The 57,671-nt window shown below is 38.5% G+C and carries 49 protein-coding genes and 2 pseudogenes (1 of these 51 running past the window's edge); 19 read left to right on the top strand and 32 right to left on the bottom strand.

Translation table 11 applies throughout. The annotated features are described in order from the left end of the window. Nucleotides 1-311 precede the first annotated feature (311 nt). On the bottom strand, nucleotides 312-1,664 hold the full coding sequence (gene tftA / locus H6G06_RS24915) for a hormogonium tapered terminus morphoprotein TftA (protein ID WP_190564752.1): 1,353 nt from the start codon (nucleotides 1,662-1,664) through the stop codon (nucleotides 312-314). Nucleotides 1,665-1,926: 262 nt separating this feature from the next. Between tftA and dnaG the strand changes: the two genes are divergently transcribed. Then, nucleotides 1,927-3,840 carry a DNA primase gene (gene dnaG / locus H6G06_RS24920; protein ID WP_190564753.1) on the top strand — a complete coding sequence of 638 codons (1,914 nt, stop codon included), beginning with the start codon at nucleotides 1,927-1,929 and terminating at the stop codon, nucleotides 3,838-3,840. 27 nt (nucleotides 3,841-3,867) lie between these two features. Beyond that, nucleotides 3,868-4,444, top strand: a pseudogene (locus H6G06_RS24925) (Uma2 family endonuclease). 336 nt (nucleotides 4,445-4,780) lie between these two features. On the opposite strand, the gene H6G06_RS24930 reads toward H6G06_RS24925, so the two are convergent. From H6G06_RS24930 to H6G06_RS24970, 9 genes are all read right to left on the bottom strand, one after another. After that, nucleotides 4,781-5,746, bottom strand: coding sequence for an acetamidase/formamidase family protein (locus H6G06_RS24930; RefSeq protein WP_190564754.1), 966 nt, complete (start codon nucleotides 5,744-5,746; stop codon nucleotides 4,781-4,783). Between the two features lie 49 nt (nucleotides 5,747-5,795). After that, nucleotides 5,796-6,557 carry a lipase family protein gene (locus H6G06_RS24935; protein ID WP_190564755.1) on the bottom strand — a complete coding sequence of 254 codons (762 nt, stop codon included), beginning with the start codon at nucleotides 6,555-6,557 and terminating at the stop codon, nucleotides 5,796-5,798. A gap of 351 nt (nucleotides 6,558-6,908) precedes the next feature. Continuing rightward, the gene (gene ureG, locus H6G06_RS24940) at nucleotides 6,909-7,505 is read right to left on the bottom strand and encodes an urease accessory protein UreG (protein WP_190564795.1); all 597 of its coding nucleotides are present in this window, start codon (nucleotides 7,503-7,505) and stop codon (nucleotides 6,909-6,911) included. 101 nt (nucleotides 7,506-7,606) lie between these two features. Continuing rightward, complete coding sequence (locus H6G06_RS24945; protein WP_190564756.1) at nucleotides 7,607-8,296, bottom strand: urease accessory protein UreF; 690 nt, start codon at nucleotides 8,294-8,296, stop codon at nucleotides 7,607-7,609. Next, nucleotides 8,271-8,717, bottom strand: a complete 447-nt coding sequence (ureE, locus tag H6G06_RS24950; RefSeq protein WP_190564796.1) for an urease accessory protein UreE — start codon at nucleotides 8,715-8,717, stop codon at nucleotides 8,271-8,273. The genes H6G06_RS24945 and ureE overlap by 26 nt, the downstream gene beginning before the upstream one ends. Before the next feature lie 137 nt (nucleotides 8,718-8,854). Beyond that, nucleotides 8,855-9,196: a cupin domain-containing protein gene (locus tag H6G06_RS24955; RefSeq protein ID WP_190564757.1), complete on the bottom strand. Its 342-nt coding sequence runs from the start codon at nucleotides 9,194-9,196 to the stop codon at nucleotides 8,855-8,857. Between the two features lie 220 nt (nucleotides 9,197-9,416). After that, nucleotides 9,417-9,827, bottom strand: coding sequence for a hypothetical protein (locus tag H6G06_RS24960; protein ID WP_190564758.1), 411 nt, complete (start codon nucleotides 9,825-9,827; stop codon nucleotides 9,417-9,419). Nucleotides 9,828-9,908: 81 nt separating this feature from the next. Continuing rightward, entirely contained in the window at nucleotides 9,909-11,006 is a 1,098-nt protein-coding gene (locus H6G06_RS24965) for a DJ-1/PfpI/YhbO family deglycase/protease (RefSeq protein ID WP_190564759.1), read from the bottom strand. 73 nt (nucleotides 11,007-11,079) lie between these two features. After that, nucleotides 11,080-11,481: a DUF2267 domain-containing protein gene (locus H6G06_RS24970; protein WP_190564760.1), complete on the bottom strand. Its 402-nt coding sequence runs from the start codon at nucleotides 11,479-11,481 to the stop codon at nucleotides 11,080-11,082. Between the two features lie 313 nt (nucleotides 11,482-11,794). On the opposite strand from H6G06_RS24970, the gene H6G06_RS24975 reads away from it, so the two are divergent. The 5 genes from H6G06_RS24975 to H6G06_RS25000 all read left to right on the top strand — a co-directional run bounded on the left by H6G06_RS24975 (nucleotide 11,795) and on the right by H6G06_RS25000 (nucleotide 19,537). Next, nucleotides 11,795-12,217, top strand: coding sequence for a DUF6335 family protein (locus tag H6G06_RS24975; RefSeq protein WP_190564761.1), 423 nt, complete (start codon nucleotides 11,795-11,797; stop codon nucleotides 12,215-12,217). Nucleotides 12,218-12,688: 471 nt separating this feature from the next. Beyond that, on the top strand, nucleotides 12,689-13,180 hold the full coding sequence (locus H6G06_RS24980; protein ID WP_190564797.1) for an orange carotenoid protein N-terminal domain-containing protein: 492 nt from the start codon (nucleotides 12,689-12,691) through the stop codon (nucleotides 13,178-13,180). 680 nt (nucleotides 13,181-13,860) lie between these two features. Further along, complete coding sequence (locus H6G06_RS24985; protein WP_190564762.1) at nucleotides 13,861-14,370, top strand: orange carotenoid protein N-terminal domain-containing protein; 510 nt, start codon at nucleotides 13,861-13,863, stop codon at nucleotides 14,368-14,370. Nucleotides 14,371-16,114: 1,744 nt separating this feature from the next. Further along, on the top strand, nucleotides 16,115-18,700 hold the full coding sequence (locus H6G06_RS24995; protein WP_190564764.1) for a GAF domain-containing protein: 2,586 nt from the start codon (nucleotides 16,115-16,117) through the stop codon (nucleotides 18,698-18,700). 348 nt (nucleotides 18,701-19,048) lie between these two features. Further along, the gene (locus tag H6G06_RS25000) at nucleotides 19,049-19,537 is read left to right on the top strand and encodes a hypothetical protein (protein ID WP_190564765.1); all 489 of its coding nucleotides are present in this window, start codon (nucleotides 19,049-19,051) and stop codon (nucleotides 19,535-19,537) included. Nucleotides 19,538-19,616: 79 nt separating this feature from the next. Here H6G06_RS25000 and H6G06_RS25005 read toward each other — a convergent pair whose 3' ends face one another. From H6G06_RS25005 to H6G06_RS25015, 3 genes are all read right to left on the bottom strand, one after another. Then, nucleotides 19,617-19,898 (bottom strand): TMEM165/GDT1 family protein, encoded by a 282-nt coding sequence (locus H6G06_RS25005; protein ID WP_190564766.1) that lies wholly within the window; start codon nucleotides 19,896-19,898, stop codon nucleotides 19,617-19,619. A gap of 20 nt (nucleotides 19,899-19,918) precedes the next feature. Next, nucleotides 19,919-20,299: a TMEM165/GDT1 family protein gene (locus H6G06_RS25010; RefSeq protein WP_190564767.1), complete on the bottom strand. Its 381-nt coding sequence runs from the start codon at nucleotides 20,297-20,299 to the stop codon at nucleotides 19,919-19,921. 80 nt (nucleotides 20,300-20,379) lie between these two features. Then, entirely contained in the window at nucleotides 20,380-20,730 is a 351-nt protein-coding gene (locus H6G06_RS25015; RefSeq protein WP_190564768.1) for a YkgJ family cysteine cluster protein, read from the bottom strand. 207 nt (nucleotides 20,731-20,937) lie between these two features. Between H6G06_RS25015 and psb30 the strand changes: the two genes are divergently transcribed. Next, nucleotides 20,938-21,057: a photosystem II reaction center protein Ycf12/Psb30 gene (gene psb30, locus H6G06_RS25020; protein ID WP_190564769.1), complete on the top strand. Its 120-nt coding sequence runs from the start codon at nucleotides 20,938-20,940 to the stop codon at nucleotides 21,055-21,057. Nucleotides 21,058-21,355: 298 nt separating this feature from the next. On the opposite strand, the gene H6G06_RS25025 is transcribed toward psb30, so the two are convergent. Both H6G06_RS25025 and recJ read right to left on the bottom strand, forming a co-directional pair. Then, nucleotides 21,356-24,931 carry a S8 family serine peptidase gene (locus tag H6G06_RS25025; protein ID WP_190564770.1) on the bottom strand — a complete coding sequence of 1,192 codons (3,576 nt, stop codon included), beginning with the start codon at nucleotides 24,929-24,931 and terminating at the stop codon, nucleotides 21,356-21,358. A gap of 505 nt (nucleotides 24,932-25,436) precedes the next feature. Beyond that, nucleotides 25,437-27,503, bottom strand: coding sequence for a single-stranded-DNA-specific exonuclease RecJ (gene recJ, locus H6G06_RS25030; protein ID WP_190564771.1), 2,067 nt, complete (start codon nucleotides 27,501-27,503; stop codon nucleotides 25,437-25,439). Nucleotides 27,504-27,578: 75 nt separating this feature from the next. Between recJ and H6G06_RS25035 the strand changes: the two genes are divergently transcribed. After that, entirely contained in the window at nucleotides 27,579-28,325 is a 747-nt protein-coding gene (locus H6G06_RS25035; RefSeq protein ID WP_190564772.1) for a Uma2 family endonuclease, read from the top strand. 88 nt (nucleotides 28,326-28,413) lie between these two features. On the opposite strand, the gene H6G06_RS25040 is transcribed toward H6G06_RS25035, so the two are convergent. The 8 genes from H6G06_RS25040 to H6G06_RS25075 all read right to left on the bottom strand — a co-directional run bounded on the left by H6G06_RS25040 (nucleotide 28,414) and on the right by H6G06_RS25075 (nucleotide 40,815). Continuing rightward, on the bottom strand, nucleotides 28,414-28,839 hold the full coding sequence (locus H6G06_RS25040; protein ID WP_190564773.1) for a hypothetical protein: 426 nt from the start codon (nucleotides 28,837-28,839) through the stop codon (nucleotides 28,414-28,416). Nucleotides 28,840-29,030: 191 nt separating this feature from the next. Beyond that, on the bottom strand, nucleotides 29,031-30,866 hold the full coding sequence (locus H6G06_RS25045) for an APC family permease (RefSeq protein WP_190564774.1): 1,836 nt from the start codon (nucleotides 30,864-30,866) through the stop codon (nucleotides 29,031-29,033). 204 nt (nucleotides 30,867-31,070) lie between these two features. Next, nucleotides 31,071-32,327 (bottom strand): exonuclease subunit SbcD, encoded by a 1,257-nt coding sequence (gene sbcD / locus H6G06_RS25050; RefSeq protein ID WP_190564798.1) that lies wholly within the window; start codon nucleotides 32,325-32,327, stop codon nucleotides 31,071-31,073. Between the two features lie 772 nt (nucleotides 32,328-33,099). Continuing rightward, on the bottom strand, nucleotides 33,100-33,804 hold the full coding sequence (gene cysH / locus H6G06_RS25055) for a phosphoadenosine phosphosulfate reductase (protein WP_190564775.1): 705 nt from the start codon (nucleotides 33,802-33,804) through the stop codon (nucleotides 33,100-33,102). Nucleotides 33,805-34,058: 254 nt separating this feature from the next. Beyond that, the gene (locus H6G06_RS25060) at nucleotides 34,059-36,440 is read right to left on the bottom strand and encodes a phosphoketolase family protein (RefSeq protein ID WP_190564776.1); all 2,382 of its coding nucleotides are present in this window, start codon (nucleotides 36,438-36,440) and stop codon (nucleotides 34,059-34,061) included. 156 nt (nucleotides 36,441-36,596) lie between these two features. Further along, entirely contained in the window at nucleotides 36,597-37,022 is a 426-nt protein-coding gene (locus H6G06_RS25065; RefSeq protein WP_190564777.1) for a helix-turn-helix domain-containing protein, read from the bottom strand. Beyond that, nucleotides 36,982-37,284 carry a type II toxin-antitoxin system HigB family toxin gene (locus H6G06_RS25070; RefSeq protein ID WP_190564778.1) on the bottom strand — a complete coding sequence of 101 codons (303 nt, stop codon included), beginning with the start codon at nucleotides 37,282-37,284 and terminating at the stop codon, nucleotides 36,982-36,984. The genes H6G06_RS25065 and H6G06_RS25070 overlap by 41 nt, the downstream gene beginning before the upstream one ends. A gap of 81 nt (nucleotides 37,285-37,365) precedes the next feature. After that, nucleotides 37,366-40,815, bottom strand: a complete 3,450-nt coding sequence (locus tag H6G06_RS25075) for a class I SAM-dependent DNA methyltransferase (protein ID WP_190564779.1) — start codon at nucleotides 40,813-40,815, stop codon at nucleotides 37,366-37,368. A gap of 221 nt (nucleotides 40,816-41,036) precedes the next feature. Between H6G06_RS25075 and H6G06_RS25080 the strand changes: the two genes are divergently transcribed. Beyond that, nucleotides 41,037-41,777, top strand: a complete 741-nt coding sequence (locus H6G06_RS25080) for a dienelactone hydrolase family protein (RefSeq protein WP_190564780.1) — start codon at nucleotides 41,037-41,039, stop codon at nucleotides 41,775-41,777. A gap of 389 nt (nucleotides 41,778-42,166) precedes the next feature. Here the strand turns inward: H6G06_RS25080 and rimM are convergent, their stop codons facing one another. Together rimM and H6G06_RS25090 are read right to left on the bottom strand one after the other, a co-directional pair. Beyond that, complete coding sequence (gene rimM, locus H6G06_RS25085) at nucleotides 42,167-42,838, bottom strand: ribosome maturation factor RimM (RefSeq protein ID WP_190564781.1); 672 nt, start codon at nucleotides 42,836-42,838, stop codon at nucleotides 42,167-42,169. Between the two features lie 38 nt (nucleotides 42,839-42,876). Further along, a complete protein-coding gene (locus H6G06_RS25090; RefSeq protein WP_190564782.1) occupies nucleotides 42,877-44,160 on the bottom strand; it encodes a valine--pyruvate transaminase in 1,284 nt (427 codons plus the stop codon). 322 nt (nucleotides 44,161-44,482) lie between these two features. On the opposite strand from H6G06_RS25090, the gene H6G06_RS25095 reads away from it, so the two are divergent. The 6 genes and pseudogenes from H6G06_RS25095 to H6G06_RS27925 all read left to right on the top strand — a co-directional run bounded on the left by H6G06_RS25095 (nucleotide 44,483) and on the right by H6G06_RS27925 (nucleotide 49,354). Beyond that, nucleotides 44,483-45,592: an S-(hydroxymethyl)glutathione dehydrogenase/class III alcohol dehydrogenase gene (locus H6G06_RS25095; protein ID WP_190564783.1), complete on the top strand. Its 1,110-nt coding sequence runs from the start codon at nucleotides 44,483-44,485 to the stop codon at nucleotides 45,590-45,592. Between the two features lie 233 nt (nucleotides 45,593-45,825). Then, nucleotides 45,826-46,323: a DUF29 domain-containing protein gene (locus H6G06_RS25100; RefSeq protein WP_190564784.1), complete on the top strand. Its 498-nt coding sequence runs from the start codon at nucleotides 45,826-45,828 to the stop codon at nucleotides 46,321-46,323. A gap of 53 nt (nucleotides 46,324-46,376) precedes the next feature. Further along, nucleotides 46,377-47,117: an RNA methyltransferase gene (locus H6G06_RS25105; protein WP_190564799.1), complete on the top strand. Its 741-nt coding sequence runs from the start codon at nucleotides 46,377-46,379 to the stop codon at nucleotides 47,115-47,117. 175 nt (nucleotides 47,118-47,292) lie between these two features. Continuing rightward, nucleotides 47,293-48,831 (top strand): serine hydrolase, encoded by a 1,539-nt coding sequence (locus H6G06_RS25110; protein ID WP_190564785.1) that lies wholly within the window; start codon nucleotides 47,293-47,295, stop codon nucleotides 48,829-48,831. Between the two features lie 44 nt (nucleotides 48,832-48,875). Further along, nucleotides 48,876-49,070 (top strand): annotated as a pseudogene (locus tag H6G06_RS25115) (four helix bundle protein); the annotation flags it as partial. Nucleotides 49,071-49,222: 152 nt separating this feature from the next. Further along, entirely contained in the window at nucleotides 49,223-49,354 is a 132-nt protein-coding gene (locus tag H6G06_RS27925) for a hypothetical protein (RefSeq protein ID WP_277875223.1), read from the top strand. Between the two features lie 11 nt (nucleotides 49,355-49,365). Here the strand turns inward: H6G06_RS27925 and dprA are convergent, their stop codons facing one another. Further along, entirely contained in the window at nucleotides 49,366-50,484 is a 1,119-nt protein-coding gene (gene dprA, locus H6G06_RS25125) for a DNA-processing protein DprA (protein ID WP_190564786.1), read from the bottom strand. A gap of 371 nt (nucleotides 50,485-50,855) precedes the next feature. On the opposite strand from dprA, the gene H6G06_RS25130 reads away from it, so the two are divergent. After that, a complete protein-coding gene (locus H6G06_RS25130) occupies nucleotides 50,856-51,803 on the top strand; it encodes a hypothetical protein (RefSeq protein WP_190564787.1) in 948 nt (315 codons plus the stop codon). Between the two features lie 153 nt (nucleotides 51,804-51,956). Here the strand turns inward: H6G06_RS25130 and H6G06_RS25135 are convergent, their stop codons facing one another. Next, entirely contained in the window at nucleotides 51,957-52,622 is a 666-nt protein-coding gene (locus tag H6G06_RS25135; RefSeq protein WP_190564788.1) for a DUF2301 domain-containing membrane protein, read from the bottom strand. 288 nt (nucleotides 52,623-52,910) lie between these two features. Beyond that, entirely contained in the window at nucleotides 52,911-53,708 is a 798-nt protein-coding gene (locus H6G06_RS25140) for an SAM hydrolase/SAM-dependent halogenase family protein (RefSeq protein ID WP_190564789.1), read from the bottom strand. Between the two features lie 125 nt (nucleotides 53,709-53,833). Between H6G06_RS25140 and pirA the strand changes: the two genes are divergently transcribed. After that, nucleotides 53,834-53,989 (top strand): arginine synthesis PII-interacting regulator PirA, encoded by a 156-nt coding sequence (gene pirA / locus H6G06_RS25145; RefSeq protein ID WP_190564790.1) that lies wholly within the window; start codon nucleotides 53,834-53,836, stop codon nucleotides 53,987-53,989. A 275-nt stretch (nucleotides 53,990-54,264) separates the two neighbouring features. Here the strand turns inward: pirA and gatC are convergent, their stop codons facing one another. From gatC to H6G06_RS25165, 4 genes are all read right to left on the bottom strand, one after another. Next, nucleotides 54,265-54,555 carry an Asp-tRNA(Asn)/Glu-tRNA(Gln) amidotransferase subunit GatC gene (gatC, locus tag H6G06_RS25150; protein ID WP_190564791.1) on the bottom strand — a complete coding sequence of 97 codons (291 nt, stop codon included), beginning with the start codon at nucleotides 54,553-54,555 and terminating at the stop codon, nucleotides 54,265-54,267. Nucleotides 54,556-54,720: 165 nt separating this feature from the next. Continuing rightward, nucleotides 54,721-55,242: a photosystem I assembly protein Ycf3 gene (locus tag H6G06_RS25155; RefSeq protein ID WP_190564792.1), complete on the bottom strand. Its 522-nt coding sequence runs from the start codon at nucleotides 55,240-55,242 to the stop codon at nucleotides 54,721-54,723. A gap of 115 nt (nucleotides 55,243-55,357) precedes the next feature. Further along, nucleotides 55,358-56,842, bottom strand: a complete 1,485-nt coding sequence (locus H6G06_RS25160; protein WP_190564793.1) for a UDP-N-acetylmuramoyl-L-alanyl-D-glutamate--2,6-diaminopimelate ligase — start codon at nucleotides 56,840-56,842, stop codon at nucleotides 55,358-55,360. A gap of 32 nt (nucleotides 56,843-56,874) precedes the next feature. Continuing rightward, nucleotides 56,875-57,174 (bottom strand): glutaredoxin family protein, encoded by a 300-nt coding sequence (locus H6G06_RS25165; protein WP_190564800.1) that lies wholly within the window; start codon nucleotides 57,172-57,174, stop codon nucleotides 56,875-56,877. A 355-nt stretch (nucleotides 57,175-57,529) separates the two neighbouring features. Here H6G06_RS25165 and H6G06_RS25170 point away from each other — a divergent pair, with 355 nt between their 5' ends. Next, on the top strand, nucleotides 57,530-57,671 hold the 5' portion of the coding sequence (locus H6G06_RS25170; RefSeq protein ID WP_190564794.1) for a hypothetical protein. Its footprint extends 152 nt past the window's final position; only the first 142 of its 294 coding nucleotides appear in the window; it begins with the start codon at nucleotides 57,530-57,532; its stop codon lies off the right edge, out of view.

Consider the following 57,671-nt stretch of genomic DNA (forward strand, 5'->3'; position numbering starts at 1 on the left):
TTCACTCTCTGCTATTTCAATTTTAAAAGTACGGCTCATGGTTATTTTGATTTATCAAGTTTGTTTTCTCTATTATATGCAGCTTCATATTAAATTGGTATTAAAGGAGTAAGTAAGTGGGCGTTAAAAAATATAATATAAACCTAACCCCCCAGCCCCCTTCCCTAGTAGGGAAGGGGGAGTCAAAGCCTCTCCCCTGGTAGGGGAGAGGTTTGGAGAGAGGTTTTATATTTAATTGTGCCAAGTTACTTAATTGGTGATTGGTAATTAGTAATATTTGTTCTCCCTCCTGCCTCCTGACTCCTGCCTTCTCAAATCAATTTTGCTGATTCATAAAGTCTTTTAAAAATGGCTTTAATCTTAGTGCCATAATCTAAATCTGCAGACCATCTTCCTGATAGTTGATCAACAGAAGGAGCAACACCCCTAGTCACAAATCTAAACCGGGGATCTACCTCCTGCTGTACCAAAGGTTCTAAACTAGCGTAGGCTTTTAAATGTTGGATATGCGCCCTCACACCAATTCTGGCACTAGGAAAAGATGCTGCTTGTGATCCACCACCGATTGCTCCTAAACCTGCAAAGTTATTTTGTTGAGGTTTAACATCAGTACCAAATCTTAAAAATCCAGTTTCTAGACACATTTGAGAAAAGGCAATATCATGATTTACACCTTCCAGAGTTGCTTCTTCTCGATAAAGTTTGGGAAGATCGGGGAACTGTACCAGAGCATTTTCATTGTTATTCCTCAAAAATAGTTGTAGCTGTAGTTCTGTGGTATTGCCATTAGAAATAATTTGTTCAATTTGTCCGGGACAAATGGTTAAAATTGAGCGGAGTTGAAGAGTTTTAGTCGCACTATCCCAGGCAATAGAAATATTAAAATCTCGCAGTTCAATGGCTTTGATATAAACTACACGCCGATAGGTAACACGGTTAACATTAGGCGCTTTTGATAAATCAATCCGCAAACGATCTACTAAATCAATGGGAATATAAGAATTTCCATTAATTAATACCCCTTGTTCTGGATAATTTTGCCCATTAATGTTAATATTAATTGGCGGATAATTTGCTTCTACAGGAGTTCCTGGATTAGGATCAACTCCTCGACTCCAAGCTATTAATCCATCAACAATTCCTAAAGCAAAATCACGACGACGAGTTTGTAACAAATTACGATCATCGGGACTGCTGAGAAAGCCTACTTGCATGACTAAAGCCGGAAGAGTGGTTCGGCGACAGAATTGCAAACTACCTAAGCCGCTATCTGTATCTGGTCTAACTCCGCGATTAGGTAATTGAGGGACACGGCGCAACAATCCCATCAGCAACATTTCTGCATTTTGCTTGCGTTGATCATTGTTAGCAATATAAAAAACACTCGCTCCCCTTAGCGTAGGACTACTAGCAGCATCAGCTTCAATTTCTACAGCCACATCAATGGAACGAGCGCGAGAATTAATCCAGGTGATAGTTTCGGCTGCACTTAAATCATCAGGAACAGCTAAAACTTCGACAGTACGCGCCCTGAGTTCTGTTACAATCAAATCCCGCAACATAATCATTTCTTTGGCTTCAGTTGTACCACCTGCGATCGCACCGGGATCAATTCCGCCTGCTTCCCTGCCTCCATGCGCGGCTGAAATAAAAATACGTCCCATTTTGATTATTCCCGTTGTTAAGCTCCAGCGTATGCAATTTTAGCGATTATTTTGGGTCTAGGAACAAGAATTATAATAAGTCAGTGGTCATTGGTTATGAGTCATTAGTTATGAGTCATTAGTTATGAGTCATTAGTCATTAGTCATTGGTAAATACCTCTTCCCAGTCCCCAGTTCCCAGTTCCCAGTCGCCAGTCCCCAGTCCCCAGTCCCCAGTCCCCAGTCCCCAGTCCCCAGTCCCCAGTCCCCAGTCCCCAGTCCTATGCAAATACCCCGCTTACATCCAGACACAATTGAAGAAGTTAAACACCGGACTGATATTGTCGATGTAGTCTCGGAGTACGTAGTCTTACGGAAGCGCGGAAAGGATTTTGTTGGGTTATGCCCTTTTCATGATGAAAAAAGCCCCAGTTTTACAGTCAGTCCCAGCAAGCAGATGTATTATTGCTTCGGTTGTCAAGCTGGAGGTAACGCGATTAAGTTTGTCATGGATTTGGGTAAACGCCAGTTTACGGAAGTAGTGCTAGATTTAGCACGGCGTTACCAAGTACCTGTAAAAACCTTAGAACCTGAACAAAGACAAGAATTACAGCGTCAGTTGTCTTTGCGTGAGCAGTTATATGAAGTTTTAGCTTCTACAGCCCAATTCTATCAACACGCTCTTAGACAAAGCTTGGGACAAAAGGCGATGCAATATTTACAACAGCATCGTCAACTAAAAGCAGAAACAATTCAACAATTTGGTTTAGGTTATGCTCCCGCAGGTTGGGAAACCTTGCATCGGTATTTGGTGGAAGATAAACATTATCCAGTGCAGTTGGTGGAAAAAGCGGGTTTGATTAAACCCCGAAAAGAAGGGGGCGGTTATTATGATGTATTCCGAGATAGGCTCATGATTCCTATCCGCGATGTTCAAGGAAGAGTAATTGCTTTTGGTGGGAGAACTTTAACTGAAGAACAACCAAAATATTTAAATTCTCCAGAAACAGAATTATTTAGTAAAGGTAAAACTTTATTTGCTTTAGATCAAGCCAAAGAGGGGATTTCTAAATCGGATCAAGCAGTAGTGGTAGAGGGATATTTTGATGCGATCGCTCTTCATGCAGCCGGAATTAATAACGCCGTTGCTTCCCTTGGTACAGCCTTAAGTATAGAACAAGTTCGTCTGTTATTGCGTTACACAGATTCAAAACAATTAATACTCAATTTTGATGCAGATAAAGCCGGAACCAATGCCGCAGAAAGAGCCATTGGTGAAATTGCTACACTAGCATATAAAGGCGAAGTGCAGTTAAAAATTCTTAACATCCCCGATGGTAAAGATGCTGATGAATACTTACATAGTCATACAGCAGACGAATATCAGCAACTATTGGCAGATGCACCACTGTGGTTAAATTGGCAGATTGGGGAGATTATTAAAGACAGAGACTTGAGACAAGCCACTGATTTTCAAAAAGTTACACAAGAAATAGTCAAACTCTTGCAAAATATAGTTAATAGTGATACTCTTAATTACTATATTTCCTACTGTGCAGAAATACTCAGCTTAGGGGACGCTAGACTTATACCCCTACGAGTTGAGAACCTACTAACTCAAATTGCACCCGCTAGTGTGCAAACTCCATCATTGCGGTTTCGCAAACAGGAGTCTAAAACGCCGAAGCTATCTCTAGTAACCACTGAACGTAGTTTATTAGAAAAAGCAGAGGCGTTATTATTGCGAATTTTTTTACATTGTCCCGAACAACGTCAAGTAATATTTGAAGAATTAGAAGAGCGAAACTTAGAATTTAGCCTTTCTCATCATCGTTTTTTGTGGCAACAGAGTTTAGAATTTCCCTTAGAAGAGCTTGATTTAATTTCTAATTTACAAAATCGGTATTTAGAATCAGGAGAAGATTTAGCAATAGTTTCCCATTTATTTCATTTAAATGAGAAAAGTAAGCATGATGATATACTGCGTACTCCCCAATTAGTGCAAGCAACTCTAGCTTCTATGGAAATAGTTTTGAGAGAAAAACGTTATCGTCATTTTATGGAACTGTGGGAGAAAATAGATATACAAGCTGAACCAGATAAATATAAATCTTATGCAGATGCTATATATGCTGAAAAAATGCGGATACAAGTATTAGATAAACAAAGGTCATTTTCCATAGCCGAATTATTTTAATCAAATAATAGGGAGTATACTAATTCTATGAAAATGCAAACTAATATCCAAGAAATCAAAACAGTTACAGCCTATTATACCCCAGAAGAATATTTAGAACTGGAAGAAAAATCACAGTATAAAAATGAATATAGAAATGGAGAAATTATACCTGTTACTGGGGGAACAACAAATCATAATAAACTGGCATTAAATTTAGCTACTGGTCTGAATTTGGCATTATAATGATTTCAAGTATGAAGTTTATATTGGAGATGTCAAACTGTGGATACCACGCTATCAGGAATTTACTTATCCTAATGTTATGGTAATAGTAGGTGAGCCTGTTTATTATGGCACAAACACTACAATAGTTACCAATCCTGTATTAATTTCTGAAGTCTTATCTAAATCTACAAAAGACTATGACCGAGGTGATAAATTTCTTTATTATCGTTCAATTCCCGAATTTAAAGAATATATTATGATTGACCAAAATCAACATTATGTAATGCAATATGTCAAAAATAATGAAAATCAATGGCTTTTGACAGAGTATGAAACAGAAGAAGCTATTTTAAAACTTTCATCAATTAACCTTCAATTATCTTTAAAACAACTGTAAGTAAGTGGGCGTTAAAAAATATAATATAAACCTAACCCCCCAGCCCCCTTCCCTACTAGGGAAGGGGGAGTCAAAGCCTCTCCCCTGGTAGGGGAGAGGTTTGGAGAGAGGTTTTATATTTCATTGTGCCAAGTTACTTATAATAAAATTAACTTTTTAGAAAAAATAGAGTAAATAGATTATCTTTTTATCTCGTTCCCAGTCTGAGACTGGGAATGCTATTAAAGAGGTTCTACCTCTGCTTTATTTTAAGGCAGAGCCTTCCAAACTTCATTCCCATACAGAGTATGGGAACGAGAATTAAACAGAGTATGGGAATGAGAATTAATAGATTTACTAAATTAAATTCACCTTAGTAAAAATTGATTTAGACAACATACCATGTACCCCCTTTTGCGGACTATTAACAACTTGAGTGATATGAAAATTCACCGCTAAACTACATAAAACGTAAGCATCTTCTGGTGATAAATTGGTGAAGCGTTCTAGAAAATAAATCATATTCTTTAAAGCCAATTCCAAAGCATCATCTAAGGTTTCTGCAAAACCCATGGTGATGAAATCTGTAGGCGTTTCTGCTATTGGTGTTGCCAACTGTAAATCTTTCCGCAGTATGAGTTTAATTCTGCCATTCATAGATGTTTCAAGAGCAGTTACATTTACTTCCCCATCTCCTTGTGCAGAATGTCCATCACCAATAGAAAATAATGCACCGGGAAGATATATTGGTAAAAATAACCGCGAACCTGCTTGTAATTGACGGTTGTCAATGTTGCCACCATAAGCACCTGGAGGTATAGAGTTACGGGAGTTTTCTGGGGTAGCAACTCCTAAAATGCCAAAAAAAGGTGTGAGGGGAATTTGGATATTTGAACCTAGAGGAAATTCTGCAAAATTATTTTCTAAATCGAGGGGGATAAATCTTAATGCAGCTTGAGGAAACTGCTGTGGTAATGCTCCCCAACCTGCACGAATAGCGTTAAAACCAACAGATAAACTGGGTGAAATAGCCTCTAATTGTACTTCTAAAACATCCCCTGGTTCGGCATTGCGGATGTAAATTGGTCCGGTGAGTAAATGGGGTCCTGCTGCTATTTTCCGTTCTGGTGGTAAATTTTGACAGATATCAATAAGTTCTGGTGTGAGAAACTCTGGTGGTGCTTTGTCGTAAACGTAATAACCTGTGTATGTTTCTACGTCTATTGTGTCATGAGAACCAACAAATAATGCTGGTTCTAATAAATGAGAGAAGCCACCTAAATGTACAGTTTTTTTGGTAGCTTTTAAAATGTGGTGAGTCATTTTTGCAGATGCTTATCGACTGATAACAGGGGGTTTTTGATTTCCAGAATTATCTAGTTAATTTTTGTTTGAGGGAACTAATATAATCGCCGATTGCATGATCTCGAAATCGAGCAGAAAGGAAATTTAAACTAAATCTAGAACCGATTCGCAATTCTTTATCTACATGACTATATCCTTGCCACCATCTGGGTAATTCAGGTACTATATCCATGCCATGAACAAATCGATAACTTTTTATAACTCTTTCATTATAAGATGTGCTAAATCCATTATTTCCCACTTTTGGCGCTCCAAATGTATAGGCTTCTACGGAGGATAATTGAGCTTTAAAATTATATTGAATATCTACAGCACATAAGGTTGCTAATGCTCCTCCTAAACTGTGTCCAGTTACGGTAATCTTAGAAATATTATTCTTTCGGATATATTCATGAATATCATCTCTGACCGAAAAGTAAGCCTCGATAAAACCACGATGCATTAAGGAACCTGATTTGTTCTCTGTTAAATATGGATAGATTTTTTCTTTTTGGGCAACAATTTCTTCTTTAATTATTTGCTTATCAAATTCTCTATGTTCCTGACGAGTATCAAAGTTTGTTCTCCAGTCAAAAGATGAGTCACTACCACGGAAGACGATAGTAATTCCGGATGAATCTGTTAAAATAGCAAATTGAGTATCGGTAGTGTCTTTGCTAAAGAGAATTGGTTTTTCAGTCCAATTGCTAAAGACAATTTTAGAAAAGTCTTGATAAATTTCCTGACAGGAAACTGCCATTTTGAATGCTTTGGAATAATCAACTGTCATTACTGTGTCCTTATAAAAAAGTGTGAACCAATATACAGATGTTTCCGGCAACGTGTCTGTATTTTGGGTGATTTGACGGATATCATATCATTGTTTATTTACAAACGACTAGAGTACAGCCAAAAATTTTCTGCGTTATCAGTTTTAGCAATGCCAAACCCATACTAAAAAACCTAATACTCAAGTCCCCGACTTCTTTGAGAAATCAGGGATTTATCTCCTGGAATTGTGTCAGACTTATATAGCAGGTGACAAAGTTGAAAGCCTGTTTGTGTCCTAACCACCTTGGCAGTTGCTATAACTAAAAAGGCTATCAATACAAAGGTTAAGAAATTACCAAAAATTCAAAGTTTAGCAAATTTGTGTGGTAACGAAGTTAATAACATCTGCTAATCCGGTTTTGGTTTTTAAGTTGGTGAAAATAAAGGGTTTATCACCACGCATTTTCTTTGCGTCTGTTTCCATCACTTTTAAATCAGCGCCAACATAGGGTGCAAGGTCAGTTTTATTAATGACTAATAAATCAGATTTAGTGATACCTGGTCCACCTTTGCGGGGAATTTTATCACCAGCAGCAACGTCTATTACATATATTGTTAAATCTACTAATTCGGGACTAAAGGTAGCTGCCAAATTATCACCACCACTTTCTAAAAAGACTAAGTCTAAATCTATAAATTTTTCTTCTAGTTGTTCAATTGCGGCTAAATTCATGGAAGCATCTTCGCGAATAGCGGTATGGGGACAACCTCCTGTTTCTACTCCTAAAATACGATCGCTCTCCAAAGCCTGAGAACGCACTAAAAACTGAGCATCCTCTTGAGTATATATATCATTGGTAACGACTGCCAATTTATACTCTTCCCGCAATGCTTTACACAAAGCATCCACCAAAGCCGTTTTTCCCGAACCTACAGGTCCAGCTACTCCTACTCGAAAAGCATTCATAGAATTAGTCATTAGTTATTAGTCATTACTCATTAGTCATTGGTAAAAATCTTCTCTCCCTGTTCCCTGCTCCCCTGCGTCTTCTTCCTGTCACTTTTCCCCTAACTCCTAAATAACCTTGTATATTGGGTTTCATGCTGCATACTAGCTAAAGATAAGCCCCAACTACAACAAGCTAGGTTATCATCTTCTAAGGTGAGAATTTCTGACATTGTAATATTTAATAATGTTTGTAACCCCAATAATAATTCTTGTCCAGCGGTTTGACCAAGGGGAATAAGTTTGACTCCAGCAGTAATTAAATTATTGACCCAACTATGCAGATATGCTAATAACGCAGCATGAGTATTAATTTGCCAATGAGCGCAAGCAATCCCAAAAGCGATCGCATAATTGCAAGGATAGCCGACAGCAGTAGCTAATGGTACAGTTTCTGGCGCAAGTTTACTTAATAATTGGATGAGCGATCGCCCCATTTGCCAACTAGCAGCGCGTAACTCTTCTGCATCTCTCACCGCAGATAACCATAAATTCCATCTTTGTAAACCTTCCAAATTACCAATTTTTGCAGCTTCTAAAGCCCTGATCATCACTACAGCATCTATGCGAATTGACCCATATTTCAACTCAGCTTCTATCCAATGTTTTAGGCTATTTGTATTATTAATAGTGCCATTTTCCACCAACATTTCTAGCCCTTCCGAATAGCCATAAGCTCCCACTGGTAAAGCTGGACTAGCCAATTGTAAAATAGATAAAAAATGGCTATGAGTGAGAGTGATGGTTTCCATAAGCTCCTAATTCTGGTTGAAAAGGTACAACTTCTTCCTTAATTTCTAAACCCAATTTTTTCAACATTGTGAGTAAAACTGAATCGGGAGACAAGCGTAAATAATTTGGCGTAATTTCCACAGGTACATGACGATTGCCCAAATGATAAGCAGCCCTTAATAACAGTAAAGGTGTGTGTGCAACTACAGTTAAAACAGGTTCAGGTTTAGCAACAATTCTGATGGAATTGCTTTGACTTTCATCTGCTAGAATATCACCGTTATGTAAAACTGTGCCTCTCGGTAAACGCAAAAATACCACCTTCCCATCTTCCCATGTAAACCGATGACGGCTACGGGTACGTTCTTCAGCAGTGAGTGGGAGAGTGAAATTAACCACAGCATTAATATCAGGAGGTTTCAGTTGCGTTAACGTCAGCATCATTGAGGAAATCATTTATAGATATCTTTGTGAATTTTAAGCCCTGATGGTGCAACAAAACAACAAAAATCTCAAAAAACAAATCCCCGAATTCTTTGAGAAGTCAGGGATTTATATCTTGCCTGCGCCTTTTGTGTTTAATCTTCATCCCTAGCATGAACTTGAGCCGGGGGACTAGTTGCTTCCACAGCGGTAAATGGTTGCAGAATTCTATAAGAATGAATTGCTCCCTTCGGTACAACCCAAGAACTGCCTTCTTCTAGTAAAATTGTTTGTCCAGCAATATCTAATTCTGCTTGTCCATTAATTACATAACCAACAGTTTCATATTCCCGTTGAGTTGGTACTTTTTCCTCTCCAGGTTCTTCGTTTTCCCACAGCCGCATCGAAACAGTTTTACCGGATGCAAGATACTTTTGACCAAGTTTACCTGTTGGGGAATAGGCAGAATCTACTTTTTTAACACTGGTGTCACTCATAATAGTTTAGCCTGCAATAAGCCTTAAATGTGAAGTGTTTTGAAGATTTAATGTAACCATTCAGGAATGGAATGATCCCCGACTTCTTTGATTATCATGTTAATAAAATTTGAATTGATTCCAGAAGTTGGGGATATGGGGATCAACAAAAGCTATAGCTGAATGCTTACGATTTAATTTGCATGATGGGGGTAAGCCTTATGCACTAACCCCCCAAGAGTTATCTCTTGTCTCTCAATATTCTTTCAGGTGGTATATTATCTTGATAATATCCAGATTTACCTCCAGTAATTGGCTCTACGGTTTTTTCCACATTTGTGCGGACATCCTCTAAAAACTCTCTTGTAGATTCAGGAATAGGTTCATCAAGATTGAGTTTCTCTTTAATATTATCAGCAGTTCCTTTGAGTTTTCTTTGGGCATTGTCTAGCTGCTGATCATTTCTTATTGCTCCTCGGTCTGGTGTACCTTTATAATAAACACCTTCTGGAGTTGTAACGGTCTCAGCTTGTGCTACTAGCATCGCATTACCAGAGCTAAAAGCTTGGAAGCCGAAAAAGGTAACTGCTACAAAAGAGATTACTAGCAAACGTACAATTACACGTTGTAGATTCTTGAAAAAACCGTTCATAAGTATCCTTAAAGAGATTAAAGTTTGTGAGGGACAAATTTGGTGAATTTGTCTTGTTTGTGTGGGCAAAAAATCAACAATTTACATTGTCACGGCAGCACTAGAAGTAGGTTTAGGAGGCTTAATATCAGCCGCTATCCGTGACCGATAAAGTTCTACTAATCGCTGTTCATATTTACCCAAATCGTTGTGAATTTCTTTGAAAATAGCTGTTGCTACTGGGTCAGTATACATTGCAGACAAATTGCTAATATCACCAATCCCTGTTTGCACATCACCCAAGGCACAACGGATTTGATAGATATCATCACTGCCACTCAAGGCAGATTGTACCTTGGCATATTGATTAGCAATATTAGCCGCAAAAGATGGTTTTTCATGCAAGCGATGAAGATAAGTTTCTAGCTTTTGAATGTGGTGCTGTTTATTACTTATCATGTCTTGAAACAGGTTTTTTACTTCCTGATCTGATTCTTTTTCTAGATACTTTTCTAGAGCTTCTAAAGAATAACGTTCACCACCTAAAGCAGTATTTAAACCTTTAACAATGTCATTCTTTGTGGAACCACCCCAAGCATCAGCTAATTTCCACCATTCAGCACTTGTGTCTTTTTCATCAGGTAAATTAGCATCTTTACCACCATAACCTAAACGATTTAAAATTGCGGTTGTAAAAATTGCTAAGTCGCCAGGTTCACGAGATGTAATCAAATTACCATCCACCACTACTGGCTCATCTAGATAATTTCCACCCGCATTGGTTATGTCTTTACGAATAGCAGTAAATCCAGTTACTTGTTTACCTTTAAGTAAATCACCTTCAATTAAAACCTGTGGTCCGTGACATACTGCTGCTATTAATTTGCCTTGCTTCATTGCTTCACGAACAAAGCAAACTGTGTTACAATTGCGCCGCATTTGATCAGGAGCCATACCGCCAGGAATTACAACTGCTGCAAATTCATCAACCATGGCTTCTGTGGTTGTTCCATCAGCTTGTACGCTCAGTTTCCCACGTTTACCCTTATATTTTTCATTCATCCGCGAACCCAGGACTACTACCTCCATTCCCGCTTGTTTTAGTCCGTTACAAGGAATTATAAATTCTAAATCTTCTACTCCTTGTTCAATGAGAATTGCCACTTTTTTCTTACTAGAATGATGATTATTGTTTATCATTGGTTTTCTTTCCCTGGTTAATTCTAAGAACTGCTCTTGTCAACTGATTTAGGAATCGATCTCAAATTGCACATTATGCTGGCATTTCACCTGTTGGTGATGTGGTAAATAATTCCTCATAATCATGTGAAAAATAGGTGTGAAATTTCTTGAACTTCTCCGGAGTTACAGCATTTTGTAAAACAGCAAAAACAGCCCGAACGTGCATTGCGGCTGTAGTTGGTTCGATGTTTTCTTTTTGACTGGCTCGTTCAATAAACTCTTGTAGGTGAAAAGATTGACTAGCTTCTATCTCTCTTCCGCGCAAACAGTCACCTAATTCTGGTGGTATTTGTGCAGCTAATTCTTGTGCTTCATTTTTAGGAATAAGTTCTCTCACCGTTTCTAATGTCGCACGAGTAGCCACTTCTGCTTCTTCACGGGAATTTGATTGAGATAGGCTTTGTACATGGGTAATGAACTCTGTATATTCCACTTTTTAATCTCCTCTGTTAAACCTGAAAAAATAAAATTCATAAAAATTTCTTATTATACTTAGGTGAGATGAGGCTAGTTGAATTAGATATTGATTCCTGGAGAATAATGAATAATCGCCAACAGCTATTTTCTCAACCTAAATTATCCAAAGATAATATTAATGAATTCCCAGTTACCAGATTAATATCTAATAAAATTATTCACTTCGTTCTGAGGGGATATATTTTATATAACTAAAGTATTAAATCCTTAGTTAGATAAAGATATTTTGTGAAAAGGTTATAATAAAAAAGCAGCTAGTGGCTATTATCATGACAAAGAAACGAAATAATCACGAAAATAAATCTGATGATTTGCCACAGGAAATTACTGAATCCTATGGTACTGGCGTAAAAGACTTACCTGGATATAATGTTGGTCAACGTTCGCTGCGAGAACATAGACAGGAGTATATAGAAAGCAGTCCTGAATTTCCTGCTGAATTCACTATTGCTGCTGATGAAGTTGATACTTATTGGCAAGATACTGTAGGAGATGAAGCTGTTGGTGGTACTGTTGCTACTCCTGACAAAAATGTAACTGAAGAATTAGAAGCAGCTGTGGGTTTAGAAATGAATGATTATGCCTTTCTTCGCACTAACGATATTTTAGAACATCGTGATGATGCCCGTTGGGAACTAGAGCCAAAGTCTTCAGAAGATTATCAAGAACGGCGGCAGCAAGATAATTCATAATTGAATCATAATTATGAATTTTAAATTTTCCCAGATAGATAGATGGGGTTGATATTAACTATTTTCAACCCCATCCTGACGAATTAAGTAGAAAGGCAGAAAAAAACCGTAGACGCGCAGCGGCTTCTCGGAGAGTAGTATGTAACAAAAAGTAAAGTTGTTAAAAACCTATTCCTTCCAGTCTTGTCATAACGACAATTTTTAACGCCGACCTACTTAGTATTTAGCAACTAAATCCTAACTCCTCAACCTTGCCAAGCATTATTTATCTTTGCTTTTGATATTTTCATGCAATTAAAAATGCTAATAATCTGGCAACACACTCCGCCCAAGCCCACTTTTTTTTTGGTGTTCTTATGTTTAATTCTTCTTTTTTATAGATGAGATACATCTGTCTTCAGTAGGGTTCCCTAATACTTGTACTTTTGTTAAGGTGAATCACATAATCAATTAATAGTGATGGCAGCAGCAATGACATTTACACAAACAAGTGATCCAACTATTCGTGAACATATCCAGTCTTGGCGTAAATTAGATGTGGATCAACAGTTAGCTTTGTTTTGGTTTATTTACCAAGAAATGGGTAGCTCAATTACGCCAGCAGCACCTTATGCCAGTACTGCTTCTTCAGAAATTGCTGAGGGTTTATTTGAGCAGGTTGAACAATTAGAGGCAGAAGAACAGTTACAAGTTCAGCGTGATTTAATTAATCAAACAGATAGCCTCATTTCCCGTGAATATGGTTCTTTAAGTGATACCACTAAGCTGTTATTTTGGTATCGACTAGCCCAAGGTATGGAAGGTATGACCATCATTACTATGCCTCCTAATTTCCAACTTTCCTCAGCAGCCGAAAATTTGCTCAATAGAATCAAAAATTTATCTTTTGAGCAGCAAATTACTCTTTTCCGTGATTATGTTTCTCCAATGGGTACTGAACCAAAAGCTGGAGCAGAAATTTAGGTCTGATAGTATTTAGATAGCTGGAAATAGATACAGGACTTACGCCAAACAGCACGAAAGTAGGGATAATTCATGAATTACCCCTACGCAAGAATAAGGCTTTCAGTCGTATCTTGCGTAAGTCCTAAGATAAACAGATAAACACAGAGTAAACACTATGCTTGTTACTCTGTGTTTTTTATTTTGGTGATTGGGGCAGCTGCACCCTTACATCATAACGCCCTTTGCTTCTTATTTGCTAATTTTAATGGCTTTAAATTAGTCTTCATCTGTCCTGGGACTGGTTTAAATTTGGGGGATTTTTATTAGGATTCTACCTTTTTATAGTGTTCTCAGTAATTGATTATTTTATATTATAAAGACAAACATTTATAGTTTAATTTAAATATTTTGGATGGCAAATTCTATCATGTAGAGTTCATTACAAATGCTTCATAAGTAGTAGAAATTCCTTCTAATGTCGATGCTTACCTTAAGCATGATTATCAGTTACTCGATAGTGAATCTAAATTAGCCTTTTGGGTTGTAATACCCAAAAGATCTTCACCGATAATTGCAAATGTCAAGCAGGAATATATGCTGATGGCAAAATCAAGAAAGTTGGTGAATTTTCTCAACTCACTCAATCGGGATAAATTAGTATTCTTCCTGAACCAAGTGTTATAAACCTGGAGGTTTTTATGACTGCGACGAATGTTAACCCCATAGCACAGGCTGTATCCACTTTTAATAGGTTAGATGTAGATGATCAACTGGCAGTTCTGGGTTTACTCTATGCGGATATTGCCAACCAAATTCCTGCCAATGTAATAGATTTTTTGCCCACAGAAAAGGCTGCGAATTTGGTAGCACAAATTCAGCAGTTTTCTCCAGAAGAACAGCTGTATGCTTTGCGAGATATCTTGCCGTCCACTCGCAATGATCAAGATGAAGTCATGCTTGATCCACACCCTAGTAAAGCAATGGTAGAACTGAGTCGAGGCGGGACGACAATTCCTACTGGTGAATATGGTTCAATGAATACAGAAGCTAAGTTGGCTTTTTGGTATTTACTAGCAGAAAGATTGGGTACTACATTGATTGCTATACCCCAAGATTATCACCTTTCTGAGTCAGCGATAGAAGTGGGTAACTTCCTGAAATCATTAAATACTAATGATTTAGTATCTTTTATGAAAGGAGTGTTGTAAAAAGCAGTCTAGTGTCTTCTAGCTTGAGGAAAGGGTAAAGAATCTTGTGGTTCCTGATTGTACAATTTTATTTTGACACCAGTAGAGACGTTCCGACGGAACGTCTCTACTTTACATTTGTTGCCCAAAAGTTTGAGAATGATTTAGTATCTTTTATGAAAGGAGTGTTGTAAAAAGCAGTCTAGTGTCTTCTAGCTTGAGGAAAGGGTAAAGAATCTTGTGATTCCTGATTGTACAATTTTATTTTGACACCAGTAGAGACGTTCCGTCGGAACGTCTCTACTTTACATTTGTTGACCAAAAGTTTGAGAATGATTTAGTATCTTTTATGAAAGGAGTGTTGTAAAAAGCAGTCTAGTGTCTTCTAGCTTGAGGAAAAGGTAAAGAATCTTGTGATTCCTGATTGTACAATTTTATTTTGACACCAGTAGAGACGTTCCGTCGGAACGTCTCTACTTTACATTTGTTGACCAAAAGTTTGAGGTTGAATTTAGTATTGGCCTACTATTGCTTTCAGCTAAAACCCTCTGCTGCCATCCGAATACTAAAAAAGTACAACATAGTAAGCCCACCAAAAATCGAAGTTGCCAATTCTTCATGGTAAATAATCTAGTAGTTTTTATTGCTGAACAAGGTCAATACCCTGTCGGATTTTATAATTACTTTTTACGAGATAACGGATGGTGTTTATTTTTTGTAATTTAAGATTTTTGTATATAGCTGTAGCCAGGATAATTAGGACATGATTAGTCCTTGAAACCAAAGAATAACAAGGGTTTTACTCTTGCATGAGAGCAAGATTGCCTCTTGTCTTATGCTATAAATAGAAATGAAGATTTATGTAGTTTTTATTCAAAAATTATGATTTTACTAAAATTTTTAATTTAGCAAAATTTTTCTTCTCAAAACAAAGTTTTTTATTTTCTAAGTATACTTCCTAGATTAGAGACAATAATTAAAAGTGGATTTTGCGAATTTATACTGAAACATTTTCAGCTAATCCATCTGCTTATTGACTAGCTAAGTTGACACACAAAGTTAAATTTTACACAATCATGTCTATAATTCGCTCACCATTCAACTCTCAAAATACCTTGAGCAAATCCGTCTCTATACCTATCGAGGTGCTTGAGTCGATCTAATTTTAGTTTTTTGAAGTGATTGATACGAATTTTGCATTTTATTTATATTAGTAATACTTATAACTAGCCTGCTTAGGCTATTTAATCTATTTGTAATAAAATCACCTACTGCTCTTTCGCAAAATTAGAAGATCCACTACAATTAAGATACCATAAATTGAGGTATCTTAAATATGCCTAAACCTGAAATATACATCACTTTTAGACTAACCCAGCCAGAGAAAGATTTGCTCCGGGAGTATTGTGAACAAACGGGTAGAAATCAAACAGATGTGTTGCGAGAATTGATACGGGGATTAAAACGTCGAATCAAAAGAACAAATGAAGAGGTTTAAAAGCTGATTAATATTACTATATAATGATTGGTAAACCTTTCTGCTTTCACACATGGGATTGGTAACAATGCAAGTAGTTTTTAACTCTAATTTGAATTATCAATTTTTTAGTTTCTATTTTCCAACGGCTCACCCTGGCTAAACAATCAATTAACAATCAGGGTATACTATGAAGCAATGATAGTTACAACTAAAACGTAACATAATAAATTTCCTGTTCCAATTCAGCTTTCGTAAATTCTAAATCCTACTATAGCAAATAAAGTTATGTCAGCCCACAACCCAAATGCTGAAGAGACAATTGATTTGATGATTGGTGTTAACAACCAAGAAACATACCATGTACAAACAAACTCTTCACCTGTAGTTAGTCTGGCTACCAGAAAAGGAACTATTTCTCAGTTTCTTGCTCCCTTAACGCAAGATACTTTTAAAGAGGTGGTTCGGGAAGTTGAGCATAAATTACGGATTGTTAATGAAACCTTGTCAATGTTGGATTATCAAGGTTTTGAAACAATTCTCCAGGAAATGCTGCATTCGATTACTCTGAAAACAGGGGAATTACTAGGAGCAGATCGGACAACCATATTTTTGTTAGATGAAGAAAAGCAAGAACTCTGGTCTATTTTAGCTGAGGGGGAAGGTAAGCGGCCATTAGAAATTCGGATTCCTGCTGATAAAGGTATTGCAGGTGAAGTTGCGACTTTGAGGCAAGTAATCAATATTCCTTTTGATTTTTATAAGGATGGACGGTCGAAATTTGCTCAAGAACAAGACAAAAGAAATGGCTACCGTACCTACACAATGTTGGCTTTACCGCTATTAAATGAAAATGAAGAATTAGTAGCGGTAGTTCAATTATTAAATAAATTAAAATATCTACATAATCCCGATGATCCCCTGGCAGAACGCATTGATACCAAGGGGTTTACGAGTGCTGATGAAAAATTATTCCAGGATTTTGCTCCTTCAATTCGCCTGATTTTAGAATCGTCTCGATCCTTTTATATTGCCACCCAAAAACAACGGGCCGCAGCAGCTTTGATGAAAGCAATTAAGTCTCTTAGTCAAAGTAGTCTGGATTTAGAAGATACCCTAAAACGGGTAATGGACGAAGCGAAGGTATTGATGAATGCTGATCGCAGTACCCTGTGGTTAATAGATCATGATCGCCATGACTTATGGACAAAAATTACTCAAGATAATGGCACAACTAAAGAATTAAGAGTACCCTTAGGTAAAGGCTTTGCGGGGATAGTTGGTGTATCTGGGAAAACGTTAAATATTCCCTGTGATTTATATGAGCATCCAGATTCACAAACTGCTCAAAAAATGGATCAAGAAAATGGCTATCGCACTTGTAGTTTGTTGTGTATGCCAGTATTTAACAGTGATCAAGATTTGATTGGTGTCACGCAATTAGTTAATAAAAAGAAAGTAGGAGATTTTCCACCTTATAATCCTGACCTTTGGCCTCAACCTCCTGAATGCTTCCAAGCTAGTTTTGATAGCAATGATGAAATGTTTATGGAAGCTTTTAATATTCAAGCTGGGGTGGCTTTACAAAATGCCCAATTGTTTGCCAAAGTCAAACAACAAGAACAAATGCAGCGGGACATTTTGCGAAGTCTTTCTAATGGTGTAATTTCTTCCAATAAAGCTGGATATATTATCACCGCTAATGAAAGTGCTAAACGGTTGCTAGGGTATTCTCCAGAAGCACGTTTAGAAGGGCAACTGGTTAGTAATGTTGTCAATATCAAAGAGGGAGATTTTAGCAAGTGGTTTGCAGATGCTTTAGCGGCAAAGGATCTCAAAGATACCCAGCAATACTATCCAGATCGGACACTCCTCACTACAACCCAAGAACAGCACAGCGTTAATTTATCACTCAACACCATTGCTGATGCTGGGGACGACAATAAGGTGTGTGGCGCATTGGTGGTAATGGATGATATCAGCGATGAGAAGCGTCTGAAAAGCACTATGTACCGTTACATGACTCAGGAGTTGGCAGAAGAATTACTCAAATTAGATGATGCTAAACTAGGAGGCGATCGCAAAGAAGTTACTATTTTATTCTCAGATATTCGTGGCTATACCACTCTCACAGAAAATATGCAAGCTGAACAAGTAGTGGGTATGCTCAACGAATATTTTGAATCAATGGTAGAAGCCGTCTTTAAACATAAAGGCACTCTTGATAAATATATCGGTGATGCTATTATGGCTGTCTTTGGTTCTCCCCTACCCTTGGCAGAACACGCACGCATGGCAGTAGAAACTTCTCTAGAAATGCGCCATCGGTTAATCGAATTAAATGAACGTCGTGAAGCCGCTAATGAAGCAAGAATCAAAATTGGCATCGGCATTAATTCTGATATCGTCATTAGTGGCAATATCGGCTCTAGTAAGCGGATGGAATTTACTGCTATTGGTGATGGTGTTAACCTTGGTTCCCGATTAGAAAGTGTAAGTAAACAGTATGGTTGCGATATTATTATCAGCGACAATACATATAAATTCTGTCACGATAATATTTGGGCTAGGGAACTTGATTTCATTCGTGTCAAAGGCAGAAATGAGCCTGTATCCATCTATGAATTAATCGGGTTGCGTTCTGATCCCATTAGTGATACCAAGCAAGAATTAATAGAGCATTATCATAAAGGACGTGAATATTATCTCAAACGTCAGTTCGCACTTGCTCAAACTGAGTTTGTTAAAGCTTTAACTGCTGATAATAATGACAAAGCCTCTATGTTATATCTAGGTCGTTGTCAGCATTGGTTACAATCACCCCCATCAGATGTAACTTGGGATGATGGTGTTTGGACATTTAATGAAAAATAAGCTTTGTTGACTGGGATAAATGCCCCATCTGTATGGTGTGCTATGGCTTTTTGCCTGACGCACCATAGAAAAATTGATGAATTAATTAAATAAATAGCCCGATTACTTACCGAATTAATTTCCAAAATTTAGCCATACTAGACTTAATCTTACCTTTGATTAGCCTAAGTTTGGACTTTTTAATTGTTCTTAGCATTTTGTAATTAAACTTAAAATTTTAAGATAAATAACTTCAAAAATGATCTTAAAAATGTTGCATATAGTCTAGTTTGTAACAGTTAATTGCTATTTGTTGTCAAAGTCTTTCTTTGAGTTAGAAACTAGGAATACAACAAAGCAATTATTCTTATGAACGCTATTTCTAACTTTGAATTTAAACGGTCAACTTGGCAAACCGCCATGATGTTGACTTTGGGCTTTTGGCTCAGTGCCAGCCTGGTTTTAGATTGGGTAATTATGCCTAGTCTTTACGTTTCTGGCATGATGAATGAAACGAGTTTTACTACAGCAGGATATGCGATTTTTTGGAATTTTAATCGCTTAGAATTACTATCTGCGGCTGTAATCTTGACTGCTGTGCTGGCTATGGGTAAAGCTAAATCTAATTGGCGTTTGGGCAGTATATTTTTATCTTGCCTTCTGCTAACAGCAGCTTTATTAGACACTTATTTTTTAACCCCGCAAATGTGCGCTGTGGGAAGCAATTTAAGTTTATTTGCGGCCGCAAGTGCAGTTCCCGAAACCATGAATTTACTACATGGTAGTTATTTTCTACTGGAAGTATTGAAATTGGTAGCAGGGGGTATGCTTTTAAATTGGTGCTGGCGGGAAGCTTGAACTAGAGGAGCAGAGGAGCCGGGGAGAAATTACTTCTTCTTCTGACTCCTGATAGCACAGCGTGGCGTTAGCCATACTCCTAATCGGTTTCACTTTTAGGTAAAAGTAAACGGATAGCCAAAACAGCAAATCCCACAGCAGCCATCGCTTTTAAGATGCGAGTAGGAAACAATTCCGCTACTGCTCCCCCGGCTAATGCGCCTAACAAACTCGTTAATACTAACGCTCCTGCTGTACCAAAAAAAACAGCCTTTCGAGATTGACCCTGACCAGAAAGAGCGATCGCTGCTAACTGACTTTTGTCACCTAATTCGGAAAGAAAAACTGTCACAAAGCTCAACCCTAAAAGATTCCAGTCCATTTTATTTATGCGACTAATGACTAATGACCAATAATTACATCCCAAAACAGCATTACAGAAATCAACAGCAACATTACCCCTGCTGATTTTTCTACAGTTTTGGGACTAAGTTTACTCGCTATAAAGCCACCAAGCAGCACACCTAATAAACTGGTAGTGACTAATGCCGTTCCCGAACCCAAGAATACTACCCAAGGTGCATGAGATTCCGCACTCATTAACAACGTAGATAGTTGAGTTTTATCACCAATTTCCGCCAGAAAGATGGTGATGAAGGTAGTCCCAAATACCATAAATAGGGATTCTTGCGGTTTGCGATTCTCCTTAACTAGAGGCTGAAGTGAATAGCTTTCAGTTTCCGATAGCTGAGAAATGGCAACAGGTGCAGTATCAAGTTTCACAAGTGTTAGTTTTGTCTCTAAGTTGTTTTCATATTCTTTTCATTTTCTCATAATGTTGTCATAAATGGCAACAAGATTTCTCAAAAACCCACAGCTTGATCAAAACGGATAATTTCCAAACTGCGATCGCCGTAAACACACTCTATTTGCTGACGACAGCAGTCAATAGCAAAATCGTTTAATTCTTCCGGTTCAATCCCAAACATATCTTGAAACGTCTCTGCTTCCACCCGACAGAAACGCGGACGACTAGCATAGATACTACATTCTTTTGTTTGGTGGTCAAAATTCACACACCATCCATCCTCACCTACCATACTCAGGTAAAGTCCCAATTCCTCTGGTGAAAGATAATCTTCTAAGTCGGGACGATCAGTAGGATCAAGATGACAGCACGCTCCACACTGCTTTATACATTGCCAAGTAGCCATAATTTACATCTGGGAATAGGGGACTCTTTACTGGGGACTGGGTAAAAGGCAAGAGCTTATCCTCCCCATCTCACCTAGTTTTACATTTTTATGTATTTTTCTATAATTTTGTTAAGTAACTTAAAACTCGTTGCCCCTATCCAGATATGATCTATTGCGGGCTTTGCACTTGAGTTATTTAATTTTTTAAAACCTTTTGGAGGAAAAATGGAAGCTTTAGCCAATATTAATTGGGAAGTTGTGTTTCAATTAACCTGTGTAGCATTGATTGTACTTGCAGGACCAGCAGTAATTTTTGTACTCGCGTTTCGTAACGGCAACCTGTAAAGTGGGTAATTGGTAATGGGTGATGGGTAATGGGTATAGTTTTTGCCAATTATCAATCACCAATTACCCATTTGTGACAGGTTCCAGTATTCCTGCCACTTTTCCCTTTACCCCATTTGTTTCTGCATCTCGCTGTTTAAACTCATCCAATAATCTAAAAAATATTCAAATCCCGCTTTTTCATCTTAACAATAAAGCATAATTATTTTTGCTCAAGAAGTCACATTTGTGATTCTTAACTAAATGAAAGTTCATATCCCCGAATTATTCTAAAATTCGGGGATATTGTGATCGCTAATTAATTAAACAAGAAATTAGCACCAAACAGGTTGACATTCACGTCAGCACTAGTAAGCCCAGATGTACCTGATAAAGTAGCTAATAACGCACCAGTTCCAAAACCTGTATTATCAGCAATACCATCTCCGACTCGCAGTTGTGTACTTATACCTGATGTTAACACATCAATATTAATGATACCTTCCACAGTAATAGAATCAAAATCCAGTTGATAATCGGTAATGGTGTTTGCACTAGCAGGAATTTCTCCTGTAGTAATCCAGAATTTGTCCGCACCAGCACCACCGGCTATCAGGTTTTCACCACCGGATTGAACGAAGAAGGTGTCATCACCATCACCACCCAAAGCGCGATCGCCTGTACCAAGGAAGAAAATATCATTACCTGCCCCACCAGACATCCGGTTTTCACCTTGACCATCGGTAGCGTCAAAGACATCATTTCCTGAACCACCAAAGGCACGATCACTTTGACTAACGTAAATCCTATCATTTCCCGAACCCAGAGAAACACGGCTGTTCTCAGGTTGACCGCTGAAAGCCAAATCAACCTCATCAGCACCAGCACCTGTAAAGAGGATTTGATTTGGTGCAGAGATAATGAGATCATCACCGTTTGAACCAAATGTAATAGTAGGACTGGGAGGTTGGATACTGGATAGCATCAGAGTATAATCGCCCTCACTTCCAGCCGCAGCACCACTACCAGTAATTGGGTCATAGTTGCCGGCATCAGGACTATAACCATTTACCCCAATATAATACTCGTTGCCATTCGTAACTTGTACTTCTAAATAACTGCCCAGAGTCTCATCATTTTCATCGTCGTTGAAGGCAATTTCATTACCATCAGCATCAAAGAAACGCAAGAAAGTGTCAGCACTAAATGGTTGGGAAGTATTGGTGCTAATTCCAACTTTACCACTGAAATTGGCAACGAAGCGGTAAATATCAATGTCACTAGCTCCAATCACAAAGTCGTTATCGCTGCCAATATTGGCAAAAACTGGTGAGTCAATAGTTACTGGTTGGTTCTGAACCAGGGAATAATTAATAGCATCATTTGATAATGTGCCGATAACTTCATTGGTGGATAGTAAGCGACTGTTGAAAATGTACTCACCTGTGTCCCCTGGTGAACCACTGCCAAGCATGAAGGGATCAAAATTGCTGTTACCGTATCCTGAAACAGCGACAAAGTAATCTGTATTAGCTGTAATTTGGTATAACAGCACAGGGTCTACACCGTTCGTATCATCATTTTCAGCTAGTAAATTACCCTGGGCATCAAAGATGGAAAGAACCGTATCAACTGGAGTTGTAATCTCAGTATTTTCGTAGGAATCAATGTCAATTTCTAAAATTCCAGCAGTAGCAGAACGAATTTTTACAAAGTCTATATCGAGGTCGCCGACTTGGAAAGACTCACCCGTTTGCGGGTCGGTATCATCGCCAATAATCCCTGGTTGACCTGTTATAGGCAGAGAAATATCAGAGACCGCTTGAGCAATACTGCCATTGCGATCATTATTAGCAAAACGCACAATCAAATCATACAAACCGCCAGTTCCAGCAGTAGAGCGGTTACTCAAGTCTTGGGTATTGTAATCCTGATTAGCAAAATCAGATACTCCAATGTAGTAAACTTCTCCTCTGTTGACACCTCCGGCAATAAAGCTATCTGTAGTGTGTCCATTAAAGACGGCTCTATCAGTAGGATGTTCAAACACTAAACCAGGATACAGTTGATCAGTGAACTCTGTATCTGCATTAGCATCAAAAGATAAGTCATCATTGCTAATAACGGGTTCACCATCTTCCAATAAGACTTGATTACCATCCTCATCAAACACCCGCAGGTAAGAATTTACATACTCTGTCTCAAAGGGGGTGTCAATATCAATGTAGAGCGTCCCATTATCAGGAACAATCACCCTGAATAAATCTACATCTCCAGTCCCTACAAACTGATCATAGTCAGTACCAATGAAGCCTTCTTTTAAATCAAAAGGATCTACATCTGTTCCCAGACTGATATCCACTGCATTTGCCAGCAAGCCATTCAAATCTGTGTTGGTGAGGCCAAACTGAAGGGAATAATTGCCTGTTGCTGCTGTTACACCACTACTGGCTACATTGGGGTCGTAATTTCGGTTGTTGTTGCCACTAACTCCTGCATAGTAAATGCCAGGATTTAGGGAAACTTCCAAACGAGAAAAATCTCCTATACCCCCGTTATCATCAAAAGCTAGTTCAGTTCCTGATGAATTAAACAGTCGCAGCAACGTATCAAAATCATTGGCATTATTAGGATGAGAACCTACTTGAATATTTACAGTTCCCGCAACAGCGACTTCAAAGCGGAATATGTCTACATCTTTATTGCCAACTTGAGTTGTTCCAGCATCTGTCCCAATAGACTCAAGGATCACATCCACAGGAGAGCCATCTATGGTCGTTGGTACAAGGTAAGCCCCGGCAATCGTTCCGTTGGGATCTCCCGCTCCACCACCAGGGGGTGGAGGTGCAATTTGCTGAGATCGCTGTTTAATTTCCGTAATTGCTTTATAAATGTTCAGACGACGATAGGAAGTATTAGTGTTAGTAACATTATCGTTTTCGTCATCACCATCAAAAATCACATCCCCTGTGGAGCGCATAATCGCCACAATTTCAGCCGGAGATAAAAGGCGACCACTGAACTGACGAGCCGCTTCTTGCATTAAAGCAACAGCACCAGCAACATGAGGAGATGCCATGCTAGTTCCTGGCCATTGCTCAAATCCTCCCTTTGGCACAGCACTTTTGATCATCGCTCCTGGAGCAAAGAGTGTGTCATAGGTGTCATTGGGATCATCAAGACGCTGGCTAAATACGGTAATACGGTCAGCACCAGGATTTTGTTGTGCGGCTTCACCACCTCCTGGAACATACCTTCCTAGAGATTGATCGTCCTGCCAAATTGCACCAACATTGATAGTGCTGGATATGCCTGGAAATGCTACACCAGGGATCTGTTTTTTAGCATAATCATTCCCAGCAGCACTAACAATAGTCACTCCTACATCTTCTAGTCTGTTGATAATGTCGTTTATCTCAGTGAGAATACCACCTTGAGATTCGACTTGAGAGTTATTTATCCGAAAGCTTCCTTCTCCTAAAGACATATTCACCGCAATAATATTGTATTCATTGCGGTTGTCTAGAACCCATTGGAGAACATTTCTCAAGCTAATCCAAGGACCTATACCACGCAAGCCAATTAGACCAACATCAGGTGCAACCCCAATATTTGGATCTCTAGCACCCACTGTCCCCGCTACGTGAGTTCCATGAGATTTGGAGTCTTTTGATTCACTTGCGGTAGTGATAATGGGGGGGGTGTTACCACCATCAACAAAATCAGCGAATAATTTAAAATTCGGGCTAATTTGGGGATGACTGCCATCCAACCCTGTATCTATTACCGCTACTGTAAAACCGCTACCATCAATACCAGCAAATTGTGGATCGTTGCGTAGCTGAGTTAGTCCAATTAAATCAAATGCTGGGTTAGCTCCTACAGATGTACTCATAATTTCCCTAAGTGATGTCGTGAAAATACTTTCACAGGAATTACGCAGGTTTCACTCCAAGAGGAGTTTAATATGAAACTTGCATAAGTCTTGCTAAATATATACACATACCATTTTTTGTATAAATTCACTCAGTAAAATTATTAACTTATCATTATTTTTTTCTTTGGTTGAATTATTGAATTATTGATTTATTTATTTTATGTTACAAACTATAGACTATTACACAAGGTAATACTGTTCGGTTAACGAGATTTAAACCTTTTCGATCCCCCTTACTTCCCCTTCAAAAGGGGGAAATATGACCATTCCTAGCCCTCCTTGTCAAGGGGAGGATCAAAACCTTAACCGAAAAGTATTGTTACACAAGGCACTTTGGACATTTCAAGATTTGAGATTAGCGATCACTTCGCCCAAGGGAGACATCAACTGTCAACCTTCATATTGGTATAAATAAACTCGTTAATGGTATATATAAATCAGATAGGGTAGCATTCAGCAAGACCTAATTACTTATCACTAACAAAGCCTGAATAGCAGCTTGAATAATGCCATCATATTGAGGTAGAGATAAATCAACGTGTTTGGCATCTTCACGACTTATACCTAACAAACCAAGTTTATTTTCTGGTTGCATGACTAAAACTTTACCTTCACTATTTTTAATTCTTAATTCTGCACCTACACCATTTTGATAAATTCCACAGGTGTATGGACGCTGTTTGTATTCAAAGGTGGTACGTTTAAATGGGTTTGGTGTGGTAAATAATTTTTCCACCTGTTGAGGAAGTCTGACACCGACTAACTCCATTTCAATGTTATTATTACCATTAAAGTTATTTTCCCGGAGTTTGTAAGCAATATCGACTCGTGATGGTAGGGGGAAATAATCACGCCAACGCCAAGCTATAGCTTTAATTTCATATTTTTGATTATCTATAGTTTGGGCTAGAGTTAATTTAATGTGACCTTTACCAACAATTTGCTGTTGAATGACTTGCGCGTTAGCAGTCCAGAATATCGGATCGGGGTTGTCAATACCGCAAGGATGGAGAACATTTAACTGTTGATATAAATCTTGATTGATTTGATTTATATTTGCTTGAGCATCAATTTTTAGTAGGGGTTTGAGGTGTTGAAGTTGTAAACACTGATTTGCAAACTCAGATAAACGCGATCGCAAAGCTAGTAAATTATCTGCTGGTAAAGAAAATCCTCCTGCGGCTTTATGTCCTCCGTATTTACCGAGCAAATCATCAGCATATTCTAAAGCTTCAAAAACGTGAAATTCAGGTATTCCCCGCGCAGAACCGCGAATAATGCCTTCATTTTCATAAGTGCCAATAAACACAGGAACGCCATAACGTTCTACCAAACGAGAAGCGACAATACCAATGACACCATGATGCCAATTATCTTTGATAACGACTAGAACGCGGTCTTTGTGGAGATAATTTACATATAAATCTTCAACGAGTGCGATCGCTTCCTGTTCAATTTCCTCGCACATTTTTTGACGTTCAGCGTTAATTTGTTCACACTGCATTGCTCTTTCTAAAGCAATTCCCACATCATCCGTTGTTAACAATTCTATCACTGTTTGCGGGTTGCCAATTCTCCCGATGGCATTAATTCTCGGTCCTAAACGAAAACCAATATCTTCCGGTTTTAAAGATTTAGAATTTTTGCTTCCCTCTGCTCCTCTGCTCCCCTGCTCCCCTGCTTCTGTTGCTTGAACTCCAGCGACTTGAATTAAAGCTTGAACACCTGGTAAAGTTGATTTAGGTAATAACTTTAAACCCCGTTTTACCCAACGACGATTTACACCAGTTAAAGGAGCTAAATCGGCAATAGTTCCTAATGTAAATAAAGCTAACATTGGCTGAACTAAACCTTTCAATTCTCCCAATTGTTGAGCTAAAGATACTGCTAAAATATAAGCCACACCCACACCAGCAACACCCCGATAAGGTGAAGATTCAGCTATTAGTTTGGGGTTAAGAATTGCATTAGCTGGGGGTAATTTTTGGGGGATGTCATGATGATCGGTGATAATAACTTTTAAACCTAATTCTCTCGCTCTAGCGATAGGTTCAAAAGCAGAAATACCATTATCTACAGTCAGAATTAAACCTATACCTTCGCTGTGAAATTCTTCCACAATGCGTTTATTAATTCCATAACCTTCGTGCATTCGACTGGGGATAGCATAATCAACATTTGCACCCAAAGCGCGGAGACTTCTTAATAATAATGCAGTGCTAGTCATTCCATCTGCGTCGTAGTCACCACAGATAGCAATTTTCTCTTGATTTGCGATCGCATTTTCCAATAATTCTACACTTACTGCTAAATCTGGAAAATCTTCTAGGGGAGAAGGTAAATTTAAAGTTTCTGGACTTATAAATTTTTGTGCTGCTTCTGGTGTTTCCATCCCCCGATTAATCAACAACTGGCTGATAATAGGGGATAGATTAGTTAAATTTGCCAGTTTCTGAGCTAATTCAGCATTATCTGGCGCAATTTGCCAACGTTGATTAGGTAAACGTTTGGGGGGTTTGTCATTAGTCATTGGTGATTGGGTGATTAATTAATTTCATCTGTCACTTACTATAAAATAAAAATACATCAAGCTGAGGTAAATTTTATGGCAACCCAAATCAGTGAAAAAAAATCTTCTACTGAAATGGTGATCACTTGGGAAGCCTTACCCGATGATTTTCAGTTAGAGGATGAACCGGTGGAAAATACAGGACAGCCAATTTTAGCAGGTGCATTGCGAGAAAGTTTAGAAATTGTGGGTTTTATTCAACCCCAGATGTTAATAGCTTCTAATTTTGGTTTATGTGCCACATTAAACGGTCAGTTTATTGCTAAAGCACCTGATTGGTTGTTTGTACCTTCAGTTAAAGAAATTGTACCAGAACGCAAAAGTTATACACCTAATTTACAAGGGGATATTCCCGCTATAGTCATAGAATTTTTATCTGATACTGAAGGTGGGGAATATTCAATTAAACCTACATATCCCCCAGGAAAATGGTTTTTTTATGAGCGAATTTTGCAAGTTCCTATTTATGTAATTTTTGATCCCAACGGAGGTTTATTAGAATTTTATCAATTAGAAAATGGGCGCTATGAATTAAAACAACCCAATGAAAATGGACTACATTGGATTAATTCAATGGGTTTATTTTTAGGAACTTGGCAAGGGGAAAAGGAAGGTAGAAATGGTTATTGGTTAAGGTGGTGGGATGAAGCCAGTAATTTATTACCTTGGTCTGTAGAATTGATTTCTCAAGAACGTCAAAGGGCGGAACAAGAACGACAAGAAAAAGAACGACTGAGAGAGTATTTAATATCTCAAGGTATAGATCCTGATAACTTACCATAAATCAATGATTTAGATCCATGATTGAAGAAGTCGGGGATTTTGTTGGGTTTCATTTTATTCAACCCAACCTACAAATATCTAGAAATGACTAAAATACATTCACCTTACCATCATTGAGAATATAAAGAGAGCGATAACCTGGAAACTGATTACTAGGACGCAGTTCTAAACGCAGAGTACCAAAATTAGGTTTAGAAACATTCGCTTGTAAAGACCTACCAGTATCATCCCAAAACAAAAGAGAAAAATTTGGTTCTGTTGCACTTTCCATATCTACACTATATTCCTTGCCTGGTTCTAGAGAAATACGCCGCATTTCTGGTAATTTCTCCAGTTTTAATACTCTAGGTGTGCGGTTTACAACTTGTACACGAATATATTGACCAGGTGTAAACTGAAGTGGACGCGGACCACAGTTAGAAGCACAAGTCCCAGCTAATGTTACTTGATAATTATTAGTTGGTGTTAATAATAAAGCTGTAGCAATCAACGTTGCTGATATTAACTTCGACATAATACACTCCTGATATAGTGTTTGGTTAAAGATTTATCTTTAGGGGAGCAGGGGAGCATGGGTGCATGGGTGCATGGGTGCATGGGTGCAGGGGTGCAGGGGTGCAGGGGTGCAGGGGTGCAGGGGAGAATAATGTATTATTTCTTCACTTTTACCTTTTACCTTTTACCTTTTGCCACTGACTACTGACGTTACAAATAATATCTGACAGTAGTTATAACTCGACTTTTCTTAGCTCGTAAAGCATTCTTTAAAAATAAAGTCGTTTGGTTGTGCAGAATGCCATCCCACCAATTGCGGGTGACAAAAGCGGGAATAATGATAGTTGTGAAAACATCTGGATGACGCTCTTCAAATTGACTGACAAAATTAACGATTGGTTCAATCACAGAACGATAAGGAGAGTCGATAATGTGCAAAGGAATATCTGCTTCTAGATTTCGCCATTTTTCTTGCAGTTTGTCTCGGTCTGTTGCACCCATATCTACGTGAACGGCGACAATTTCATCTGCAATTGTGCGAGCATAGTCTAAAGCTTCTACCGTTCCTCGGTTGAGTTGTCCGACTACAACCACAGCAGGATGAGTGATAACTTCTGGTTTCGGTCTAGGGATGTAACTGCGGGGGGCTATGCCCTGAATACTGAGACGTTGGGCTACATATTGATAATGACGATGAATGGCAGCAAATAAACTCACTACCACAGGAATTGCTATTACCACTAACCAAGCACCTAATAGGAACTTAGTAGAAATAATCACTAACAGGACTACAAATGTAGCGATCGCTCCTAAACCATTCATCACTGCACTTGCACGCCAACTACCCGTTTGTTCATTAAACCAGTGGCGTACCATACCCGCTTGGGAGAGAGTAAAGGATGTAAATACACCAACTGCATAGAGAGGGATAACGGCGTTAACTTGTCCTTTAAAGATAATTACTAAAATCCCAGCACAGACACTGAGGAGGACAATACCATTAGAGTAGACCAAGCGATCGCCCAATAATGATAACTGGCGTGGTAAAAATCCATCTCGTGCCAAAAAGTAACACAGTCTGGGGAAATCTGCATAGCTGGTATTAGCCGCTAACAGCAAAACCAACAAAGTGACAATTTGCACAAAATAGTAAACTAGACCAGTCCCTAAAATTTGTCTCCCCAACAGAGAAACCACAGTTTGTCCTTCTTCGGGAACAATATGATAAATGTTTGCTAAGTAACTTATACCTACAAACATTAACCCTAAAATTATCCCCAAATATAACAAAGTCAGGCGAGCATTTTTCCATTCTGGAGGTTTAAAAGCTAACACCCCATCAGATATTGCTTCTACTCCCGTCAATGCTGTACATCCAGCCGCAAAGGCTCGTAAAATGAAAAACAAACTCAATCCTTCAGTCACAGGAATTGATGGATATTCTGTAATAACTTGCCCAGTGTAATATTTAAACAAACCAATGCCAATCAGCAGAAAAATACTAGCAATAAAGGCATAGGTAGGAATCATGAATATTTGGCCTGATTCCTTCACACCTCTGAGATTTGCCAGCATTAACAAAAAGATAAAAAGCAAACACAAAAGCACTGTGTGAGATTGCAGAGCCGGAATTGCTGATGTCAAAGCGGCTGTACCAGCAGATATACTGACAGTTACAGTCAAAATATAGTCAATCATCAACGAACCACCAGCCACCAGACCTGGATACAAACCCAGATTTTCCCTAGCGACAATGTACGACCCACCACCTTGAGGATAAGCCCGAATAGTTTGGCGATAGGAAAGTACAACTATTGCCAGTAGTGCGATAATTGCGATAGCGATCGGCACAGACAAACCCAGCGCACCACTTCCTGCTGCTACTAAAACCAGTAAAATCTCCTCAGTCGCATACGCAACAGAAGAGAGTGCATCAGAAGAAAGAACCGCCAAAGCAGCAGCGTTACTTAATCGCTCTTCGCTATGGGCGCTAGTTGGTAGGGATTTACCGAGAAAAAATTGCTTAAACTGGGGATAGAAGGACATAAAAAGTCCACCTGACAAATGTTTTTATTCCTACTCAGTTAAATAAAGATTAACCCAAACCTGAGTCTATGGAATATAGCAATTTTGGCAGATTATTTACAATGCTAACCGTTAAATTTCCAATTAATCTATCTAACTAATTATCTGCGTTTATCTGCGTTTATCTGCGGTTAAAGATGATTTTTTGGGAATTTTGCCAGATGTCTAGATATTTTCTACAACAGACTCTAACCAAATTTCTCCATCATCGCCTAATAAGTTTTGTGCAGCTTCCAACATAGATGCAGCGATATCTTTTAAATCTTCCCGATTATTTAAATAGGTTTTTAAGGCTTCCATCGGGTCAATACTGCTACTGGCGCTTAATTCAGGAATACGGGGTTTAGCTAACTGACTAACTAATTCTGGTTGAATAGTGTAAGTATGGGCTGCACTTAAAGCACTATGGACAGATGAATTATCAATTAAATCTAGCTGTTCAGAACGCAGTTTGTAAATGAGCCGGACTACGGTATCTTGAAGATCATATTTTGCGATCGCTTTAAATAATACTGCTTGCGGATCATCACTTTTAGATAAATCTACCTCAATCGTGCGGAAAGTGCGAACAGGTAAAGAGCAAAATTCCCACTCCACCTTCCCCCGTTCTACTTCCACCATCACATAACCCTTATCTTCTTTCTCTTCACTAAAATCCACCCGTTCAATACTACCCGGATAAATAACCGGTGGGTCATTGGATTTATTTAAATTCTGGTGACAGTGAACGTGACCCAAAGCCACATAATCAAAACAAGGCCGCGTCAGTAAAGATAACGGCAAAGTAAAACCCTTACCCACAGCTAATAAACGTTCCGCACCCAACATAGCGTTATCAGCCATCAAATGTGCCAAAAGCACTGTAGGTACATCCGGGTCAAGTTTTCTAATTTCCCCTTCTAAAACCACTTCTAACTTTTCCGTTAACATTTGATTAACTTCAGCCATAGATAAACCCGCAGTTTCTTTGCGAGTCATCAAAGCCGAACGAGTCAACCAAGGAAGTGTAATTATTTGCACCATTCCGCTACGAGTTTGGATGTGGTGAGTTGTCAACTTATCACCGACCACAAACCCCGGTACACCTAAAGTCCGGTAAATATTTAAACTCGCACCGCCCACACCTTGGGAATGTAAGTCATGATTTCCAACTAACAAAACCGTAGGAATATCAGCATCTACGAGACGGCGAAATTGACTAGCAAAGGCTTCTTGTACGTAGGGTGGGGGTGTAGCATCAGGGAAGGCATCACCGCCAAATATCACCATATCTACTGGTTCTGATAAGGCGCGATCAATACACAAAGATAGAGTATTGACAAAATCTTCTAATCGTGTATTTAAGCCGGTAGCGGGGTTAATGCGGCCGTGGGAGAAACCGCTTCCTATGTGGATATCTGAAAGGTGTAGGATTTTGATCATGTTGGTGAGTTTGATTTTTTTAAATGAACCACGTTCTGCGTTCGCGTAGCGGTGCGTAGCACTCAGCAGTTCCCGCAGGGTAGACACGAAGATAAGAGAGTTTAAGAGATATTTTCCATAGGTCTTATAATAACGAACCACAGAGGCACAGAGGACACGGAGGAAAGAGGTTTTAATTTTTATCTGTGTTTATCTACGTTCGATTTTTTTGGGGCATATGTTACAATTATTTACATATTTAAGCATATAAGCATACATCTACGAAGGACACAGAGAAAAATGGATTTTTTTAACCAAGAGATAGAATTAAAAGTCTGAATTAGGACACCCTTCGGGAAGTCAAAAGTCAAAAGTCAGAATTTTTTTGTCTGAATCAGGATAACCAGGATTAAAGGATTTACAGGATGGTAATTTTTAGATGCTTTAAATAATTCAAAACCAATCATTCAAAAGCATCCTGAAAAATCCCCAACTTCCCAACAAACAATCATCCAATCACATCCTGAAAATTCTCAAATCCTGGACATCCTGATTCAGACAATTCTTTCTTTACATCTTTGCTTCTTAGCGTCTTTGCGCGAAACTTAAATCTCAAAAATCCCCACAACTAATTTATCAACAACATCCTGAAAATCCTCAAATCCTGGACATCCTGATTCAGACAAATTAAAATATTAGTAAACCACAGATAAAATCAATATCCTGATTCAGACAAAATACATAAATTAAGGTGCGTTACGCTGTCGCTAACACACCCTACTCTGACAACTAACTAAATGTGAATACCACACTCAGTTTTTTCGCTTCCTCTCCAACGTCCTGCGCGTTCGTCTTCACCGTCAGCTACTTTGGTGGTAATAGGTTCGTCACCAATGCTAGGATAACCTTGGTCATGGAGAGGATTGTAAATTACTTTATGTTCAGCTACATAAGCCCAGCTATCTTTGCGGGTCCAAGCTGCAATGGGATTTACTTTCAATCTTCCCAGATTATCTAATTCAAATATAGGCATATTCGCACGGGTAATAGCTTGGTCACGACGACGGCCTGTAATCCAAGCGACGGTTTTTAATTCGTCTAAACCCCGTAACAGTGGTTCAATTTTTGTAATTTGGTGGAATTCAGCAATATTTTTATCCCACAGTGCTTCACCAAACTTAGCAGCAAAGGCTTCGCGGGTATCTACATCTGGAGTTTTATAAGTTTGTAAATCTAGGTTGTAGATGTCTTTAGCTTTAGCAACTAGTTCCAAGGTTTGGGGGAAGTGATACAAGGTATCGAGAAAGATAACAGGAACTGGATGCTTGAGTTCAGTATAGAGAATATGAGTAATTACCAAGTCATCGACGTTAAAGGCGCTAGTTTGTACCAGTCCTGTGGGGATGTTCTCGATAGACCATGCTAGGATTTGTTTAGGAGTGGCGGTTTCAAATTGCTGATTTAAACGATCTAAGTCAAAAGCGGTGGAAACTGTCATGATGATTCTCTAAATAGATACTTTTACCTTAATTAAGATTTATCGTACCTTATAAAGACACCTATTCCCGTCGATAATTAGGTAATTATGATGTACGGGTATCTCTACACGCAGATTATAGTAGTTATTTTCTGAGGCATAGTATAAAAATACTCAAATGTAGTTACGTAAAATCAGATTCCTGACTTCTTCCCTAATTATATCCCCGACTTCTTGAAGAAGTCGGGGATATTTATTTAGTTAGTATCTAGGGTCTAATAAGGCCACTTCCAATCGCGAATTTCTGGCATATCTTCGCCATGTTTCTCAATGTAATGCTTATGTTCAATCAATGTATCTTGTAATTTTTGTTTCACATAAGCAGCTTTAGAACCTAATTTGGGTACACGGTCAATTACATCCATGACTAAATGGAATCTATCTAAATCATTCATCACCACCATGTCAAAAGGTGTAGTTGTTGTTCCTTCTTCTTTATAACCACGAACATGAAGATTTTTGTGGTTAGTATGACGATATGTAAGGCGATGAATTAACCAAGGATAACCATGAAAAGCAAAGATAATTGGTTTATCAGTTGTGAAAATTGTATCAAAATCTTTGCTGCTTAAACCGTGGGGATGTTCACTTTGTGGTTGTAGTTTCATCAAATTAACTACGTTCACTACCCGCACTTTTAAATCTGGGAAATGCTGACGCAAAATATCCACTGCTGCTAAGGTTTCCAAAGTAGGAATATCCCCAGCGCAAGCCATAACTACATCAGGTTCCCCATCCATGTCACTGCTGGCCCATTCCCAAATACCTAAACCTTTGGTACAGTGTTTAATGGCTGCATCCATGTCTAAATATTGTAATGCTGGTTGTTTCCCAGCTACTATCACATTGACATAATGACGGCTTCTTAAACAGTGGTCGGTAACTGATAACAAAGTGTTAGCATCGGGGGGAAGATAGACGCGAATAATTTCTGATTTTTTGTTCATGACATGATCAATAAAACCAGGATCTTGGTGAGAAAAACCGTTATGATCTTGTCGCCAAACGTGGGAAGTTAGCAGATAATTTAAGGAAGAAATTGGTCTTCTCCAGGGAATTTCACGAGTCGTTTTTAACCATTTGGCGTGTTGGTTAAACATGGAATCAATGATATGAATAAATGCTTCATAACAAGAGAAGAAACCATGACGACCTGTAAGCAGATATCCTTCTAACCATCCTTGACAGTTGGTTTCACTCAGCATTTCCATGACCCGACCATTAGGTGATAAATGGTCATCTTCGGGGAGAGTTTCCGCCACCCAAGTGCGGTCAGTAACTTCTAATACTGGATCTAGGCGGTTGGATGCGGTTTCATCAGGACCGAAAACGCGGAAGTTACGGCTTTCCTCGTTCAGTTTCATGATATCCCGCAGGAACTTACCACTAACTTTAGTAGCTTCAGCGATCGCTTTACCAGGTTCGGGTACTTCTACAGCATAGTTGCAAAAATCAGGCATGATTAAATCACGCAGCAAAATTCCGCCGTTAGCGTGAGGGTTGTCTCCCATGCGACGCTGACCTTTAGGTGCGAGTTCTGCGAGTTCGGGAAGAAGCGTACCGTTTGCGTCAAAGAGTTCTTCGGGTTTGTAACTCTGCATCCAGGTTTCCAATAGTCGCAGATGTTCCGGTTTACCAGCTATATCACCAAAGGGGACTTGGTGCGATCGCCAATAATCTTCTGTTTTCTTCCCGTCTACTTCCTTGGGTCCTGTCCAACCTTTAGGAGTTCTCAAAATAATCATCGGCCATTGCGGGCGTTTTTTGAACCCATGCACCCGCGCTTCTCTTTGGATACCTTGAATTTCTTGAATGATTGTATCTAATGTTGCTGCCATTTGTTGGTGAACATCCGCAGGATCAGAACCTTCCACAAAGTAAGGTTTATAGCCATAGCCGATAAAGAGGCTTTCTAGTTCATCATGGGGCAACCGTGCTAATACTGTAGGATTGGCAATTTTATACCCATTCAAATGCAGAATTGGTAAAACTGCGCCATCGGTAACGGGGTTGAGGAATTTGTTAGAATGCCAACTAGTGGCTAAAGCGCCGGTTTCTGCTTCCCCATCACCAACAACTGCAGCAACAATTAAATCAGGGTTATCAAAAGCAGCACCATAAGCGTGAACTAAAGCATAGCCGAGTTCTCCCCCTTCGTGAATGGAACCAGGGGTTTCTGGGGCGACGTGGCTAGGAATACCCCCAGGGAAGGAGAACTGTTTAAAAAGTTTTTGCATCCCTCCAGCATCTCGGGTGATGTTGGGGTAATATTCGCTATAAGTTCCTTCTAAGTAGGTGTTGGCAACAAGTCCGGGTCCACCATGTCCGGGTCCAGCAATGTAAATTGTGCTGAGGTCGTATTTTTTAATGACGCGGTTGAGGTGGACGTAGATGAAGTTTAGTCCGGGTGTGGTTCCCCAGTGTCCTAAAAGTCGGGGTTTGACGTGTTCTTGTTTGAGGGGTTCTCTCAGTAGGGGGTTATCTAGTAGATATATTTGTCCGACTGAGAGATAGTTGGCTGCACGCCAATAAGCGTTTATTTTCTGTAATTCTGTGTCTGTTAAGGGTTTTGTTTGTGGAGTGCTTGCTAATGTCATTTTAAACTCCGGTAAGAGGTATTTGCACCAATGCTGTCAATGTATTGGTTTGCTGTTTCTGTGTCATCTTACCTGTGATTAATTTTTCTGGGAAGAAGTTAAATATTTTTTTTATCTCACGCAGAGACGCAGAGGTGCAGAGGAGGAGTTAAGTGTTTAAACATCTTTAAAAAAGACAGCAGGAGAAACATGAAAGAATTTAGCTAGTTTTTCTATGTGATTTACTGTCATTTGTTCTTTTCCGCTGAGAACCTCAGATAAAACGGTTTCCTGTTCAAAAATGGGCATTAAATCTTTAGATTGTAAGTTCAATTCTTCCAGTAATACTTTTAATAATTCGATTCCATAAATATCTGCCACAGGATAATGATGTTCTTCATATTCAGCTACTACTAATCCTAATAAATGCAGATAATCTCGTTCGTCAGGAGTTAAATTTTCTTGATCTAATAAAGAATCAATGATATTTTGAGTTATAGTTAATTCTTCCTCTGAAGTAATTTTGCGAGGAGGAAAAGCAGTAATCAATTCTAGATATGTTTTAGGTGTACCAAGGGTCTTGTTTCCAGTTTTGTTTGTCATATTCTGCATGGGTAAGGATATGGCGAATATAAACTTCTTGATATTGATAGTCCACTAAAGCAATTAATCGGTAATTGTTACCACTAATATTAAAAACGGTAAAATTTCCAACTGAATCAGCAGATGGGAATACTTGACGTAATTCAACGAAATTTTCCCATTTGGCTTTACTAATAATTTTATACCATGTTTCTAGATTTGATTCAGCTTTTGGATGTTGCTCCCAAAATTCTTTTAGTCTTTTTTTGCTGATAATGTGCATCACTGGAAATGATGAAAGCTAGGTTTTGAACTTAGTAATATACCATCTTGTGGGGTGGGCATCTTGCCCGCCCAATATCAATTAACTATTACCTCTGTCTACATATTGCCAGCGTGTCACACCATCTTCTGTTGAACTAACTAAAATATTGAACCATTCTAAACTTTCTAAATGGTCGGCTATGGTTTTCTTTTGTTTTGGTGCAATTTTGAATTGGGCTATAATTTGTTCTAAAGTCCATTGTCCATTATTGGTGCGTAATAAGTCGCGTATTGCTGCTAATTGTTCTTTGGATTTTTTCGGGAATGGTTTTTGTTCTGTGGGTATAATTGTGGTTTCTTGAGTTTCGGTTACACCTGCTATTGATAGTTGAGTTGTAATTTCATTAGGTGCTTGATATTCGGGACGCAACCAGCGAATTATCCCGTTACGTTCTTCTTCTGCACGTTCAGCATTAAGGGTAACTAATTTAGATAATATTTCTTCGTCGGTTAGGTTTTCTTCCCAGCCATAAGCAGCGAAAACAGCCGCATCTAATTCGTCATGAATTTGTTTGAGAATAGAAACTAAAGCTTTATCATTATAAGCTTTATCAGCATCGGTGAATTGTTGTCCAGCGCGGAGTTTTTCTAAGAGGTTATACATTCCGGTAATTGTGATTTCGGGATGTTGAGTTTGGACTTGTTTACGATGTGCGTCTAGTTTTTCTCCTAATTCTCTGATTTTCTGTTTTTGTTCTGGTGTTGGGTCTGGGAAGGGGAAGGGGTCGAAGCAACGGGTTTTATTATATCTTGGTCTATCTTCTAATGTTCCACCTGCTGCTAATGACCATATAACATGAATTTTACTGCATAAGATACCTAAATAATAAGCATCTTCAAGAGCTATAGCAATTAACATATTATCAGGTATAACATCATGATTTAAAAATATAAAAACACGATGTTTAGCTGTTTCAACAGTAATTATATAGCGTTGTAAATCATTTAATGCAGGTCTAAAATTAGCTCTGGCTTCACCATAAATCCACCAGTTTTCACGAGAGGCTTTACGATTATTCATATCCCTCTCTGGCTTAACCCTTTCATATATCCATTGATAAATTTTTGGATAGAGTTTTTGAACATTGTCAATAGATAAACTAAATAAGTCTATCGTGTACATTTCTCGACTTTTATCAGTAATATCTCGCCCATTAAGATATTTTCTAATAACACTTATCGAAGTTAAATTATTTTCCTGATAACCTAATTTTAAAGCTTGTTCTTTCGTCAACAGAAAACCAGAACCACGCATTTCCATTCCTCGGCTAGAGAGCCGTAAATTTGCTTGTAACTTTTCGCATATTCCTATATTTATTCCTGTAGTTATATTACTAAAAACAAAAGACACATTTTGCCATTCAATATCAATATTTTGTGCTGAATCTTCTGGCGTTTCTCCTGCACTTTCAGAAATCACATTTCCCAATTGAGCAATATTTGAACTTGGTGAATTTTCCAACTCAACCGCAGTCATAGCAATTCTAACTGCTGCACCTTCATCTGTCCAAGGGTGATCAGGAATAGCAAAAAATAACCGAATGGGATTTTTTTGATTTTGGTGAAATTCAATTACCTTTCTTTGTCTAACTTGACTAATACTATTAGTAGTAATAAACCCAAATCTCTTAACTTTTCCCTTCCTCACCAAATCTGCTGCCTTGTGCCACCAATACATGACATAATCAACAGTATCCGGCACATCTTTATAAACTTTTCTCAACGTTTCTGTATAACCGTCTCCTAATAAATCCCGCATTCTGGCATTACCAATAAAAGGCGGATTTGATATAATATAATCAGCGTCTGGCCATTCAGATGCAAAGGGATTTGTATAACTAAAAATAGTTATTTGGTCACTCGCATCTGGCACATCTTCCCCAGTTACAGGATGCTTGATAGTTTTTCCACCCCAACGAGTGCGCGTTTTCTTAGTTGTGGGGTCCATAGCTGGTTTTTTATCATCCCAAACTAACACCGCATCTCGATATTCAATGTTATTGAATTTCTGTAAAACTGGTTCTGGTGGTGAAGTGTTACCAAAGCGTTTAAAGTACCATTGTAAATAACCTATCCAGATAACTAACTCAGCAATACTAGCCGCCCTGGGGTTAACTTCAATCCCTAAAAATTGCGATGGGTTAACTTGTTCTTCAATTAAAATACTACTTTGATATTTACCACTAATATCCGCTATTCTTCTGATCACTTCGCTTTCTAGATTTTTGAGTAAATCTAAAGTCACATACAAAAAATTACCCGAACCACAAGCAGGATCTAAAATTTTAATTGTGCGGATTTTTTGCAGGAAATCATTAATTAAATCTACTGCTTTCTTTTTATTTGCTGCACTGGGTTCAAGTTGATCACCTTCAACTTTCAAAAGTTGATCAACTACAATTTCTGTTTCTAACCAGTCTTGACGCAAAGGTTCTAAAACCACCGGACGCACTAACCTTTCGACATACGCACGGGGAGTATAATGTGCGCCTAATTTACTGCGTTCTTTACTATCTAATGCCCTTTCTAATAAAGTTCCAAAAATAGCAGGTTCAACTTGACTCCAATCTTTTTCTGCTGCTGCAAGCAAAACCTCTAATTCTTCTTTTGGTAAATTAAAAGCTGTTGCATCAGCAAACAAACTACCATTAAATTTCAAGATAGCATCAAAACCAAAATTACCTCCTGTGTTCATGGTTTTCCATAAACTTTCAATTTCTGATTTAAACCTGTTGGGTTGAGGTATCCATCTTTCTTTTAAAGCTATAGTAAAAACTTCACCTTTGAGTAATTGTACATCCTCTGCAAACATAGTGAAAATACAACGCATCAAAAAATTAGCTACTTGTTGGGGTTCATATTTCTGTTTTTCTAACCAAGATGCTAATTTAGCTAAATCATCTGCAACTTCTCGCGTTACTTTAGCTCTAATTTTTTCTGGGTTGCGTTTTTGCGGGTCGGTAAATATATCAACAAATAAATCGAAAATTTCAGTTTTTAATAAATCATCAAGTTTAATTTTTTCTCCAGCCCCATAACCACCATATTCACCACTAAAACCCATCCACATTTCAAAGTGTGAACCGATATCACAGGTGATTAAAAATGGTGGTTTGACTGGTAAATGAAGTGCATAGGCTGTAGCTTGAATAAAGGCTTTTTGCATATATTTGTTATATGCAGTAGTTCCCCGTTTTGGGGTGCTACTTCCTGATTTTATGCTGCCTTGTTTTGCTTCTAATATAAAATGTCCTTGTTTATAAAAGTCAATCCGCCCCTGTTTGACTTCGCCACTGGTTTGGGGCATTTTCACATTTTTCTCTAAACAATAGGGATCGCCGTCAATACTACCCTGTGGGGGCGGCGTTTCTACTCCTAGTGCTGTACATAAATCTAAACAAAATGCGTCTTTGTTGGCGATTTCATTACCGCTAGAATTACGCCATTTGTTAATAAATATTTCGATTCTTTTTTTATCTGTTTCGTTCATATTTCGGCTGAAGGAATAAAAATCTAAGATATTCCAAATATAGCGTATAGTTTTTGGGCGGGCAAGATGCCCACCCCACAATATTTATTTCTAATTTTATTGGCAATTAACTGGTCTTGTATTTCCTTATTTCTACCTAATTTCATGTTTTTTATCAAAATCATGCTGATTATTATGAAATCTGAAGAATTACAAATTAACACATTACCAAAAAATGAAAAATGCAAATCGTTAAACGCAATATCGAATTAAGAGTTGATGATAGTTTAATGCGGGTTTATGTTGCATCTCCTAAACCAGAGGGTAAATATCCAGGAATTGTTTTTTACAGTGATATTTATCAATTAGGTGATGCCATAATTCGCTTAGTTAATTATTTAGCTGGTTTTGGTTATGTTGTTGCAGCACCGGAAATTTTTCACCGCATTGAACCTGTGGGTTCTGTAATTGAACCTAATGATCTTGGCAGAATGCGAGGTAATGATGATGCACGCAGAACATTAATTTCAGAATATGATGCTGATACTCGCGCTGTAATTGATTTTCTCAAACATGACAGTTCAGTTATTGCTGATAAAATCGGAACATTGGGTTTTTGTATTGGTGGACATTTAGCGTTTAGGGCTGCTTTTGAAAGTGAAATTGAAGCTGCTGTTTGTTGTTATCCTACAGGTATTCCTAGCGGTAAATTAGGTAAAGGTGTGGCGGATACTATTCACAGAGTTAATGAAATTAAAGAAGAAATGTTGTTAATTTTTGGTACTCAAGATCCGCATATTTCTGAACATGATCGACATACTATAATTAATGCTTTAGAAAATGCTAAAGTACCTCATCAATTTTTCTGTTATGAAGCGGAACATACTTTTATGAGGGATGACGGTTATCGTTTTGATGCTGTTGCTGCTACTTCAGCTTGGGAACAAATAATTGCTTTTTTGGAACGGAAGTTTAAAAGGTAATTATCAATATAAATCATAAATATAGATTCCCCAATTTCTTTAAGAAGTTGGGAATCTGTTTGTTCGGTTATGATCATATTTGTTAAACTAAGATATAGGAAAGCTTAATAAAAGCCAATCATAAAAGCCAATCATAAAAGCCAGGGAATAAATTCCCTGTCTTATAGCTAAAGTCGGTTAAAACCGACTATTTTTGATTTATTTAGGAATACTAAACCTTCGATAACAAATTATCTAATAATCTCTGTGTTCTCTGTTCCTCAGTGGTATGCCTTACGGCACGCTACGCGAACGTGCGAAAAAAATTTATTTTGCAAAAACACCAACCAAAAGAACTAAAAATGTTGGGTTTCCTTGCGTCAACCCAACCTACATCCAATTATTAGGAACTAATCATTAATTGACAACAAACCAGGGGGAGGAGTGATTTCAACTCGACGATTTTCTAAATCAACAACAGGAACAATTTCCATCACAAAAGGAATTAAAATTGTTTTTCCGGCTTTATCTTCAGCAAAAGAAGCATCTAATTTTACTTCTAATAAATCATGACCGGAAGGCATTAAATCTACTACTGTTCCTATTAATTCCCCAGATTCCTGCATGAAGACTTGCAAGCCTAACAAATCTATAACATGAAATTCACCTTCTTCTAATTCGGGGCGATCGCTAATAGGAACAAACAACCGACAGTCACGCATATTTTCAGCAGCAGTGCGATCGCTCACCCCCTCCAATTTAATCACATATAGATTCTTACCCTCAACATAACGCCCATCTAATAACTCCACTGGTTGCGGTTCCATATCCCCTGGACGCAATAACCAACGAGTTCCCGGTTCCTCAAACCGTTCAGGAAAATCAGTATTAGGATAAACCCGCAACTCCCCAGCTAAACCTTGAGGTGCAACAATTTTACCAATTTCCAACCAATCATCAAGGTTGGGGACTGGGGACTGGGGCTTAGGTATTGGGGATTTTTGAACTTTCTCCCTTTGCTCCCCTGCTCCCCTGCTCCCCTGCTTTCTTTTCTTCGCTTCCTTCGTGTCTTCGTGGTTCATTAAAACCTTCTGCCTCCTGCCTCCTGCCTCCTGCCTTCTTACACACTCACAGCTGCACGTTGATAAACCTGTTCAGCAACCTGAGCCAAACGCTGCATACCGATAGTAATTTCCTCATCACTACCGGTCAAACTGATACGGAGACATTGGTGCTTGTGTTCCCACTCCTCTTTTAAACCAGGGAAGAAACTGCTACCAGGAACAACAATCACACCCACTTTTTTCAATTCCTGATAAAATTCCCAATCAGTCATGGGTAAATCTTCCAACCACAACCAGCCAAAAATCGCCCCTTCACCGCGATGTAAAAACCAAGGTATATTCTTAGGCATGGCTGCTTCTAAAGTGCCTTCTAAGACATCGAACTTTTGCTGATAAAAGGGACGAATTACAGTTTCAGCAATATTCGCTAATGCACCTGATTCTATCGCACGAGCCGCGATCGCTTGACCATACCGAGAAGAATGAATCCCCGCATTAGTTTGAAAAGACTCTAAAGCTTGCAGCAGCTTTTCATCACCAATCGCAATCCCGATTCTTTCCCCTGGTAATCCTGCCTTTGATAAACTCATACAATGCAGAATATTCTCACCAAACACAGGTGTCATTTCCGTAAAATTCAACGCTGGGAAAGGTGGTGCATAAGCTGAATCAATCAACACCGGAACATGAAAAGGTGCAGCTAACGCGGCGATTTTCTCAACTTCTTCATTAGTTAAAACATTACCTGTCGGATTACAAGGACGGGAGAAAATCACGCAACCCGTTGCTTCTGTAATCGAAAGTTGGGTAAAATCAGGACGATACTTAAAGCGGTGGTTGGCGCTATCAATATCAAGGGTAGGTTTGTAGGCAACTAAGGCTTCTGGGCATAAACTAACACCACCATAACCAGTGTAATCTGGACTTAGAGGCAGAACAATCTGTTTCAAATCGCCATCGTTATTATATCCACCGAAAGCGTTAGCCGCATAGAAGTATATAGTTTGACTACCAGCAGTAACTAAGATATTGCGCTCTGTTAAATTTAACCCATAACGCTGGTTAAAATCCTTAACCATTACTGAAATAAATGGCGCATAACCCTGAGATGAACCGTAGCGACAAACAACTTCACCATATTCAGAACTGGCTAATAAGTCTGCTGTGCAATCCCGCCATAACTGTTCTACCTCTGGCAAAATCAACGGGTTGCCGGCACTTAAATTATATAATTCCTGCCCCTGATTAGCTCTAAGTGTCTCATTAATATCTTTCATAATTGCTCTCACGCCAGTTAAGTTGGACATTTGAGCGCCAGTTTTACTAAGGGCAGGTTTCATAGGCTTGTTACAAATTAAAGGAATCGCTATTGGGATATAGATTACTGGATAGTTGCGTCATTTCCCACTCTTGACGCTTTTATCTAATTTAACAAAATCTGCGCGTGCCGGAGTTCAGAAAAAATAAAGCCCCACTTGTGAGGTGGGGGGGTTTCTCTTGTAACTGTACAAATGTACTATACGGTAGTAGAGTTTGGCAAGCGATTGCTAAAAAAATCTTCAGATAGTAGGAGTCAGGGAACAGGGAACAGGGAACAGGGAACAGGGAACAGGTGACAGTAATATAAACTCAATATCAGTTAATTGAGGGGAGAAGTGAACAATGGAAGTTAAAGCCGCAGTTGCTTACAGTGCAGGTAAACCCCTAACTATTGAAACTGTACAAATTCAAGGACCACAAGCTGGGGAAGTATTAATTGAGATTAAAGCCAGTGGTGTTTGTCATACAGATGCTTATACCCTTTCTGGTGCTGATCCGGAAGGTTTATTTCCCGCTATTTTAGGTCATGAAGGTGCTGGTGTGGTTGTGGAAGTGGGGGAAGGTGTCAAAAGTGTTAAACCAGGAGATCATGTAATTCCTTTATACACTCCTGAATGTAGGCAGTGTGATTATTGTTTAAGCTTTAAAACTAATCTTTGTCAAGCGATTCGCGCCACTCAAGGGCGGGGTGTAATGCCTGATGGTACTAGCCGTTTTAGTATCGGTGGCGACATGATTCACCATTATATGGGAACATCAACCTTCGCTAATTATACGGTGTTACCAGAAATCGCCGTTGCCAAAATTCGCGAAGATGCGCCATTTGATAAAGTTTGTTATATCGGTTGCGGTGTGACAACAGGAATCGGTGCAGTTATTAATACAGCTAAAGTAGAACCAGGTGCAAATGTTGTAGTTTTTGGTTTGGGGGGAATTGGCTTAAATGTGATCCAAGGGTCACAAATTGTAGGCGCGAATATGATCGTAGGTGTAGACATTAATCCTAATAGACGCGCCTTAGCTGAAAAATTTGGTATGACACATTTTGTTAACCCCAATGAAATTGAAGGTGATTTAGTTGCTTATTTGGTAGATTTAACTAAAGGTGGTGCTGACTATTCTTTTGAATGTATTGGCAATGTCAAAGTCATGCGTCAAGCTTTAGAATGTTGTCATAAAGGTTGGGGAGTAAGTGTCATTATTGGTGTAGCTGGTGCAGGTCAAGAAATCAGCACTCGTCCCTTTCAATTAGTGACTGGCAGAGTTTGGAAAGGTTCGGCTTTTGGTGGTGCAAGAGGGCGCACAGATGTACCGAAAATTGTAGATTGGTATATGGATGGAAAGATAAATATTGATGATTTAATTACTCATGTTATGCCGATTGAGAAAATTAATGATGCTTTTGATTTAATGCACAAAGGAGAATCAATTCGCAGTGTAGTGACATTTTAATAATTTAGGAGTCAGGAGTCAGGAGTCAGAATAATTAAGTTGATTTTTGCAGTTGATGAGAAGCAATGCAATTTTAGCAAAAGCTTCTCAAGCTATATGATAGCGTTTTCTAGTCTGGTGAAGTCCAAAATCATCTGCGTCTATCTGCGTCCATCTGCGTTTAATTATTACTGCTTGTACTTCCCTTGAATGGTAATTGCTATATAATTATTACAATTACCCAGGTTTTGATTATGCAAATCCCTAAAATTCAACCAACCGCAGCAAACCTGAAAGACAATCTTTATGAAACTGATTTTTATACATGGACTCAGGAACAAGCTAACCTGCTGCGTCATCAGCAATGGAGTCTGTTGGACTTGTCTAATTTAATTGAGGAAATTGAATCTTTGGGCAGAAAGGAACGGCAAGAATTAAGAAATAGGTTAAGTATATTAATTGGGCATTTACTAAAATGGGAATATCAACCAGGTAAACGCAGTCGCAGTTGGTTGGCAACAATTCGGATTCAAAGAAGGGACATTTTAAAATTATTGAATGAAAATCCTAGTTTAAAGTCTCAGGTAGAAATATTGATGGTCGAAGCTTATGAAAATAGCAGAGATTTAGCATCAGGAGAAACTAACTTACCATGTTCAATTTTTCCTGATCAATGTAGCTATAGTTTAGATGATATTTTGAGCGATCGCTTTTATCCTGGTGAACCTGCAAACGATGACTTGATGAAATAATAATATTATAATTCTTCTTCCTGACTTATTACAATTCTATGAATATTAAAAAAATGGGTTTAGCTAGAATCAAAATTATATTAGTAGAACCGGCTGGACCATTAAATTTAGGTTCAATTGCCAGAGTCATGAAAAACTTTGGCTTATCTGATTTAATATTAGTTAATCCTCAGTGCGATCGCACATCCTTTGAAGCCTTAAAAATGGCAGTTCACGCCAAAGAAATATTAGAAAATGCGGTCATAGTAAACACATTACCAGAAGCCTTACAGGGATGCGTCCGCGCCATTGCTACCATCGGACGAGATTATGATGGACAATTACCCTTAGAAAACCCCCGCAACGCCCTACCCTGGTTATTAGAAGAACCAGAAAAACCAGTAGCCTTAATTTTTGGTAGAGAGGATAGGGGTTTAACAAATCAAGAAATCAATTATGCCCAAAAGTTAGTATTTATTCCTACAAATCCAGAATACTCGTCTTTAAATTTAGCTACGGCGGTTTCCATCTGCTGTTACGAATTATCACAATTAGCAGAAAACTTTGTTACCGAGAAAATACCGACAACAGAAATCGCTCCCTTAGATGTTGTAGAACCTTACTACCAGGAATTAGAATCCCTACTACTTTCCATAGGTTATCTTTATCCTCATACAGCAGCCAGTCGCATGGAAAAATTCCGCCATTTATATAATCGCGCTCACCTACAAACTACGGAAGTTGCTATGCTCAGAGGTATTTTAAAACAAGTGCAATGGGCAATCAAAAATCACAGTCAAATAGAAAACTTGTGATAATGAGCGAAATATCTAAGCTATAATCCCCCAAAAGGATTGATTATGACTTACACTAAACAAAAAAATGCTACTTAGTCCCAGAAGGCGATCTGAGTATCAAGGTGCATAATATAGTTTCTTTCGGGTCGAACGTTTACAAACAAAACAGTCGAGTGGGTCACAAGGAGTAGCAGTGTCAGAATCAAGTGACAAACTAATAGCTGTCTCACGGAGGCAACCTTTACAGCGTCGTCGCCGTCCGCGCCAGGTCCAAAGCCAAACCCAAAAGGCAGGACAAAAACCGGTCAAGAACCAGCAACAGAGTGCAAACAGAGTCGAAACTGTGGCACTAACACGGCTAAATAATCATATCAGTCCTGCCAATGTTCCGACTGGGGGGCGAAGACCACCCTCCAAGATAGTCATGCCAACAGCAGTTAAACCCATCCCCAAGCCCAATGCAAAAATGCCACAAACGGGTACTGGGAAGTTAAACACAGTGCGCGTACAAAAGCAGGGAACGTTAAAAACAAAAAGGCAAGCATCGCGGAAAACGCGGTTAAAGCCAATGGCTAGAACCATATTGTATACGTTGCGGTTGTTGATTGTCGGAGTCGGACTAGGTGCAATTGTCGGCACGCTTTTGTCAGTATTAGACCCTGCTAATCGCATCACTACAACTTCTGCGTCCCCATCTCAGACTAATGTCACTCAATCTAATCCTAATAACTCTGTAAACCCTTCTGGCTTATACCTATCTCAAGAAATTATCCCGTTGAAAACTGCTGTACAAAATTTAGCCACAGCCAACCCAAATCTAATTCCTGGGGTGTTCATGGTGGATTTAGATACAGGTGGTTATGTAGATATCAATGGTAGTGCTAGTTTTCCAGCGGCCAGCACAATTAAAATCCCGATTCTAATTGCTTTTTTCCAGGATGTAGATGCCGGAAAAATTCGCCTGGATGAAATGCTGACTATGGAAAAAGAAATGGTCGCAGGAGGTTCTGGCAGTTTACGTACCCAAACTGTAGGTAGTCAATACACAGCCCTAGATGTGGCTACGAAAATGATTACTATCAGTGATAACACTGCAACAAATATGCTCATCACTAGACTGGGAGGCCAGGAAGTGCTAAATGGGCGTTTTCGTAGTTGGGGATTGACAACTACAATGATTCGTAATCTCCTACCAGATTTACAAGGCACAAATACTACATCTCCGCGAGAATTGGGAGATTTAATTGCTAAGGTGAATCAGGGGAATATTGTAAGTATGCGATCGCGTGATTTAATGTTAGATATTATGCGCCGCACCCAAAGAGATAATCTCATACCTTCGGGATTAGGAGAAGGAGCTAGAGCATATCATAAAACAGGTGATATTGGCACAATGTTAGGAGATGCAGGTTTAATTGATATCCCCACCGGTAAGCGTTACATAGCTGCTGTGATGGTACAACGTCCCAATAATGATCCTGCTGCTGAAAAACTGATTGCTTCCATCTCTAGCGCCGCATACCAACACTTTAGTCAAACTACTGTCACACCCCGCACTTCCACAAATAATCAACCTGCAACTAATTTTCAGCCTCCTGTTCAACCTTTTACTCAACCATTTATTCAACCCCCAGTGATGAATCCAACAGCACCTAATGGGATGGTTAACAATATGCCTATGGGTACTTATCAAGCCCCTGTCATGACTCCCCAATATTACCCACCACAGTAAACAATTCAAAATTATAAGAATTCAGGAGTCAGGAGTCAGAATAAATGCAACCTGCAAGAACATTTGCAGATTTAATAGTTTGGCAAAAATTACATCAATTTGTGTTGGTAGTATATCAATTAAATGCGAATTTTCCCAAATCATAAATATATGGACTGACTTCTCAGTTGAGACGTGCATCAGTTTCTATTCCTGAAAATGCTGAAGGATTTAAGAAAAAAGAAGATGTAGATACAATACTTGTCGGTTAAGCTCAAAACAATGAAATTATGTAGGTTGGGTTGAGGAACAAAACCCAACATTTACAACGGTTTGTTGGGTTTCACTTTGTTCAACCCAACCTACTAAAATTCTTAACCGAACAGTATTGGATGTAGATAAAGTACGATTTATGAATATTTCACAAGCTTCTTTAGAAGAATTAGGATATGGTCATACATCAGAATTAATGTTGAAACTGCAAGAAGTTAGTAGATTATTAGATAGTTATGCAAAAGCTATTCTCAGAAATTCTACCTCCTGACTCCTGAATTCTTATATTTTCTGATATCTCATTCCTGGGAGTTGGGAAACCAAACCCATTAATTCTAATTGTAATAAGGAACTAGAAACCAAACCTGCATCCATACCCGTTTTTTGAACAATAAAATCAAAGGGTAAAGCATCAACAGCTAAAGTATCTATTACCTGTTGTAATTCTGGTTCTAGATTAGGTTTCGGTAAAGGAGCAGATTTAGCTATTGGTGTTTCTATATCTATTTGGGGAATTGCTCCCAACATCGTTAATAATTCACTCAATTGTTGATTTATTAAACCTGCACCTTGACTAATTAATTTTAAACAACCTTGAGATGGTTGGTCATCTACTCTTCCCGGTAAAGCGTAAACATCTCTACAAAATTCATTAGCATGATTCGCTGTTATTAAAGCACCAGATTTTATTCCTGCTTCCATCACTAATACCGCACGACTTAAACCAGCAATAATGCGATTTCGACGGGGAAAATGGGTGCGGTTGGGTGCAGTTTTTGCAGGATATTCACTAATTACTATCCCAGATGACAAAATCTGTTTATACAAATCTCGGTTTTTCTGGGGATAAATGACATCTACACCTGTTCCCACAACCGCTATTGTTCTTCCTCCAGCTTTCATCGCTGCTGAATGACTTTCTGTGTCTATTCCTTCGGCCATACCCGAAACAACAGTAAAACCATTTTTTGCTAAAGCGGTGCTAATTTGACGAGTCCATTTAATTCCATATTCTGTAGGTTGACGAGTTCCCACAATTCCTACTAAGGGTTTTTGTGCTGCATTTTCTTGTAAATCAACTTCACCACGATAATATAAAAGTGGTGGAGGACTAGGAATTTCTCGTAATAATTGGGGATATTCTGGGTCTGCTGGTGTCCAGAAATTGGGGTTTATTTGTTGATGTTGAATAAGTAGTTGTTCTGGGTTTAATCTGCTTCTTTGTTGGACGACTTTTTCTAAAGTTTGAAATCCAAAACCCTCAACTTTTCGCAATTCCCCTGGACTAGCTTTCCAAGCAGTTTCTAAATTACCAAAATGCTGTTGTAATCGTTGCAATAATATTGGACCAATTCCAGAAATTTGCGCCCAAGCGACCCAATATGCAGATTCTGATTTCATATCAATATTTTCAACTATCTAATCTATATACAGCACTTCCCGGTGTTATGAGGTACAAGAACCCCACCCCCCAACCCCCTCATCGCTTGCGGGGAGGGGGCTAAGATGTACTTCATCAGAGCGGAAACTGCTGTAAATAATCAAGTGATACTTATTTATTCTACCGCCCACTGATCATCACTTGCACTCAAATATATTAAAGTTTACTCTATACCTAAGTAACAAAAAATGCCGTATCTCTATCCTGTATGGAAAATATTTTAATTTAATGTATATAAAAGGGGTTGACATTAAGTGATATTACTGTGGATAACTTTTGCAAGTATTTATATTTTAAACTATGTGTGAAAATTATTAATTAAGGTGTGACAGTGGAATATAACTTTAATTCGATTTGGGACACTTTAAAAAACTTTTTCCCTCCAACAGCAGTTATCGTGCTAGGGATTAATCTTTATTATACAAGGTTACAGAAGCGAAAAGAACTAAGGAATATTGCTTTTTCCATGTATCAAGAATTTTATGCACGTAGTCAAACACTAAATAAATTGATTCTACAGGAAAATACGACAATCACTCTTTATCCTGAACAGTTTAATAGTTATACTGAAAAAATATATACAGAAAAAGACTTGTACTTTATCCATAGAAAAGAAATTTCCTCTTTTGATAAGGAATTATTTGATAGTATTGTAAGATTTTATATTTATTTAGAAGATGCTAAAAAAGAATTAAAGGCAGCGTTTAAATACTCGCGTGGGATTAATATGTCTTCAATTAAAACCCCGGATAAATATGAAGGTAAAATACATAATTCTTTAGTAGATAAGTTGAAAATAGCACAGCGTGAAGTACAAAATTTGCAAATACTTCTTATAAAAAACTTTCATTTCTCTGAAGATGACCTTGTTAAAGTGGATGATAAGAGAAACTTAAAAAGTATTACAGCTTCTGTGTATCAAGATTTGCTCGAACGGAATGAATTACTAGAACAAGGAATATTAGAGTTACAACAGATATTAAATGCTGAAATAACACGAAATCCTAAAATATTTACTAACTCTGTATATCAAGAAAAAAATATATATTTTACATATAGAGAAGAAATTTTAGATTTTGATAAAAATTTATTTAATACATTAGAACTAGCTTATAAATGTCTTGAAAATGCTGAAAAAGAACGTAATATAGCACTTAGTAAGTCTGGAAATACAAAAGAAATATTTCAGCCTGTATTAAAAAATCTGGAAATTGCTCAAAGTGAAGTAAAAAAATCATTAACCTTGTTCACAAAGATAGAAAACAAGGAGGAAGGGTAAATCAATCACTATTAGACATCTCCGGTAATTAAATGTGCGTGGTTTGAAACCCTTGTAGAGACGTTCCGCCGGAACGTCTCTACCATATTTCTGGAGAGGTCTATTGATAAACCATTCACAAATTCATATGAGATTTTTTAAATCTGTATGTTATCAGCTTTGAATCTTTGCTAATCTTTGATTTTCCAAATAATCAAATACAGATTTATCACCAATATCAGCGGGAATATTTTGTACTGTTTTCCGCAACGCAAAGATTAAAAAGAAAATCGCCCAAATTCCTAATAAAACCTGTTCTGCTTGAGTTGATAAAATCCCTGTTAAATGTCCTAATAAAAGTAAGGGAACCAGGGGAGTTAAGATTTTAGTTTCTAAACGATGAAAGCAAAAACCTTCTTTAAAGAAAATACCTGTTAAAGCAGCAAAAGTAAAACCGACACCAAATAAAGTTAGAGGTTGGTTATAAACAGTCATTGCAAAAGCTTGACTGTCAAAATGTCCAAAAATAAAAGCAGAAATACTGCCAATTATCCAGAAAAGCTGGAGAATTTGGTGCAGTAATTTCATATAGATGTGAATAGTTAATAAACTCACACCCAAAGCTAAACTAAAACAGGTGTAAAGAGGAGTAATAGCTTGAATAGCAGCAGGTTCGTGAGGATAAAATAAAGCTAAACCGCTACCAATAGCAAAACTAATTGCAGCTATCATTAAACTTGTACGATAAATGATAACACCTGTGCGATCGCTCTTCGTAATTGTAAAATCGCCAAACTGTCCTTGATAGACTTCTGGTGTCGATAATGTTTGTGTAGTCATATTCAATAATGGATCATATTTTTAACAGGCTTCTATAGCTATTCTATCTCATACCCTTCCTCTTAACCCTCTTTTTGAACGAGAGATATAATTTGTTTCCAAGTATCCCAAATTAATATCAAGCAGCATAGAATTAAATTTCAAGGACGACTACCGCAGAGAAAGACAGATGAATTCATAAATTTGTAATTTTTATACATTAATATCACCATCTAATTTCTTGTCTTTCTTTGCGTCTTTGCGCGAAACTGAGCTTTAAGCAAATACTTCTAATTCTCATAGTATAAATTAGCAAGATTGTAAAAACAAGACTTGTAACCCATCCTGCCAATTAACTTGCAATTGTATCTGTGCATTACCGCCATTGATAGCAATTTCTACCCAACCGTGACTACCAACTAAAGCTAAAGCTTCCCCAACTTGCACATCACTGTAAGCTGCACATCCTGGTATAGTTAAACCCTTAACTTGCATACACCAAGTTTTACTTTTTACATATCTTGCGGGAATATTACTGACTAGATTACCAAAGTGATCTATATATTGAATACAACCAGCTACACCGTTTGTATTTTCCCAACATTCCCCAATATCCAATTTTACCAAAGTTTCAGGATTGATTTCCCTTCCTAGTTCTTGCAGATTAACACCACTTGCTAGATGCGCTGCTACTGGTGCAAAGATATCTCTACCGTGAAATGTGCTGCTAGGTTGGGATGTGCGCCAAAAGTTAATATTTGTTAATTCTACGGCTGTAATTACCGAATGCTGGGAAATTATACCGCTGAAAATACCGTTATCGGGACCGACAAGATAGCCGTGACCTAATTTTACAGCGATCGCTCTCCTTTGACTACCTACCCCCGGATCTACCACTGCTAAATGTACTGTACCCTTGGGAAAATAATCATAGGCATTCATCAAGCAAAACCTAGCTGCGGCAATATTTTGCGGTGGAATCTGGTGTGTTAAATCTATCAAGGTCAAATTCGGGTTGATTTGGGTAATTACTCCCTTCATTACCCCTACATAAACATCATGATCCCCAAAATCACTCAATAAAGTCAGGATTTTTGATTGACTCATTTATTCATGAAACCAGGCTTGACTATTAATATAGATAATATTATAATTTTCTGTAACAAGAGCTACAAAAAGTATGTTATGTTAGAATTACATGACATAAAAATAAACATCAAGAGGTTATGGCAATGAGTAGCAATAGACTACAAGCAGTTCAAAAAGCTGAAGAAGCACACAGACAGAATATTCAAAGAAGCGTAAAACATCGCTTGGAAGTTGCCAGAGCCAAAGATGATGAAAACCTGGTTCGTCTGTTGGAAGCGGAACAGGCTTATTATAGTTAAGGCGGTTAAGAAAAACTTTTAAAATTTCTAGGGCGTTGCTGAATTAGGGTATGAAACTGAAAAATCAATGATTTCAAACTCTTACTCTCTGTGACTGGAGTGCCTCTGCGTGAAACAAAATCATACTCTTAATCAGCAATGCCTAAAATTTCTAGTATTGTTGTGTGTAGACCTGCGAAAGCAGGTTTTTTTGTAGGGGCATTTAATCAAATCTAAGCAAAAAATCAGGGTGAGAAACATTCCCACCCCAAAAGAGTTTTGATTTTAATTGCTATCTAATCAGCATTGAGGATTTTAGGAACTTTGAAAAAATCGCCTTCCTGTTCAGGTGCGCTGCTGAGGATAGCTTCTCTATCAGGATAGGGTTGTAAATTATCTTCTCGTGTCACATTACTAACATCAATTGCTCTAGTTGTCGGCAGTATATTGCTGACATCAAGTTCGCTCAGTTGCTCGATATACTCCAGAATACTACCGAGTTGGGTAGTAAATATCTCTTCTTCATCTGGTGTCAATTCTAACCGAGCAAGATTAGCGACTTTGTGGACTTGTTCACGATCTATCATAGTTTGTTAATGGGAATAGGGAATAGGGAACAGGGAACAGGGAACAGGGAACAGGGAACAGGGAACAGTGAACAGAGAACAGGGAACAGTGAAGAGGAAAGAAGCAAAAGTTCTTGACTTTTGACTTTTGACTTTTGACTTGATTTGTCCCCAGTCCCCAATTCGTTAAAAGAATACGTCAATTTGCGATCGCCCGGTAGTTTTTAACCAGTTTTGCGCTTCAATGTAATTATTGGGAGCCATGCGAATTGCTCTCACCCAATAATCTGCGGCTTGGTCAAAAAGAGCTTCTCCAGCGTCATTATCACCTTCTTCCTTAGCTTTTTCACCTTGGAAGTGATAAATCACAGCAATGTTATTCAAGGCTTGGGGTAGACGAGGATTCAACTCCACAGCCTGGTGATAGTATTCTAAAGCTTTGATGTGGTCGCCATTACTAGCATAAATCAACCCCATATTGTAGAGAATATAACTTCTGTCATTGGTGTCTTCCTCTAGAGTCAGGGCTTCTTCATAGTAATCCAGTGCTTCAGCATATTCACCTTCTGCCTGGGCTGACATTCCATCTCGATAATAGACAAATGCTTCCTTAGCTTTTCTGTTGGTTGGCAGCAGTTTGAGGATCAAGTCTGCCATGACGGTAAAGGACTTGTCAACAAAGTTATCGTTTTTCTGTGTTCTTGGCATATTTGCCCCTCTAATGACTCAAATCAAGCAGACTTTTCAGGAACTAAATTCTTGGCAACTCTTTAGTTAATCTAACTGATTTCTGGTTGCTTCTCATCTTTCAACAGTTTTATGCTTAAATCGAGACTCTGGCCTGTAGAGCTTCCCGTGCTTGTTCTCGGTCATCAAAATGGATTTTTTCAGTACCCAGAATTTGATAATCTTCGTGGCCTTTACCTGCTAATAATACACCATCACCGGGTTTAGCTTCCAGGATAGCAGTACGAATGGCAGTAGCGCGATCGCAAATTACCATTGGTTGAATTGTATCAGGAATACCCGCCAAAACATCCTCTAAAATCTTCTCTGGGTCTTCAGTGCGGGGATTATCCGATGTCACCACCGCAATATCAGCGAGTTCTGCGGCTATTTTACCCATTTTTGGGCGTTTAGTGCGATCGCGATCGCCCCCACACCCAAACACACAAATCATTCTACCCGGTATAAACGGACGAGCCGCTTTCAGCAAATTTTCTAAACTATCAGGAGTGTGAGCATAATCTACAATCACACTAATATTTTGGTTAGGAGTAACTTGCACCCGTTCCATTCTTCCCGGCACACCAGGGAAATCAGGTATGGCATTTGCTACAACTTGCAAATCTAAACCCAGATGTAAAACCGCACCCACAGCAGCCAAAAGATTTTCTAAATTATATTGTCCCACCAAAGGAGAACTAAAAGCCACATCACCTTTGGGAGTATGTAAAATGCCACTTACACCATTGGGCTGATAACTTAAATCACTCATCCAAAAATCGGCATTGTGATCATTAACACTGTAAGTCCAAACCCGTTCTTTACTCAACCCAGAAATTAAACGTTTACCATATTCGTCATCAGCATTAATAATTGCCCTTCCTTGGAGATAATCAGGGCTAAATAACAACGCCTTCGCCCCAAAATAATCCTCCATATCCTTGTGATAGTCAAGATGATCTTGGGTAAGATTAGTAAATACAGCCACCTCAAACGGACAACCAAACACCCTATCCTGTGCTAAAGCATGGGAACTAACTTCCATCACCCCAAACTCACACCCAGCATCAACCGCTTCTGCTAAACGTTGCTGTAAGTCCACAGCAAAAGGAGTAGTAAAAGCCGCAGTTTGGGAAAAACCAGGCCAGCGAGTGTAAAGAGTTCCTAACAAAGCCGTAGGTAAATTAGCCCCAGTAAGAAAATATTCAATTAAGTGAGTAGTGGTAGTTTTGCCATTCGTGCCTGTCACACCCACCATTCTGAGTTTTTGTCCAGGATAACCGTAAAAAGCCGCAGAAATTTGAGCGCAGGCTTTATTCATGTTACTGGCACTAATCACCACAGATTCAGGTGTAGGTGGATTTTTTTCCACCGCTTCAAGAGAGACAATAGCCGCAACCGCACCAGCAGCTAAAGCACTTTGCCAAAACTCTCCCCCATCAACTCGTGTTCCAGGCATTCCAATAAACAAATCTCCCACACCGCAAGCATGGGAGTTAGTTTTGATCCCCTGAACTTCCACATCCGCAGTATTTGGATATTCTACACCGTCTACAACCGCCAATAATTCCCGTAATTGCATATACCACACCTTGCTACAAGCTGACCTTGCGCTTATTCTGCATTATTTTTTTCTGTATTGGGAATATATTTTAAAAGCATTTGTTCCAACTGCTTGACATTTGCACGAGGAGAAGGACGGGGTATAGGTTGTAACTCCTCTGCGCCCTCTGCGTCTCTGCGGTTCGATAAAAACAAAACTGGTATTTCATACTGATAAGCCGCAAACCAATCTTCACGAGTCGTAATATCGCGGACTTCCAAATCAAAACTGAGATTTTCGATTTTTTCCAACTTTTCTTGTAAACCTTCACAGAGATGACAACCGGGTTTACTGTAGAGGATGATTCGCATAAGATTGGTAATTAATTGTTTGTACGTGTTGTTTTGTTTAATTGCCATACTTTTCTGTATGGGAAAAACAAAACCCTCATCTTACACCTTGCTTGATTAGGTTAATAGAAGAAAGTGTTAGAGGATGTTTGTAAAGTATATACCCAAGCTGATTAGAAGATTTTAGCCAAAAACATTAAACCTGAAATACTATAACCTTTTGCCATGAATAACAGTATCAGAAGATAGATAAACTCATTTCCTCTAAGACCGAAAATTTTATTTTTTTTTATATCTCAACAGTCTGAAGAATAGTTTTGTGTAAAGAATAGCATTGATATAAGACATAATTAAGTCTTGTTTTAAGGAGAAACAAATGATTAACAAGCAAGTATCAAAACTCGAAAGGTTTTACGAAGACATCAGCGATGAAACTGGCGAATATTTTAGCGGTGGTCAAGGACGCTATACACCTCCCACTGGTGGTTATGGTGGTGCCTATACACCTCCCACTGGTG

The sequence above is a fragment of the Anabaena sphaerica FACHB-251 genome (assembly GCF_014696825.1).
Taxonomy (GTDB): Bacteria; Cyanobacteriota; Cyanobacteriia; order Cyanobacteriales; family Nostocaceae; genus RDYJ01.

What these genes read in the sequence shown, in the direction of transcription:
- H6G06_RS25155 (WP_190564792.1), bottom strand. Translation starts at nt 55,242, where the DNA reads ATGCCAAGAACACAGAAAAACGATAACTTTGTTGACAAGTCCTTTACC.
- H6G06_RS25100 (WP_190564784.1), top strand. Translation starts at nt 45,826, where the DNA reads ATGCAAATCCCTAAAATTCAACCAACCGCAGCAAACCTGAAAGACAAT.
- H6G06_RS25035 (WP_190564772.1), top strand. Translation starts at nt 27,579, where the DNA reads ATGGCAACCCAAATCAGTGAAAAAAAATCTTCTACTGAAATGGTGATC.
- H6G06_RS27925 (WP_277875223.1), top strand. Translation starts at nt 49,223, where the DNA reads ATGAATATTTCACAAGCTTCTTTAGAAGAATTAGGATATGGTCATACA.
- H6G06_RS24980 (WP_190564797.1), top strand. Translation starts at nt 12,689, where the DNA reads ATGACATTTACACAAACAAGTGATCCAACTATTCGTGAACATATCCAG.
- H6G06_RS24955 (WP_190564757.1), bottom strand. Translation starts at nt 9,196, where the DNA reads ATGAGTGACACCAGTGTTAAAAAAGTAGATTCTGCCTATTCCCCAACA.
- cysH (WP_190564775.1), bottom strand. Translation starts at nt 33,804, where the DNA reads ATGACAGTTTCCACCGCTTTTGACTTAGATCGTTTAAATCAGCAATTT.
- H6G06_RS25045 (WP_190564774.1), bottom strand. Translation starts at nt 30,866, where the DNA reads ATGTCCTTCTATCCCCAGTTTAAGCAATTTTTTCTCGGTAAATCCCTA.
- H6G06_RS25040 (WP_190564773.1), bottom strand. Translation starts at nt 28,839, where the DNA reads ATGTCGAAGTTAATATCAGCAACGTTGATTGCTACAGCTTTATTATTA.
- H6G06_RS25025 (WP_190564770.1), bottom strand. Translation starts at nt 24,931, where the DNA reads ATGAGTACATCTGTAGGAGCTAACCCAGCATTTGATTTAATTGGACTA.
- H6G06_RS25005 (WP_190564766.1), bottom strand. Translation starts at nt 19,898, where the DNA reads ATGGACTGGAATCTTTTAGGGTTGAGCTTTGTGACAGTTTTTCTTTCC.
- dnaG (WP_190564753.1), top strand. Translation starts at nt 1,927, where the DNA reads ATGCAAATACCCCGCTTACATCCAGACACAATTGAAGAAGTTAAACAC.
- H6G06_RS24985 (WP_190564762.1), top strand. Translation starts at nt 13,861, where the DNA reads ATGACTGCGACGAATGTTAACCCCATAGCACAGGCTGTATCCACTTTT.
- H6G06_RS25135 (WP_190564788.1), bottom strand. Translation starts at nt 52,622, where the DNA reads ATGACTACACAAACATTATCGACACCAGAAGTCTATCAAGGACAGTTT.
- psb30 (WP_190564769.1), top strand. Translation starts at nt 20,938, where the DNA reads ATGGAAGCTTTAGCCAATATTAATTGGGAAGTTGTGTTTCAATTAACC.
- H6G06_RS24945 (WP_190564756.1), bottom strand. Translation starts at nt 8,296, where the DNA reads ATGGAAACCATCACTCTCACTCATAGCCATTTTTTATCTATTTTACAA.
- H6G06_RS24930 (WP_190564754.1), bottom strand. Translation starts at nt 5,746, where the DNA reads ATGACTCACCACATTTTAAAAGCTACCAAAAAAACTGTACATTTAGGT.
- H6G06_RS25165 (WP_190564800.1), bottom strand. Translation starts at nt 57,174, where the DNA reads ATGCGAATCATCCTCTACAGTAAACCCGGTTGTCATCTCTGTGAAGGT.
- H6G06_RS25015 (WP_190564768.1), bottom strand. Translation starts at nt 20,730, where the DNA reads ATGGCTACTTGGCAATGTATAAAGCAGTGTGGAGCGTGCTGTCATCTT.
- recJ (WP_190564771.1), bottom strand. Translation starts at nt 27,503, where the DNA reads ATGACTAATGACAAACCCCCCAAACGTTTACCTAATCAACGTTGGCAA.
- H6G06_RS25070 (WP_190564778.1), bottom strand. Translation starts at nt 37,284, where the DNA reads ATGCACATTATCAGCAAAAAAAGACTAAAAGAATTTTGGGAGCAACAT.
- tftA (WP_190564752.1), bottom strand. Translation starts at nt 1,664, where the DNA reads ATGGGACGTATTTTTATTTCAGCCGCGCATGGAGGCAGGGAAGCAGGC.
- H6G06_RS24965 (WP_190564759.1), bottom strand. Translation starts at nt 11,006, where the DNA reads ATGATAAACAATAATCATCATTCTAGTAAGAAAAAAGTGGCAATTCTC.
- gatC (WP_190564791.1), bottom strand. Translation starts at nt 54,555, where the DNA reads ATGATAGATCGTGAACAAGTCCACAAAGTCGCTAATCTTGCTCGGTTA.
- dprA (WP_190564786.1), bottom strand. Translation starts at nt 50,484, where the DNA reads ATGAAATCAGAATCTGCATATTGGGTCGCTTGGGCGCAAATTTCTGGA.
- H6G06_RS25075 (WP_190564779.1), bottom strand. Translation starts at nt 40,815, where the DNA reads ATGAACGAAACAGATAAAAAAAGAATCGAAATATTTATTAACAAATGG.
- H6G06_RS24935 (WP_190564755.1), bottom strand. Translation starts at nt 6,557, where the DNA reads ATGACAGTTGATTATTCCAAAGCATTCAAAATGGCAGTTTCCTGTCAG.
- rimM (WP_190564781.1), bottom strand. Translation starts at nt 42,838, where the DNA reads ATGAACCACGAAGACACGAAGGAAGCGAAGAAAAGAAAGCAGGGGAGC.
- H6G06_RS25095 (WP_190564783.1), top strand. Translation starts at nt 44,483, where the DNA reads ATGGAAGTTAAAGCCGCAGTTGCTTACAGTGCAGGTAAACCCCTAACT.
- H6G06_RS24975 (WP_190564761.1), top strand. Translation starts at nt 11,795, where the DNA reads ATGACAAAGAAACGAAATAATCACGAAAATAAATCTGATGATTTGCCA.
- H6G06_RS25105 (WP_190564799.1), top strand. Translation starts at nt 46,377, where the DNA reads ATGGGTTTAGCTAGAATCAAAATTATATTAGTAGAACCGGCTGGACCA.
- H6G06_RS25160 (WP_190564793.1), bottom strand. Translation starts at nt 56,842, where the DNA reads ATGCAATTACGGGAATTATTGGCGGTTGTAGACGGTGTAGAATATCCA.
- H6G06_RS25090 (WP_190564782.1), bottom strand. Translation starts at nt 44,160, where the DNA reads ATGAAACCTGCCCTTAGTAAAACTGGCGCTCAAATGTCCAACTTAACT.
- H6G06_RS25000 (WP_190564765.1), top strand. Translation starts at nt 19,049, where the DNA reads ATGAACGCTATTTCTAACTTTGAATTTAAACGGTCAACTTGGCAAACC.
- ureG (WP_190564795.1), bottom strand. Translation starts at nt 7,505, where the DNA reads ATGAATGCTTTTCGAGTAGGAGTAGCTGGACCTGTAGGTTCGGGAAAA.
- H6G06_RS25065 (WP_190564777.1), bottom strand. Translation starts at nt 37,022, where the DNA reads ATGACAAACAAAACTGGAAACAAGACCCTTGGTACACCTAAAACATAT.
- H6G06_RS24995 (WP_190564764.1), top strand. Translation starts at nt 16,115, where the DNA reads ATGTCAGCCCACAACCCAAATGCTGAAGAGACAATTGATTTGATGATT.
- H6G06_RS24960 (WP_190564758.1), bottom strand. Translation starts at nt 9,827, where the DNA reads ATGAACGGTTTTTTCAAGAATCTACAACGTGTAATTGTACGTTTGCTA.
- sbcD (WP_190564798.1), bottom strand. Translation starts at nt 32,327, where the DNA reads ATGATCAAAATCCTACACCTTTCAGATATCCACATAGGAAGCGGTTTC.
- ureE (WP_190564796.1), bottom strand. Translation starts at nt 8,717, where the DNA reads ATGCTGACGTTAACGCAACTGAAACCTCCTGATATTAATGCTGTGGTT.
- H6G06_RS25060 (WP_190564776.1), bottom strand. Translation starts at nt 36,440, where the DNA reads ATGACATTAGCAAGCACTCCACAAACAAAACCCTTAACAGACACAGAA.
- H6G06_RS25080 (WP_190564780.1), top strand. Translation starts at nt 41,037, where the DNA reads ATGCAAATCGTTAAACGCAATATCGAATTAAGAGTTGATGATAGTTTA.
- H6G06_RS25140 (WP_190564789.1), bottom strand. Translation starts at nt 53,708, where the DNA reads ATGAGTCAATCAAAAATCCTGACTTTATTGAGTGATTTTGGGGATCAT.
- pirA (WP_190564790.1), top strand. Translation starts at nt 53,834, where the DNA reads ATGAGTAGCAATAGACTACAAGCAGTTCAAAAAGCTGAAGAAGCACAC.